The sequence below is a fragment of the Streptomyces hygroscopicus subsp. hygroscopicus genome (assembly GCF_001553455.1).
Lineage (GTDB): Bacteria > Actinomycetota > Actinomycetes > Streptomycetales > Streptomycetaceae > Streptomyces > Streptomyces hygroscopicus.
Window position 1 is genome coordinate 1 of sequence record NZ_BBOX01000116.1, and the last position, 57,671, is coordinate 57,671.

The 57,671-nt window shown below is 70.2% G+C and carries 45 protein-coding genes and 7 pseudogenes; 39 read left to right on the forward strand and 13 right to left on the reverse strand.

Features of this window, described 5'->3' with window-relative positions; all coding sequences use genetic code 11:
* The coding region (locus AXW62_RS12915) for a LysR family transcriptional regulator (protein ID WP_159060866.1) at positions 1 to 223 on the reverse strand (223 nt) is incomplete at its 3' end.
* Between the two features lie 226 nt (positions 224 to 449).
* Here AXW62_RS12915 and AXW62_RS12920 point away from each other — a divergent pair.
* Positions 450 to 1,529 carry a Kelch repeat-containing protein gene (locus AXW62_RS12920; protein WP_079115600.1) on the forward strand — a complete coding sequence of 360 codons (1,080 nt, stop codon included), beginning with the start codon at positions 450 to 452 and terminating at the stop codon, positions 1,527 to 1,529.
* 170 nt (positions 1,530 to 1,699) lie between these two features.
* Here the strand turns inward: AXW62_RS12920 and AXW62_RS12925 are convergent, their stop codons facing one another.
* Together AXW62_RS12925 and AXW62_RS12930 are read right to left on the reverse strand one after the other, a co-directional pair.
* Positions 1,700 to 2,125, reverse strand: coding sequence for a MarR family winged helix-turn-helix transcriptional regulator (locus AXW62_RS12925; RefSeq protein WP_060944704.1), 426 nt, complete (start codon positions 2,123 to 2,125; stop codon positions 1,700 to 1,702).
* Between the two features lie 315 nt (positions 2,126 to 2,440).
* Positions 2,441 to 3,388 (reverse strand): methionyl-tRNA formyltransferase, encoded by a 948-nt coding sequence (locus tag AXW62_RS12930; protein ID WP_030832349.1) that lies wholly within the window; start codon positions 3,386 to 3,388, stop codon positions 2,441 to 2,443.
* Positions 3,389 to 3,624: 236 nt separating this feature from the next.
* Here AXW62_RS12930 and AXW62_RS12935 point away from each other — a divergent pair, with 236 nt between their 5' ends.
* From AXW62_RS12935 to AXW62_RS12970, 8 genes are all read left to right on the forward strand, one after another.
* Positions 3,625 to 4,980, forward strand: coding sequence for a lysine N(6)-hydroxylase/L-ornithine N(5)-oxygenase family protein (locus AXW62_RS12935; RefSeq protein ID WP_079115601.1), 1,356 nt, complete (start codon positions 3,625 to 3,627; stop codon positions 4,978 to 4,980).
* A gap of 17 nt (positions 4,981 to 4,997) precedes the next feature.
* Entirely contained in the window at positions 4,998 to 6,056 is a 1,059-nt protein-coding gene (locus tag AXW62_RS12940; protein ID WP_060944649.1) for a FecCD family ABC transporter permease, read from the forward strand.
* Positions 6,053 to 7,114 (forward strand): FecCD family ABC transporter permease, encoded by a 1,062-nt coding sequence (locus tag AXW62_RS12945; RefSeq protein WP_060944650.1) that lies wholly within the window; start codon positions 6,053 to 6,055, stop codon positions 7,112 to 7,114. Before AXW62_RS12940 ends, AXW62_RS12945 begins: the two co-directional genes overlap by 4 nt.
* A gap of 42 nt (positions 7,115 to 7,156) precedes the next feature.
* Positions 7,157 to 8,032: an ABC transporter ATP-binding protein gene (locus tag AXW62_RS12950; protein WP_060944651.1), complete on the forward strand. Its 876-nt coding sequence runs from the start codon at positions 7,157 to 7,159 to the stop codon at positions 8,030 to 8,032.
* Positions 8,033 to 8,108: 76 nt separating this feature from the next.
* Positions 8,109 to 9,164, forward strand: a complete 1,056-nt coding sequence (locus AXW62_RS12955; RefSeq protein WP_060944652.1) for an iron-siderophore ABC transporter substrate-binding protein — start codon at positions 8,109 to 8,111, stop codon at positions 9,162 to 9,164.
* Positions 9,161 to 10,954: an ABC transporter ATP-binding protein gene (locus tag AXW62_RS12960; protein ID WP_060944653.1), complete on the forward strand. Its 1,794-nt coding sequence runs from the start codon at positions 9,161 to 9,163 to the stop codon at positions 10,952 to 10,954. Before AXW62_RS12955 ends, AXW62_RS12960 begins: the two co-directional genes overlap by 4 nt.
* A 54-nt stretch (positions 10,955 to 11,008) precedes the next feature.
* Positions 11,009 to 21,967 (forward strand): non-ribosomal peptide synthetase, encoded by a 10,959-nt coding sequence (locus AXW62_RS12965; RefSeq protein WP_060944654.1) that lies wholly within the window; start codon positions 11,009 to 11,011, stop codon positions 21,965 to 21,967.
* Positions 21,954 to 23,654, forward strand: coding sequence for an ABC transporter ATP-binding protein (locus AXW62_RS12970; RefSeq protein WP_060944655.1), 1,701 nt, complete (start codon positions 21,954 to 21,956; stop codon positions 23,652 to 23,654). The genes AXW62_RS12965 and AXW62_RS12970 overlap by 14 nt, the downstream gene beginning before the upstream one ends.
* Before the next feature lie 9 nt (positions 23,655 to 23,663).
* On the opposite strand, the gene AXW62_RS12975 is transcribed toward AXW62_RS12970, so the two are convergent.
* A complete protein-coding gene (locus tag AXW62_RS12975) occupies positions 23,664 to 24,821 on the reverse strand; it encodes an alpha/beta hydrolase-fold protein (RefSeq protein ID WP_060944656.1) in 1,158 nt (385 codons plus the stop codon).
* Between the two features lie 94 nt (positions 24,822 to 24,915).
* Between AXW62_RS12975 and AXW62_RS12980 the strand changes: the two genes are divergently transcribed.
* From AXW62_RS12980 to AXW62_RS47090, 3 genes and pseudogenes are all read left to right on the forward strand, one after another.
* Entirely contained in the window at positions 24,916 to 25,128 is a 213-nt protein-coding gene (locus tag AXW62_RS12980) for an MbtH family protein (protein WP_060944657.1), read from the forward strand.
* A 63-nt stretch (positions 25,129 to 25,191) separates the two neighbouring features.
* Positions 25,192 to 26,757, forward strand: a complete 1,566-nt coding sequence (locus tag AXW62_RS12985; protein WP_060944658.1) for an amidohydrolase — start codon at positions 25,192 to 25,194, stop codon at positions 26,755 to 26,757.
* A gap of 34 nt (positions 26,758 to 26,791) precedes the next feature.
* Positions 26,792 to 26,992 (forward strand): annotated as a pseudogene (locus AXW62_RS47090) (Tn3 family transposase); the annotation flags it as partial.
* A 115-nt stretch (positions 26,993 to 27,107) separates the two neighbouring features.
* Here the strand turns inward: AXW62_RS47090 and AXW62_RS12995 are convergent.
* Entirely contained in the window at positions 27,108 to 28,028 is a 921-nt protein-coding gene (locus AXW62_RS12995) for an oxidoreductase (RefSeq protein ID WP_060944660.1), read from the reverse strand.
* Positions 28,029 to 28,081: 53 nt separating this feature from the next.
* Here AXW62_RS12995 and AXW62_RS13000 point away from each other — a divergent pair, with 53 nt between their 5' ends.
* The 21 genes and pseudogenes from AXW62_RS13000 to AXW62_RS45730 all read left to right on the forward strand — a co-directional run bounded on the left by AXW62_RS13000 (position 28,082) and on the right by AXW62_RS45730 (position 46,449).
* Positions 28,082 to 28,933 (forward strand): MurR/RpiR family transcriptional regulator, encoded by an 852-nt coding sequence (locus tag AXW62_RS13000; protein ID WP_030832311.1) that lies wholly within the window; start codon positions 28,082 to 28,084, stop codon positions 28,931 to 28,933.
* A 10-nt stretch (positions 28,934 to 28,943) separates the two neighbouring features.
* Positions 28,944 to 29,804, forward strand: coding sequence for an EamA family transporter (locus AXW62_RS13005; protein ID WP_060944661.1), 861 nt, complete (start codon positions 28,944 to 28,946; stop codon positions 29,802 to 29,804).
* A 425-nt stretch (positions 29,805 to 30,229) separates the two neighbouring features.
* Complete coding sequence (locus AXW62_RS13010) at positions 30,230 to 30,628, forward strand: nuclear transport factor 2 family protein (protein WP_030832307.1); 399 nt, start codon at positions 30,230 to 30,232, stop codon at positions 30,626 to 30,628.
* The gene (locus AXW62_RS45090) at positions 30,625 to 30,774 is read left to right on the forward strand and encodes an FAD-dependent oxidoreductase (protein WP_214516852.1); all 150 of its coding nucleotides are present in this window, start codon (positions 30,625 to 30,627) and stop codon (positions 30,772 to 30,774) included. Before AXW62_RS13010 ends, AXW62_RS45090 begins: the two co-directional genes overlap by 4 nt.
* A gap of 269 nt (positions 30,775 to 31,043) precedes the next feature.
* Positions 31,044 to 31,374: pseudogene (locus AXW62_RS47435) on the forward strand (IS701 family transposase); the annotation flags it as partial.
* A gap of 201 nt (positions 31,375 to 31,575) precedes the next feature.
* Positions 31,576 to 32,706: a PucR family transcriptional regulator gene (locus AXW62_RS13015; RefSeq protein ID WP_214516853.1), complete on the forward strand. Its 1,131-nt coding sequence runs from the start codon at positions 31,576 to 31,578 to the stop codon at positions 32,704 to 32,706.
* A gap of 130 nt (positions 32,707 to 32,836) precedes the next feature.
* Positions 32,837 to 34,051 carry a cytochrome P450 gene (locus tag AXW62_RS13020; RefSeq protein WP_060944663.1) on the forward strand — a complete coding sequence of 405 codons (1,215 nt, stop codon included), beginning with the start codon at positions 32,837 to 32,839 and terminating at the stop codon, positions 34,049 to 34,051.
* On the forward strand, positions 34,048 to 34,257 hold the full coding sequence (locus tag AXW62_RS43890; protein WP_079105325.1) for a ferredoxin: 210 nt from the start codon (positions 34,048 to 34,050) through the stop codon (positions 34,255 to 34,257). The genes AXW62_RS13020 and AXW62_RS43890 overlap by 4 nt, the downstream gene beginning before the upstream one ends.
* Positions 34,257 to 35,174 (forward strand): fumarylacetoacetate hydrolase family protein, encoded by a 918-nt coding sequence (locus AXW62_RS13025; protein ID WP_060944664.1) that lies wholly within the window; start codon positions 34,257 to 34,259, stop codon positions 35,172 to 35,174. Before AXW62_RS43890 ends, AXW62_RS13025 begins: the two co-directional genes overlap by 1 nt.
* Before the next feature lie 173 nt (positions 35,175 to 35,347).
* A complete protein-coding gene (locus AXW62_RS13030) occupies positions 35,348 to 36,235 on the forward strand; it encodes an LLM class F420-dependent oxidoreductase (protein WP_060944665.1) in 888 nt (295 codons plus the stop codon).
* Positions 36,228 to 37,094: an alpha/beta fold hydrolase gene (locus AXW62_RS13035; RefSeq protein ID WP_060944666.1), complete on the forward strand. Its 867-nt coding sequence runs from the start codon at positions 36,228 to 36,230 to the stop codon at positions 37,092 to 37,094. The genes AXW62_RS13030 and AXW62_RS13035 overlap by 8 nt, the downstream gene beginning before the upstream one ends.
* The gene (locus AXW62_RS13040) at positions 37,091 to 37,804 is read left to right on the forward strand and encodes an alpha/beta fold hydrolase (protein WP_060944667.1); all 714 of its coding nucleotides are present in this window, start codon (positions 37,091 to 37,093) and stop codon (positions 37,802 to 37,804) included. Before AXW62_RS13035 ends, AXW62_RS13040 begins: the two co-directional genes overlap by 4 nt.
* Before the next feature lie 122 nt (positions 37,805 to 37,926).
* Complete coding sequence (locus tag AXW62_RS13045) at positions 37,927 to 39,258, forward strand: MFS transporter (RefSeq protein WP_060944668.1); 1,332 nt, start codon at positions 37,927 to 37,929, stop codon at positions 39,256 to 39,258.
* Between the two features lie 201 nt (positions 39,259 to 39,459).
* Positions 39,460 to 39,885, forward strand: a complete 426-nt coding sequence (locus tag AXW62_RS13050; RefSeq protein ID WP_079115604.1) for a RidA family protein — start codon at positions 39,460 to 39,462, stop codon at positions 39,883 to 39,885.
* Positions 39,886 to 39,920: 35 nt separating this feature from the next.
* Complete coding sequence (locus AXW62_RS13055) at positions 39,921 to 40,721, forward strand: cyclase family protein (RefSeq protein ID WP_214516854.1); 801 nt, start codon at positions 39,921 to 39,923, stop codon at positions 40,719 to 40,721.
* A 116-nt stretch (positions 40,722 to 40,837) separates the two neighbouring features.
* Entirely contained in the window at positions 40,838 to 42,205 is a 1,368-nt protein-coding gene (locus AXW62_RS13060) for an FAD-binding protein (RefSeq protein WP_252368591.1), read from the forward strand.
* 13 nt (positions 42,206 to 42,218) lie between these two features.
* Positions 42,219 to 42,563: pseudogene (locus AXW62_RS45725) on the forward strand (2-oxo acid dehydrogenase subunit E2); the annotation flags it as partial.
* 459 nt (positions 42,564 to 43,022) lie between these two features.
* Positions 43,023 to 43,817, forward strand: a complete 795-nt coding sequence (locus AXW62_RS13065) for a trypsin-like serine protease (protein ID WP_159060867.1) — start codon at positions 43,023 to 43,025, stop codon at positions 43,815 to 43,817.
* A gap of 538 nt (positions 43,818 to 44,355) precedes the next feature.
* Entirely contained in the window at positions 44,356 to 45,213 is an 858-nt protein-coding gene (locus AXW62_RS13070; RefSeq protein WP_060944673.1) for an RICIN domain-containing protein, read from the forward strand.
* 310 nt (positions 45,214 to 45,523) lie between these two features.
* Complete coding sequence (locus tag AXW62_RS43895; protein WP_159060868.1) at positions 45,524 to 45,949, forward strand: hypothetical protein; 426 nt, start codon at positions 45,524 to 45,526, stop codon at positions 45,947 to 45,949.
* Between the two features lie 137 nt (positions 45,950 to 46,086).
* Positions 46,087 to 46,449: a hypothetical protein gene (locus AXW62_RS45730; protein ID WP_060944675.1), complete on the forward strand. Its 363-nt coding sequence runs from the start codon at positions 46,087 to 46,089 to the stop codon at positions 46,447 to 46,449.
* Here AXW62_RS45730 and AXW62_RS40815 read toward each other — a convergent pair.
* Positions 46,389 to 46,909 (reverse strand): annotated as a pseudogene (locus AXW62_RS40815) (TetR/AcrR family transcriptional regulator); the annotation flags it as partial. The gene AXW62_RS45730 and the pseudogene AXW62_RS40815 sit on opposite strands and share 61 nt — an antisense overlap.
* Positions 46,910 to 46,965: 56 nt before the next feature.
* Between AXW62_RS40815 and AXW62_RS13085 the strand changes: the two are divergent.
* Positions 46,966 to 47,274: pseudogene (locus tag AXW62_RS13085) on the forward strand (FAD-dependent monooxygenase); the annotation flags it as partial.
* Positions 47,275 to 47,405: 131 nt separating this feature from the next.
* Complete coding sequence (locus AXW62_RS13090; protein ID WP_060944677.1) at positions 47,406 to 48,095, forward strand: alpha/beta fold hydrolase; 690 nt, start codon at positions 47,406 to 47,408, stop codon at positions 48,093 to 48,095.
* On the opposite strand, the gene AXW62_RS47095 is transcribed toward AXW62_RS13090, so the two are convergent.
* On the reverse strand, positions 48,060 to 48,512 hold the full coding sequence (locus tag AXW62_RS47095; RefSeq protein WP_338918895.1) for a peptidase inhibitor family I36 protein: 453 nt from the start codon (positions 48,510 to 48,512) through the stop codon (positions 48,060 to 48,062). The two genes, AXW62_RS13090 and AXW62_RS47095, sit on opposite strands and share 36 nt — an antisense overlap.
* Before the next feature lie 350 nt (positions 48,513 to 48,862).
* Between AXW62_RS47095 and AXW62_RS13095 the strand changes: the two genes are divergently transcribed.
* On the forward strand, positions 48,863 to 50,338 hold the full coding sequence (locus tag AXW62_RS13095) for an integrin alpha (protein ID WP_060944678.1): 1,476 nt from the start codon (positions 48,863 to 48,865) through the stop codon (positions 50,336 to 50,338).
* Between the two features lie 458 nt (positions 50,339 to 50,796).
* Here AXW62_RS13095 and AXW62_RS45735 read toward each other — a convergent pair whose 3' ends face one another.
* The 6 genes and pseudogenes from AXW62_RS45735 to AXW62_RS13120 form a co-directional block, all read right to left on the reverse strand.
* Positions 50,797 to 51,120 carry a hypothetical protein gene (locus AXW62_RS45735; protein ID WP_306305053.1) on the reverse strand — a complete coding sequence of 108 codons (324 nt, stop codon included), beginning with the start codon at positions 51,118 to 51,120 and terminating at the stop codon, positions 50,797 to 50,799.
* 490 nt (positions 51,121 to 51,610) lie between these two features.
* Positions 51,611 to 52,027, reverse strand: coding sequence for a phosphotransferase (locus AXW62_RS45740; protein ID WP_252368593.1), 417 nt, complete (start codon positions 52,025 to 52,027; stop codon positions 51,611 to 51,613).
* Between the two features lie 847 nt (positions 52,028 to 52,874).
* A pseudogene (locus tag AXW62_RS47545) lies at positions 52,875 to 53,234 on the reverse strand (NsdA family TPR-like regulatory protein); the annotation flags it as partial.
* Positions 53,201 to 53,440: a hypothetical protein gene (locus AXW62_RS45745; protein WP_252368587.1), complete on the reverse strand. Its 240-nt coding sequence runs from the start codon at positions 53,438 to 53,440 to the stop codon at positions 53,201 to 53,203. The pseudogene AXW62_RS47545 and the gene AXW62_RS45745, both read right to left, overlap by 34 nt.
* A gap of 599 nt (positions 53,441 to 54,039) precedes the next feature.
* The gene (locus AXW62_RS13110) at positions 54,040 to 54,501 is read right to left on the reverse strand and encodes a GNAT family N-acetyltransferase (protein ID WP_060944680.1); all 462 of its coding nucleotides are present in this window, start codon (positions 54,499 to 54,501) and stop codon (positions 54,040 to 54,042) included.
* A gap of 760 nt (positions 54,502 to 55,261) precedes the next feature.
* Positions 55,262 to 56,620 (reverse strand): annotated as a pseudogene (locus tag AXW62_RS13120) (NF041680 family putative transposase).
* Between AXW62_RS13120 and AXW62_RS13125 the strand changes: the two are divergent.
* The 3 genes from AXW62_RS13125 to AXW62_RS13130 all read left to right on the forward strand — a co-directional run bounded on the left by AXW62_RS13125 (position 56,528) and on the right by AXW62_RS13130 (position 57,667).
* On the forward strand, positions 56,528 to 56,884 hold the full coding sequence (locus tag AXW62_RS13125; RefSeq protein WP_289306002.1) for a GNAT family N-acetyltransferase: 357 nt from the start codon (positions 56,528 to 56,530) through the stop codon (positions 56,882 to 56,884). The pseudogene AXW62_RS13120 and the gene AXW62_RS13125 sit on opposite strands and share 93 nt — an antisense overlap.
* 192 nt (positions 56,885 to 57,076) lie before the next feature.
* Positions 57,077 to 57,307 (forward strand): hypothetical protein, encoded by a 231-nt coding sequence (locus AXW62_RS43900; protein WP_159060869.1) that lies wholly within the window; start codon positions 57,077 to 57,079, stop codon positions 57,305 to 57,307.
* A 27-nt stretch (positions 57,308 to 57,334) separates the two neighbouring features.
* Positions 57,335 to 57,667, forward strand: a complete 333-nt coding sequence (locus tag AXW62_RS13130) for a cadmium resistance transporter (RefSeq protein ID WP_252368588.1) — start codon at positions 57,335 to 57,337, stop codon at positions 57,665 to 57,667.
* The last annotated feature ends 4 nt before the right edge of the window (positions 57,668 to 57,671 follow it).

The window sequence follows — 57,671 nt, forward strand, 5'->3', positions numbered from 1 at the left end:
CCTCTAGCAGTTCCGATCGCCCACGATCCCGGCCCAGTGCCCCGGCCGGTGTCAGCGTCACCCCCGCAGCCGTCCTGTCGAACAACGGCGCTCCCAGGTCCGCTTCAAGCTTCCTGATCGCACGGCTGAGTGGCGGCTGACGCATGTGGAGCCGCGTCGCAGCCCGGCCGATATGCAATTCCTCCGTGACGGCGAGGAAGCAGCGCGGGAGGCGCGGGTCCATTGCCGCACGATACCTGGTGGGTATCAGGACGGCCCAAGAGGTATTGGACGGTCAATGTCACAGGACGATGAAATCGAGGCACCGCGCGCTGGCTGCTCGTCGGCATGTGGCCTGGGCGGCAAGCCTGCTGTCTCAGTGGTCGGGGGAACCGGTGGCGGCCGAGCAGGCAACGCAGCACGGCGGACGTTGCATTCGGCGCTTCCGCGTAGAAAAAAGGTAGATGACTATGGAATTCGACAGGCAACGGCGCACCCTCGTGAAAGCCTTGGTGTCCGGCGGGGTAGCGGTGGCGGGCGCCTCCGCCTTGTCCCAGTCGGCTTCAGCGGTGACCCCGTTGCTCTTGACACGGCAGACCGCCCACGCACTGTGGCGCGCGCGGAGTCCTCTACCGGTCAAGCGTGCCGAGGTCGGGGTGGCCGCAGTCAGGGGGCGGCTGTACGTCGTGGGCGGCACAGTGCAGCAGGGTGATGAAGCTCCCGCATGGGCCTCGACGGCAGTACACAGCTATGACCCCCGCCAGGACCGGTGGTCGAGCCATGCCCCTCTGCCCAGGCCGCTCACCCACGTCGGCGTGGCTGCGCTGGGAGAACGGCTGTACGCCTTTGGGGGGTTCACCGGGGCCGTTCACATGCACCCGCAGCCGGATGCCTACGTCTACGACCCGCACAGCGACGTCTGGGACCGCCTCCCGGACATGCCGGTGGCACTCGGATCGATCGGAGTGGCGGCCGTCGGCGGGAAGCTGCATCTGCTCGGAGGTCGCGACTCCCACCGTATTGTCACCCCGGAAGGATCGCCTTTCTCTCTCGGTTTCGGCACCGTACGCACCCATCACATCTTCGACCCCCGGCACAACACCTACGTCACGGCCGAGCCCCTGCCGACTGAGAGCAGGGACCATGCTGGGGTGGCAGTTCTGCGTGACCGTATCCACATCGTCGGCGGGCGGGTAGAGGACGTCGGAGACAACCTCAACCGCCATGACGTGTACGACGTCCGCAGCCGGCGCTGGACCCAGGCCGCACCGCTGCCGGCCGCCCGGTCCGCTGGCGCGGCGGTTGTCCTGGACGGACGTATCGTCTACGCGGGTGGCGAATGCAGGCCAGGCAGCAGCACCGACACGTTTGACGATGTCACCGTGTACGACCCCCGTACTGAGCGATGGATCGCTGCCCAAGCCCTACCGGGCAGTCGTCACGGATTCGGCGCGGCACAGTTGAACGGTCGCGCCTACTTTGTTGGCGGTTCACCGAGCTGCGGAGGAGGAGCAAGTGCCGACATACTGGAACTGATCGTCCCCTTTTGACAGCGCAGCGGCCCGTACCTGTACCTGGGGACTACCGGGAGCAAGCAGCGGGCGGCAGTGACCTATCGGCGCGGCTTCGGCTTGGTCTGACCTGCGAGGTTGGTTGATTTTCGGATCAGACCTGCTGTAACCGCTGCCCTGCGCAAGCAAGGGATGCGGCAGGTGTGAGGTCAGACCCGCACCTCCTGGACGACGCTGGACGCTGCCGAGTCCATGTGCGTGTACACGCGCCGCAGCAGGGAGCCGAGTTGGTCGCGCTCCGCCTCGCTCAGCGGGGCCAGGAGATCATCATCCGCCGAGGCGACGTCGGCGTTGAGGGAGTCCAGGGCCGACCACCCCTCCGGGGTGAGCTGCACGTGGACATGGCGGCGGTCACCGGGCCGGCGGACACACTCGGCATGACCGGCCTTGATCAGGTCGTTGACGATCCTGCCCAGGTCGCTCGCGTTCATGTCCAACCTGGACGCGAGGGTGCCCTTGGGCTGTGGGCCCAGGTCGGCCATCATGGCCATGGCGGTCAGATGCCACAGTCGCAGTCCTCTGGCCGTCAGTTTCTCCGACAGCCTCCGGCGTGCGGCCTTTCCCATGGTGTACATGAGGTACGCGTTGAGGTTGAGTACACCGGCGGGCGCTGTGTCCGGATGTCGTGGACCGACGGCCTTGCCCTGGCCGTTACCCCCCGGCCGCGTGAGCCTGCTGCTCTCCTCACGCGCACGTGCCGCATGCGTGCAGGCTGGGGCGAATGTGCGGCCGGACAGGCCCGGAGCCTTTTCGGTGGCCACCGATCGTTTCACGGCTGTCCTCCTCTCACTCTCCGTCTGTGTGAACACCGGGTCGGGGCGCGCTGCCGCGCCCGGTCCGACCCGCTGAGGGCAGGCCCTCCCACGGGGCCCGTGGCAAGGATCGGCGCGTCACGGGTGGCTGGTCAGATAGCCTCCCATGGAGGTGAAGTACTCCGTCGCGGCCAGCTCCCGGCCGTCCTCGGTCCGTACGCGGGTGATGGCCAGACCGTGATTGCGGCCGGTGCGGGCGTCGGCCCCGGCGACGATGGCCACGCCGTCGCCCTCCCGGTAGAAGATGCGGCCGGGAGTGCCGCCGTACCGGCCCTGGGACACGACCGCGGCCAGAATGTCGAGACGCTTGCCCTTGTGGAAGGTGTAGGCGCTGGGATACGGCTCGGACTGGGCGCGGACCAGGCGTTCGAGGTCCTCCGCCGGCCAGGTCCAGTCGATGCGGCTGTCCTCGATGGACCGTTTGTGGAAGAAGGTCGCCTGGGACCGGTCCTGCTTGGTGAACTCCGTCTGGCCGGCGGCGATGAGGCCGAGCGCGCCGATGGTGACCGGGGCGATGAGGTCGACGGTCTTGTGGAAGAGGTCGGTAGCGGTGTCCGTCGGTCCGACCGGAACCGCCTCCTGCCGGACGATGTCGCCGGCGTCGAGTTCCTCGTTCATCATGTGCGCGGTGACGCCCACTTCGGGCTCGCCGTTGATCAGGGCCCAGATCAGCGGGGAGAAGCCGGCGTACTTCGGCAGCAACGCGTCGTGGATGTTCAACGTGCCGTGGCGCGGCAGGCCGAAGATGCGCGGAGGGATCCACGTCCGCCAGTTGTTCGCCACGATGATGTCCGGGTCGACCTCCTTGAGGCGCTCGAACAGCTCGTCGTCGTCAGGGCGGTTGCGGAGCAGTACCGGGACGCCGTGCTCCTCGGCGAGCTCGGCGACGGAGTCACTCCAGATCTTCTCGTACGCGTGCTCGCTCTTGGGGTGCGTCACGACCAGTACCACGTCGTGTTCGGAGTCCAGGAGGGCTTGCAGGGTGCGGTGCCCCCAGGTCTGGTAGCCGAACATGACGACCCGCATGGGGTTCCTCCTTGAGGCAGGGGATGACCGAGCAGCAAGTAAAGCAAGGCTTACCTTAGTCCGCAACGGGCCGATCTGGTCTGTCGGTTGGTGCGTGTGGCCGCTTGAGCGACACTATCGACAGGCTCGCGGGTTTAGCTTAGGCTCACCTAAGTTGCTGGCATGCCGCTCCGTCGGCGTGGCCAACGCGACTTCCCCATGCCTGACAGGCGATTGCCCCGCACGATGGGAGTGACATGTCACAGGTTCTTCCTGGTGACGCATTACTGGTCCACGACCTCATTGGCATCGGCTTCGGGCCGTCCAATGTGGCCATGGCGATCGCACTCAGCGAGCACAACGCACGCGTCGGAGGGCGAGAGGCGATCACCGCTCAATTCTTCGAGCAGCAGCCACGCTTCGGCTGGCACCGGGGCATGCTGATCGACGACGCCACCATGCAGGTGTCCTTCCTCAAGGATCTGGTGACGCTCCGGAACCCCGCCAGTGAGTTCAGCTTCCTCTGCTATCTGAAGAGCAAGGGGCGGTTGATCGACTTCATCAACCACAAGAACCTCTTCCCGCTGCGGGTGGAGTTCCACGACTACTTCGAGTGGGCCGCGGCCAAGGTCGAGGACATGGTCTCCTACGGTCACGAGGTCGTCGGCATCGTGCCTGTCGTCCGCGACGGAGCCGTGGAGTACGTGGACGTGACGGTCCGGTCGGGGGAGGGGCTCGCCGTCCACCGGGCGCGCAACCTCGTCATCGGTACCGGACTGCGTCCCCTCATGCCCGAGGGCGTGGAACGCGGCCACCGCGTCTGGCACACCTCTGAACTGCTGGCGAAGGCCGGCCAGCTGGAGGGCACCTCGCCCTCCCGGTTCATCGTCGTGGGCGCCGGGCAGAGCGCCGCCGAGAACGTCGCCTACTTGCACCGCCGCTTCCCCGGGGCCGAGGTCTGCGCGGTCTTCTCCCGCTACGGCTACAGCCCCGCCGACGACAGCGGTTTCGCCAACCGGATCTTCGACCCCGGGGCGGTCGACGAGTACTTCGCCGCGCCCGAGAACGTCAAGCGCCGGCTGATGGACTACCACGGCAACACCAACTACTCCGTGGTGGACATCGACCTGATCGACGACCTCTACCGGCAGATGTACCAGGAGAAGGTCCTCGGCGTCGAGCGGCTGCGCTTCCTCAACGTGTCCCGGCTCGCCGACGTCAAGGAGACGCCGACGCAGGTCCGTGCGACAGTGAAGTCCCTCGTCACCGGCGAGGAGACGCTTCTGGACGCGGACGCCGTGGTGTTCGCCACCGGCTACAGCCCCGCCGACCCCCTGGGTCTCCTCGGCGAAGTCGCCGACCGCTGTCTCAGGGACGAGCAGGGCCGCATCCGTGTCGAGCGTGACTACCGCGTCGCGACGGACCCCGGGCTGCGCTGCGGCATCTATCTGCAAGGCGGCACGGAGCACACCCACGGCATCACCTCGTCCCTGCTGTCCAACACCGCGATCAGGGTCGGCGAGATCCTGGACTCGCTCATCGACAGGGGCGTCTCCTCCGCGTCCGAGGAGGCCCGGTCGGCTGCCGACGGCGTCGGCAGCACCGCCCGGTAGGGATGACGTACTGAGACATGGGCACGACTGCGATTGAGCGCCCCTTGGCCAGGGGCACAACGAAGGCCCGACGGCGGCGGGTTGTGGGTATGGGCACGCTCGTGGCGCTCCTCGTGATCGCGGGGGCGGTGTCGCTGGCCGTCGGTGCGCGCGCCTTGAGTCCCGGCGAGGTGTGGCACGGGTTGTTCGCGGCGCCGGACTCCGATCAGCGGCTCACCGAGATCAGGCTCATCGTGCGGACCGTGCGGGTGCCCCGGACGGTGCTCGCGATCGTGGCGGGCATCGCCCTGGGGGTGGGCGGGGCGTTGATCCAGGGGTACACGCGGAATCCGATCGCCGACACGGGCCTGCTGGGGGTGAACGCCGGCGCCTCGTTCGCCGTGGTGTCGGTGATCGCCCTGTTCGGGTTCACCGACCCGTTCCAGTACGTCTGGTTCGCCTTCCTGGGGGCGGCGGTCGCCGGTGCGGTGGTGTTCGGGCTGTCGAGCATCGGCCGGGGGGCCGGCAACCCGTTGACGCTCGCGCTGGCCGGACAGGGGATCACGGTGTTCCTGGCGGCGATGACCACGGCGGTCGCGCTGTCGGACCAGGCGTCGCTGAACGCGCTGCGGTTCTGGAACGCGGGCTCCGTGGCCGGTGCCGGATTCGACGTCATCCGGCCGGTGACCCTGTTCATCGCCGTCGGGCTGGTACTGGCGCTGACCACGCTGCCCGCCCTCAACCTGCTCAGCCTGGGTGACGACGTGGCGCGGGGGCTGGGCGTGAACATCGCGCTGAGCCGGACCGTCGGCATCGTCGCCATCACCCTGCTGGCGGGCGCGGCCACGGCGGCGTGCGGCCCCATCGCGTTCCTCGGGCTCATGGTGGCCCATGTGGCCCGGTATCTGACCGGGCCGGACTACCGCTGGCTGGTGCCGTACGCGGGTCTGCTCGGGGCCGTCGTCCTCCTGGTCTGCGACATCGTGGGGCGCCTGGTCGTGCGGCCGGGTGAGCTGGACGCGGGAGTCGTCGTGGCTCTCCTGGGCGCTCCGTTCTTCGCGGCCCTGGTGTGGCTCGGAAAGTTCAAGAACACATGAGCGGGACGGATGTGAAGCGATCGGTGGCACCGGGCGTGCGGCTCGGCCAGGTGTCGTTCGTGTGGCGGCCCTGGCTGGTGAGCGTCACGCTGCTGTTGGCCGCGGCCACCTTCCTGGTGTTCTGCCTGTCCATCGGCGTCGGGGACTTCCCCATCGGCCTGTCCAGGGTGATCGCCACCATCCTCGGCGGGGGCGAGCGGGTCGACGAGTTCGTGATCATGGACTTGCGGATGCCGCGTGCCCTGGCCGGGCTCATCGTGGGGGTCGCGCTGGGGGTGTCCGGGGCGCTGACGCAGTCCATCGCCCGCAATCCGCTGGCCAGCCCGGACATTCTGGGGATCACCGGGGGCGCCGGCGCGGTCGCGGTGTTCCTGGTGACGGTGTCGGGCGGGACCGCCGCGGCGGTCGTCAGCGCCGTGGGCCTGTCCGCGGCGGCGCTCGCGGGCGGTCTCGGAACCGGGCTGCTGGTGTACTTCCTGGCGTGGCGGCGCGGTATCGACGGCTTCCGGCTCATCCTCATCGGCATCTCGGTGAGCGCCGTGATGGAGGCGATCACCACCTGGCTGCTGGCCACGGCCGACATCAAGGACGTGGCCCGGGCCCAGGCGTGGCTGGTCGGCTCGCTGGAGGGCCGCTCGTGGGGCGACGTCCGGGTGGCGCTGTGGTGCACGCTGGTCCTCCTGGTCGTCGTGTCCTGTGTCGCGTTCCAGTTCAAGCCGATGCACTTGGGCGACGAGGTCGCCGCCGGCCTGGGCGTCCGGTACTCGATGGTGCGGGCGGTCCTGCTGTTGTGCGCGGTCCTGCTGGCCGCTGTGGCGGTGAGCGCCGCGGGCCCGGTCCCGTTCGTCGCGCTGGTGGCGCCGCAGGCGGCGATGCGTCTGGCGAGGTGCCCGACGCCGCCGATGGCGGCCTCCGGCTTGGTGGGAGCGTTGCTGCTGACCGGTGCGGACCTGGTCGCGCGCACGGCGCTGCCGGTCACTCTCCCGGTCGGCGTGGTCACCGCCGCGATCGGCGGCCCCTTCCTCGTCTATCTGCTGGTGCGGGCGAACCTCAGATAGCTGCCAACAACGTCAGGCACAACCTCGATCACAGGGGGACTTGTGAGCGCCGAGCGCATCACCGACATCGAGTCCGCGGCCCAGGGCCACGCGCGGCTCGCGGCCAGAGGCATCACGGTCGGGTACGGCGGCCGGGCCGTCATCGACAACCTGGACGTGACGATCCCGTCCGGCCTGATCACCACGATCATCGGTCCCAACGGCTGTGGCAAGTCCACCCTGTTGCGCACCCTGACCCGGCTGCTCAAACCGGCCAAGGGGGCCGTCGTGCTGGACGGCGAGGACATCGCGGGGCTCAGGACCAGGGACGTGGCGAAGAAGCTGGGCCTGCTGCCGCAGGCGCCGGTCGCGCCGGAGGGGCTGACGGTGGCCGACCTGGTCGCGAAGGGGCGTCATCCGCACCAGAGCTGGCTGCGGCAGTGGTCGTCGGACGACGCCGGTGTCGTGGAGCGCGCGCTGGCCATGACCGGAGTGTCGGATCTGGCCGGCCGCCCGGTCGACTCGCTGTCCGGCGGGCAGCGCCAGCGGGTCTGGATCTCGATGGCCCTGGCCCAGGGCACCGATCTGCTGCTCCTCGACGAGCCGACCACCTACCTGGACCTGGCGCATGCGATCGACGTGCTCGACCTGGTGGACGACCTGCACGAGGCGGGCCGCACCGTGGTCATGGTGCTGCACGACCTCAATCTGGCCACGCGGTACAGCGACAACCTCATCGTGATGCGGGCGGGTTCGATCCTGGCACAGGGGCACCCGCGTGACGTGATCACCGCCGAGCTGCTGGACGAGGCATTCGGGCTGCGTGCCACGGTCATTGACGACCCGGTGGGCGACCGGCCGCTCATCGTGCCGATCGGCCGTACCCATGCCCGGCTCGGCCAGGTTCCGGGCAGGAAGTTACAAGTAAGGCTAGGCTAGCCTTACTTCGACGGGATAAGGTTTGGCTGCCCTTGGTCAGGGGTGCAACGGGCGGCGCGATAGCAAGGGATTCCGGATGCTTCTCCATCGAACGACGCGTATGACGCCATGGCGGCGGTTAGCGGCGGCGCTGTCCGCGGCGGCCCTCGGTGCCGGCCTTCTCGCCGGATGTGGTTCCGACTCGGCGGACGAAGCGGGTGACGACGCCCCGGCTGCCGCCTCCGGCGCGTTCCCGGTCACCGTGGAGCACGCGTTCGGAACCACGAAGATCACCAAGGCTCCCCGGCGGGTCGTCTCCGTCGGTTACACGGACGACCAGGCCATGCTGGCGCTCGGTGTCAGACCGGTCGGCATGGTCGACCAGTACCCGAACCCGGCGGGCAGGAAGCCGGACGTCAACACCCAGTGGCCGTGGGTGAAGGACAAGTGGGGCGACACCCGGCCCGAGGTCGTCATGGAGAACGGCGACTCCGGCCCCAACTACGAGAAGATCGCCGCCCTGCGGCCGGACCTGATCGTCGCGGTCTACTCAGAGATCGACAAGGCCGCCTACGACAAGCTCTCCCGGATCGCACCGACCGTCGGCCGCACCAAGGGCGAGAAGGAGCCGTTCAGCGCCTCCTGGCAGGACAACGCCGTGCAGATCGCCAAGGCTCTGGGCAAGGAGGACGAGGGCACCAAGCTGGTGCAGGGCATCCAGGACAAGCTCGACGCGGCCAAGAAGGCACATCCGGAGTTCGCGAACCAGACCGCCGTCGTGGTGTCCTGGTACAAGAACTCGGTGGCGCCGTTCACCTCCACCGATGTGCGCGGACGGCTGGTGACGGGCATCGGCTTCACCTACCAGACCAAGATCGACAAGGTCGCGGGCGGGAAGTTCTTCACCGTCCTTTCCCCCGAGCGCGTCGACCTGGTCGACGTCGACCGCGTCTTCGTCGTCAACGACAAGGCGGACCAGCGGGCGCTGAGGAAATTCCAGCTGTTCGGCAACCTGGACGCCGTGCGGAAGGACAAGGTGTCGTATCTGCTGGACAGCGAGGGCCCGGCCGTCGGCGCGGCCATCTCCCAGAGCACCCTGCTGTCCCTGCCGTACGCGATCGACGAACTCGTCACGTCGGTCGGCCGGGGGTGAGCACCACCGACGCGCGTGTCACCCCGGCCCCGGCAACCCTGCGCACGGCGAGCGGGCGGGTGGCCACCCGATGGGTCACGGCGCACTGCCGCGAGGTGCCCTGGCTGACGGCCGCCACCGTGCTCACCACGGTGGCCGGGGCGGCGCTCCAGGTGCTCCCGGTGCTGCTGCTCGGCAGGGTGGTCGACGGGGTGGTCGAGGGCGAACCGCGCTCGGCCCTGGTCACGATCGGGGTGCTGATGGGGGCCGCCGCGCTGCTCGGCGCCGCGGCCACCGCGGTGTCGACCTATCTCATCGGGCGGCTCGGTGCGGATCTGCTCGCGGAGCTTCGGGAAGGCGCCGTCCGTGCGGTGCTGGGGATGCCGAGCACGCGGATCGAGCAGGTCGGCCGGGGAGACGTGCTGTCCAGGGTCGGCGACGATGTGGCCGTGCTGTCCAAGGGCATCCGCACCGCCGTCCCCACCGTGTTCTCGGCGGGAGTGCTGGTCCTCATCGCGACGGCCGGCATGTTCGGACTGGACTGGCGGCTCGGCCTGGCGGGCGCCGGCGCGCTGCCCGCGTACGCGCTGGCCCTGCGCTGGTACCTCCCCCGGTCCGCCCCGCTCTACCAGAAGCAGCGGGCGGCCCAGGCCGACCGCGCACAGGCGTTGATCAGCGGCCTGAACGGGATCGACACGGTCCGGGCGTACCGTCTCGAGGGTGCCTTCCGCGAGCGGGTCACCCGCGAGTCGTGGCGAGTGCGCGATTTCGGTATCGAGGTGTTCCGGTTCTTCGGCCGGTTCGTCGGCAGGGAGAACCGCGCCGAGTTCATCGGGCTGGTCCTCATCATCGTGGTGGGCTACGCCCTGCTGGAGGCCGATGCCGCCAGCCTGGGCGAGGTCTCATCGGCCCCGCTGATGTTCCACCGGCTGTTCACCCCGCTGGGCTCCATCATGTTCACCTTCGACGAGGCACAGAAGTCGGGCGCGAGCCTGACCCGGCTGGTCGGGGTGGTCGGGGAGGCCGCGGAGGGCCGGCTGGTGGGCGACGCGGCCGTCGCACCGGTGGCCGCCGGGCCGTACCCGGTGACGGTGGAGGGGCTGACGTTTCGCTACCCCGACGCCGAGGAGCCGGTCCTCCGGGACGTCAGCCTGACGATCCCGGCGGGCGGCTCGCTCGCGCTGGTGGGGGCGACGGGCGCGGGCAAGACGACGCTCGCCGCGCTGATCGCGGGCATCGGAACCCCGCAGGCCGGGTCGGTGCGCATCGGGCCGACCGACCTCGCCGGTCTGGACGAGGCCGGGGCGCGGGCCATGGTGAGCATCCTGACGCAGGACACGCATGTGTTCTCCGGTCCGCTCGCCGACGACCTGCGGCTGGCCGCGCCGGAGGCGACCGACGCCGAGCTGATGGACGCGTTGCGTACGGTCGGCGCCGACGGGTGGGTCGACGCGCTGCCCGACGGGCTGCACACCATGGTCGGCGAGGGCGGAGAGCGGCTGGACGTCACCAAGGTCGCCCAGATCGCCCTGGCCCGGCTGGTGCTGACCCGGTCGCCGGTGGTGGTGCTCGACGAGTCGACCGCGGAGGCCGGCAGCGAGGGCGCCGCCGAGCTGGAGCGGGCCGTGCTGGCCGCGTGCTCGGGCCGGACCACGTTGTTCGTGGCGCACCGGCTGACCCAGGCGATGGCGGCGGACCGGATCGCCGTGCTGGATACCGGACGCGTGGTGGAGCAGGGAACCCACGAGGAGCTGGTGGCCCTGGGCGGCCGGTACGCGCGACTGTGGCGGGCCTGGCGAGAAGGCAGTTAGCCGGCCCTGATTCAGATGAGCTTTTCATGACGCGGAAGGGATGCTGAGTCCTCGATGGTGGAACCGGGCGCTCGTCGCGTACTGCTTTCTCCCACACATTTCGCCGGCGTACGCCGGCGGATCGGTGACTTCTCCGACCGGACCATCGCCGAAGCGTGCGCCATCGGGCTGTCGTACTGGGCGACGGGCCGGAGCCCCGACGGCATCGACCTCACCTCCGGCACGCTCTTCGCCGACGTCCTCGGATGGGCCGACAACGGCGGTACGGCACCTGACGGCTGGGAGATCGGCGCGGACGGGCGGAGCATCGTCCTGCCGGGAGGCGTCGGGCCGGCCGGTGCGCAGCTCGCGCTGGACGACCTGGCCGATTTCCCGGACCGGCCCCTCGGCACCATCGGCCCGGACAGTGAGGCGGCGAGGCTCGAGGCCCTGGCCGGGTGGAACGACACCGAGGCCGACCGGGTCCGCCCGACCATCGTGGAGATGTTCCATGAGCAGGCGCGGATCAGGCCGGACGCCCTCGCCATCGTCGACGAGCACCGGTCGCTGACCTACCGTGAGGCGGCCGGGCTGGCCGGCCAGCTGGCCCACCACCTCATCGCACGCGGACTGGGCCCCGAACAGGTCGTCGGCATCTCACTGCGCCGCTCGGCCGACATGGTGATCGGGCTGCTCGCCGTACTCCAGGCGGGGTGCGCGTTCGTGCCGCTCGATCCGAAGTGGCCGGCCGCGCGCCGGGCCGTCGTCATCGAGGACGCCCAGGTCGTGCTGCAGCTCAACGACTCGGGCGAACACGACCCGGCCGAACCGGACGCCGTGGCCGTCGACCTCGGCGACTGGCGCTTCGGTTCCCACCCCACCGAGGACACCGGGGTCACCGTCCCCGGCGACGCCCTGGCATACGTGATCTTCACCTCCGGTTCGACCGGGCGGCCCAAGGGCGCGATGATCCGGCACGCGGCGATCAGCGAACGCCTGCTGTGGCAGACGAACGAGATCCTGGGCTTCGGCCACGACGACGCGTCGCTGTTCAAGGCGCCGTTGTCCTTCGACATCTCCATCAATGAGATCTTCCTGCCGCTGGTGTCCGGCGCCCGGCTGGTGGTCCTGCGGCCCGACGGCGAACGCGATCCGCACCACCTGCTGAGCGTGATCGCCGAACAGCGCGTCACCTTCACCTACCTGGTGTCGTCCATGATGGACGTGCTGCTGGAGATCGCGGGCGACTCCGGGAGGCTGGACAGCCTGCGGCACGTGTGGTGCGGCGGGGAGGTGCTGACCCCGGAGCTGTACGAGAGGTTCCGCACCAGGCTCGACATCCCCCTGTACCACGGCTACGGCCCGGCCGAGACGACGATCGGTGTCTCGCACGTCATCTACCGGGGGGCGGCGGAACGGCTGTCGACGTCGATCGGCAGGGCCAACCCCAACACCCAGCTGTACGTGCTGGACGATGAACTGCGCCCGGTCCCGGTCGGGGTCGGCGGCGAACTCTACGTGGGCGGGTTCCTGCTGGGACGCGGATACGTGGGCGCGCCCGGCCTGACGGCGTCCCGGTTCGTGGCGAACCCCTTCGCCGCGGACGGGTCCCGGCTGTACCGGACCGGTGACCTCGCGCGGTACACCCCCGACGGCTCGCTGGACTTCCTCGGCCGGGCCGACAACCAGATCAAGATCCGCGGTATGCGGCTGGAGATCGAGGACGTCGAGGCCGGTCTCGCGGAGCACCCCGGAGTACGGCACACCTGCGTCGTCGCGAAGAAGAACGCGACCGGCGGCACCTACCTGGTGGGATACGTGATCCCGGCCGCCGGAAGCGAGGAGCTGCGGGCGGACGAGGTCAAGGCGTGGGCCGCCGAACACCTGGTGGAGTACATGGTGCCCACCCATATCGTCGTGATGACGGAGTTCCCGCTCACCGCGAACGGCAAGCTCGACCGGGGCGCGTTGCCGGAGCCCGCGGTCCCGGCGGGCTCGCTCACACCACCCACCACGGAGAGCGAGCACGCGGTGTGCGCGGCCGTCGCGGCGGTGCTGCGGCTCGACGAGGTCGGTGTCGACCAGGACTTCTTCCAACTCGGCGGAGACAGCATCCTGGCGATCTCCCTGCTGAGCGCACTGCGCCACGCGGGGCTCCACGTCACGGCACGGCAGATCTTCACCCACAGCCGTGTGGGGGCACTGGCAGCGGTGGCGAGCCGCGAAGACGTCTCCACCGTGGACCACCGCGATGTCGCCACCGGTTCCGTCGTGGGATCGCCCATCGTGCGGTGGCTCGGCGACACCACGGACGCGATTCGCGGCTTCGTCCAGTCGGTCGTGCTGAACACCCCGGCGGACCTGACCGCCGACGCGCTCGACGCGATCCTCACCGCCCTGATCCAGCGGCACGACATGCTGCGCGCCAAGCTGGTGCGCGGCGAGCGCTGGAGCTTCGACATCCCGGAGGCGGACCAGGCCACCCTGGGATGGCAGGAGAGCGACCGGCCGCTCGACGAGTGTGTGGCGCTCGCCACCGAAGGGCTGGACCCGGAGGGCGGCGTGATGCTGCGTGCGGTCTGGCGCCGCGCGGCGCGGCAGCTGGTCCTGACCGCCCATCACGTGGTGATCGACGGAGTGTCCTGGCGGATCCTGATGGACGACCTGGCCACCGCATGGCGGCAGCTCGCCTCGGGTGCGCCGATCGAGTTGCCCCCGGTGGGCACGTCGTTCAGGCGCTGGACGCAGTTGCTGGAGCGCGCGGCGTTCGACGCGGACGGTTCCTTCTACCGGCGTCCCCTGCCGGGAGAGGACCAGCCGCTGGGCCGGCGCGCGCTCTCCACGGCCGACACCGTGGCGACGGAGCGGCTCCGGGCCGTCTCGGTCGGCCCCGAGGTCACGGCCGCGCTGCTGGGTGAGATCCCCGCGAAGTTCCACGCGGGTGTCAACGACGTACTGCTGACCGGACTCGCCGTCGCCCTGGCCCGGTGGCGCCGCGACCTGGGGCAGGAGCAGACCTTCGCCCACATCGAACTGGAGGGCCACGGCCGCGAAGGACAGTTCGTGGCGGGCTCGGCCGGCTTCGAGCCCGCGCTGTCGCGGACCGTGGGCTGGTTCACCACCCTGTTCCCGGTGACCGTGGATCCCGGCGCGGCGGCCGATTTCACCGCCCCCGAGTATCTGACCGCCGCGCTCAAGGCGGTCAAGGAGGACCTCGCCCGCGTGCCGGACAACGGCGTCTCGTACGGCGCCCTGCGGTACTTGGCCCACGTCGCATTCGACACGCCCGCACCACAGGTGCTCTTCAACTACCTCGGCCGCTTCGCGGCGGGAGCCACCGGCGACTGGCAACTGGCGGGTACCACGGCCCAGTTGGGTGAAAAGCGCGACCCGAGGATGCGGCTGCCGCGCCCCCTGGAGTTCAACGCGATCGCCGAACCCGCCGCCACCGGCGAGTACGAGCTGGTCACCACGATCTCCTGGCCCGACGGCATGTTCACCGACGAGGACATCGCGACCCTCGGCGGGTACTTCCGGACGGCCCTGAGCGGGCTGGCCTCGCTCGACCGGGGCGGCCACTCTCCCAGTGACTTCCCACTCGTGCCCCTCACGCAGGCCGACGTCGATGCCCTGGACGGCCCGGCCCTGCGCGACATCCTGCCGCTGACCCCGTTGCAGGAGGGCCTGTACTTCCACTCCGTCTTCGACGGCGACTCGGCCGGCGCCTACGTCGAACAGCAGCTGCTGACACTGGACGGCGCGGTGGACGCCGACCGGCTCGCGGCGGCGGCCACCCGGGTGCTCACGCTCTACCCGAACCTGGCAGCGCGGTTCGTGGCCCTCGCCGACGGCCGTGTGGTCTCCCTCCTGGAGAGCGGTGTGGAAGCGCCCTTCAGCACGGTGGACCGCCCCGGCGCCACCGACGACGAGATCCGCGACCTGGCCGAGCGGGACCGACGAGCCGGATTCGACCTGGCCAACGGTCCGCTGATGCGGTACACGCTCATCCGCAAAGGCCCCGGCCGCAACGTCCTGGTGCAGACCGTGCACCACATCATCGCCGACGGCTGGTCGGTGCCGCCCATGCTCCGGGCGCTGCTCGCCGAGTACCACGCGCCGGGGACCGTGCACCCGGTCGCCGGCTTCTCCGCATACGTGCGCCGGCTCGCAGGACGTGACGACGACGAGAGCGACCGCGTATGGCGCGAAGAGCTCGCCGGGCTGCCCGGCCCTTCGCTGGTCGCCGAGGGCCACAGCCCGTCCGACCAGTTCGCCGACACCGCCGTGGAGCCGGAGGACGACATCGACGCGGCCGTCCGGGCGGCCGGCGTGCCGCTGAGCGTGGCCGTGCACAGCGCTTGGGCGGTGACCCTGGGCTCCATCCTGCACGGCAGGGACGTGGTGTTCGGTTCCACGGTGTCCGGGCGTGATGCCGAGGTGCCCGGCATCGAGGACATGGTGGGCCTGTTCATCAACACCATCCCCGTGCGGGCCCGCTGGACCCGTACCACCACGGCGCGTGATCTGCTCGCCTCCGTGCGGGAACACCAGAGCGCGGTGCTGCCGCACCAGCATGTCTCGCTGGCCAGGATCGGCCGCCAGGCCGGCCTGGGCACCCTGTTCGACACCCTGGTGGTGTTCGACGTGGCGACCGATGTGGACGCCCTGCGGCGGCCCGGCGACAAGCTGGTCATCACCGACATCGTCAACGAGGGCGCCCCGCACTACCCGTTGACGCTGGTGGTGGAGCGCGCACCGGACGGCCGTCCGCGCTTCAACCTGATCTACGACGGCGAACTGCTGCGGGAGTCGGGCGCCCGGGCGATCCTGCGCACCTTCGCCCACACGTTCTCCCGCCTGCTCACCCGGCCGGACGTCCCCGTGGACGACCTGACGCCGGAGAGCGACCGGCGCCCCGGGCGGATCACCCCGACGACCCTGGGAGCACTGTTCGACGCCGCCGCGCACCGCGACCCGGCCGCCACCGCCGTGACCCAGTGCGCCCTCGACGGCGGTACCCGATCCCTGACCTACCGTGAACTGGCCGACGCCAAGGACCAGTTGGCCCGCGCCCTGCGTGCCGCGGGTGTCCGGCCCGGCAAGCGGGTCGCCATCGCCCTCCCACGCTCCGTCGAGCAGGTGGCCGCCTCGGTCGCGGTCGTCACCGCGGGTGGCGCGTACGTACCGCTGGACCTGGCGTACCCGGACGGACGGCTGGAGTACATCCTCGCCGACGCCGCTCCGCAGGTCGTTCTCGTGGACCGTGAGCAGCGGGACCGCTTCACGCGGCTGCTGGCCCGGGCGGGCGTGCCGGCCCGTGTGCTCGTACCGGGAGACGAGCTGCCGCGGGCCGATACGGATGCCGGGCCGGAGGTGAGGTGGCACGACCCCGCGTACGTCATCTACACATCCGGATCGACCGGCAGGCCCAAGGGTGTCGTCGTCCCGCACTCCAGCGTGGTGACGCTGCTCGCGAACACCCGGCCGGACATGGACTTCGGACCGCACGACGTATGGGTCCAGTTCCACTCCTTCTCCTTCGACTTCGCGGTCTGGGAGATGTGGGGCGCGCTGGCCAACGGCGGTGAGCTGCTGGTGCCGGAGTACGGGCTGACCCGCTCGCCGGTCGACTTCCACCGGCTGGTCCGCGAGCGCGGAGTGACCGTGCTCAACCAGACCCCGTCGGCGTTCTACCAGTTCATCGAGGCCGACCGGCAGACGGGCGAGCCGTTGCCCGCGCTGCGCCGGATCATCTTCGGCGGCGAGGCGCTGGACCTCGGGCGGCTGCGCGGCTGGATCGAGCGGCACGGCACCGGATCGCCCGAACTGGTCAACATGTACGGCATCACCGAGACCACCGTCCATGTCACCCACCGGGTACTGACCGACGAGGACTTCGGCGCCGGTGACGACGTGAGCCCGATCGGCGGCCCGATCCCCGGCCTGGTCTGCTATCTGCTCGACGACCGGCTCCGGCCGGTGCCGCCGGGCCGCGTGGGCGCCATCTACGTCGCCGGCGACCAGGTGTCGCTCGGCTACCTGGGCAGGCCGGGGCTCACCGCGGGCCGCTTCGTGGCGAACCCGTTCCTGGGCGACGGCTCCCGCATGTACCACACGGGCGACCTCGCCGTCCGCACCCTCGACGGTGAGCTGGAATTCGCCGGGCGAACCGACGACCAGGTCCAACTCAAGGGATTCCGGATCGAGTTGGCCGAAGTGGAAAGCGCGGTCAGGGAGCTCGACGGTGTGGTCGACGCGGCCGTCACCGTGGCGGACAGCGGCGACCACCTGGTCGCGCACATCGTGGGCCGGGTGCCGCACGACGTCACCGAGCTGTTGTCCACGAAGCTGCCCGCGCACATGGTGCCGAGGCGGGTTCTGCCGGTCGAGGCATTGCCGTTGACCGTCAACGGCAAGCTCGACCGGAGAGCGTTGACACAGAGCGCCGCGACAACGCCTGCTCCGTCCGACCGTGCGTCGTGGCCGGGCGCGCGGTTCCCCGCGCCCCCGCGGGGCGCACCCGCGGCCGAAGACGCCGCGCTCGACGCGCTGGTCCGTATCTTCGCCGAGACGCTGCCAGGCGCCGCTGCCGACGCCGACACCGACTTCTTCCGCGCCGGAGGCGACAGCATCGTCGCCATCACCGTGATCAACCGGGCCAGGGCGCTCGGCCTGGCGATCGTGCCACGGGACGTGTTCCTGCTCAGGACACCGCGTGCGCTGGCCGAGCACCTGGGAACGCGCACACCGCCCGCCGCCCCGGAGCCCGCGCCCGCCCGCCGCGCGGACGGCCCGCTGACGCCGACCCCGATCATCCTGCGCCAGCGGGAACTGGGCGGCTCGCTCGCCCGGTTCGCCCAGGCCAGAACGCTGGTGGCCCCGGAGGGCACCGGATTCACCGACGTCGAGCGCGCCGCGAACGCCGTCGTGGCCGCGCACCCGGCCCTCCGGCTGCGGCTGCGCGTCGAGCATGGAGTGTGGGCCCTGCGCACCGGGCCCGCCCGCGAGATGACGGTCCTGCGGGCGAACACGGCCGACGCGACGGCCGTGGCGAACGAGGCCGCCGGACGGCTCGATCCCGAGTCCGGGGACGTGGTCGCGTTCTCGTGGCTGGAGGCGAGCCGGACCCTGGTGGTCACCGCGCATCACCTCGCCGTCGACTCGGTGTCCTGGCTGGTCCTGCTGGACGACCTGGTCACCGCCCTGCGCGGGGAGCCCGTGCCGCCGCCGACCACGTCGTACGCCGAGTACGCCGAGGCGCTGGCCCTCCGGGCCACCCATGCCATCGACGACCTCGGACACTGGGTCACCACCCTCCAGGCGCCCCGACTGCTGTCGGCGGCCGGGGCGTTGCGCGAAACCACCGTCGTGCTCGCCCCCGACGTGAGCGACCGGGTGACGCGTACCGCGCCCGCCGCACTCGGCGTCGGCCTCACCGAGCTGCTGTGCGGCGCGCTGCGCACCGCGCTGACCCGCGTCCAGCCATCGCCCACCGACCTCGCGATCGAGCTGGAGCGGCACGGCCGGGTCCCGGCACTGGAACACCACGACTACACCCGCACGGTCGGCTGGTTCACCGCCATCGCGCCCGTACGGCTCAGTGCGCACACCGACCCCGTCGCGGCGGCGCAGGAGGTGGCCGAGCGCCAGCCGGACGAGCGCGGACACATCGCGTACGGGCAGCTCAGATACCTCAACCCGCAGACGGCCCCGCTGCTCACCGCACGCCCCCAGGTGCTGTTCAACTACCTCGGCCGGGGCGACGAGTCCCAGGCGCCGCGCCTCATCGGCGGCGATCAGGGCAGCCCGTACGCCGTCGAGGTCAACGCCTGGACCGACGCCGCCACCGGAAGCCTGCACGCGGACTTCACCCTCGCCGAGGGCATCCCGGACGAGATCACCGAACACTGGCGGCGCGCACTGGAACACATCGCGGACGCCTCCGCGACGGCCGAGCGCACGGCACCGGTCACCCCGCTCCAGCGGGGCCTGTTCTTCCAGGCACAGATGGCGGGCCCGGCCGGACACTATGTCGCGCAGAGCTGGTTCACCTTCGACCGGCGCCTGGACACCGACGCGCTGGCGGAGGCGATGGCGCACGTGATCGCGCGGCACCCGGCCGTGGGCGCCGGATTCACCACCGACGACGACGGAAACCCGGTCCAGGTCCTGGGCGCGGGCCGACGGGTCGATGTCCGCACGGTCGCGCTCTCCACGGACGCGGAAGCCGAAGTCCTGCGCACCCGGGACCGCGACACTGGATTCGACCCGGGTGAGCCGCCGCTGATCCGGATGACCGTGGTGCGGCTGCCCGGCGACCGCGACGGGCTGCTGCTCAGCTACCACCTGCTGCTGTGGGACGGCTGGTCCCGCGAGATCGTGCTGCGGGACCTGTTCGACGCCTACCAGGCCGCTCTCGAGGGCGCTTTGCCCGCCCCGGCCCCGGCCACGCCGAGCTTCGAGGACCACGCCCGGGCACTGGACGCCAGGGACTCCGCCGTATCGGAGCGCTTCTGGGCGGAGCACCTGGCCGGTCTCCCCGGCCCGACGCTGCTCGCCGGACCGGCTCCCGCCCTCTCGGACGACCTGCCGCACGCGCTGGTGCACACGCTGTCCGCCGAACAGTCGGAGTCGCTCAGGGCGGCGGCCAAAGCGCACGGCGTCACCCTGAACACGGTGCTGACCGGCGCGTTCGGCCTCCTGCTGGGCGCCCGCACGGGCCGCGGCGACGCCGTGTTCGGCATCACCGTCTCCGGCCGGGAGGGCGAGGGCCTGGACGGCATCGTCGGGGTGCTGCTCAACACCGTGCCCATGTGGACGCGGGCCCGGCCGGACGCCACGGTCGGCGCGTATCTGTCGGCCGTCCAGGCGGCCAGGGTCGCGGCGATGGACCACGAGCACCTGGGACTCGGGGAGATCCAGCGAGCCAGTGGCCACGACACCCTGTTCGACAACCTGTTCGTGCTGCAGAACTTCCTGGACATGGACGCGTTCGCCGAGATGAACGCCCGGCACGGCATCACCTCGGTGTCGGCCGATGACTCCACCCACTACCCGTTCACCTGGGTCGTCACGCCCGGCGACCGGCTCACGGTCAAGCTGGAGTACCGCGATCAGGACACCGGCAACGCCCGCCGTCTCCTCGACGACTACCTGCGTGTGCTCGAAGACCTGGCCCGGTCGACCGGGCCGGTCGGCGCGCTGCGGGGGCTGGGACCGGAGCCTGCGCCGAGCGCGCGTACGGACATCGGCACGGACACCGTGGTCGACCGGTTCGACCGGGCGGCGGACCGCGCCCCGCGGCGGGTGGCGCTGGTCGCCCACGGCGCGGCCATGACCTTCGCCGAGCTGCGGGACCGCAGCCGCGCGGTGGCCGGTGTGCTCGCCGGGCGCGGCATCGGCCCCGAGACGACCGTGGGCCTCGCGATCCCGCGCTCCCTCGACTCGATCGTGGCGCTGTTCGCGGTGCTGCGGGTCGGCGCCGCGTATGTTCCGCTGGAGCTGGACCACCCGGACGAGCGGATCGCCGCGATCGTCGCGGACGCCCGCCCGGACGTCATCCTCACCGTGAGCGCGGTGTCGCCCCGGCTCACCGGTGACCTGATCGAACTGGACCGGCCCCTGCCCGAGGGGAAGCCGTACGTGACGTTCGCGCCGGACGACCCGGACCGGCTGCGGCACCCCGCGTACACGATCTACACCTCCGGTTCGACCGGGAAGCCCAAGGGTGTGGTGACCGAGTACGCCGGGCTCACCAACATGCTGATCAACCACCAGCGCCGGATCTTCGAACCGGTGCTGGCCGAGCACGGCCACCGGGTCTTCCGGATCGCGCACACCGTGTCGTTCGCCTTCGACATGTCGTGGGAGGAGCTGCTGTGGCTCGCCGACGGCCACGAGGTGCACATCTGCGACGAGGAGCTGCGCCGTGACGCGCCCCGGCTGGTCGAGTACTGCCTCGAGCACGGCATCGACGTCATCAACGTGACCCCGACCTACGCCCAGCAACTGGTGGCCGAGGGCCTGCTCGACCACCCCGGACGGCGGCCGGCGCTGGTGCTGCTGGGCGGCGAGGCCGTCCCCCCGGCACTGTGGCAGCGGCTCGCCGAGACCGACGGGACGGTCGGCTACAACCTCTACGGGCCCACCGAGTACACCATCAACACCCTCGGCGTCGGCACCTTCGAATGCCAGGACCCGGTGGTGGGTGTGGCCATCGACAACACCGATGTCTACGTACTGGATCCATGGCTGCGGCCGCTGCCGGACGGAGTGCCCGGCGAGCTGTACGTGTCGGGCATCGGCATCGCACGCGGCTATCTCGGGCAGCCCGCCCAGACCGCGCACCGCTTCGTGGCGTGCCCGTTCGGCGAGCCCGGCGAGCGCATGTACCGCACCGGGGACCTGGTGGTCCGCCGGCCCGATGGCCACCTGATGTACCTGGGCCGCACCGACCAGCAGGTCAAGATCCGGGGACACCGGGTCGAACCGGGCGAGGTCGAGGCCGCGTTCGCGGCACACCCCGCGGTCCGGTTCGTCGCCGCGGTCGCCCAGCCCGATCCGCAGGTCGACGGCGCGTACCGGCTGGCCGCTTATCTGGTGCTGGAGGGCGCGGAGCTGGCGACGGTGGCCACCGAAGTGGGCGCCGGGCTGCCGGACTTCCTGCGCCCGACGCACTACGCCCAGGTCGACAGCATCCCGCTGACGGTGAACGGGAAGGCTGACACCAAGGCGTTGCCGGAGGCCAAGCCGCTGGGCGCGCTGACCACAGCGGAGGAGCGGGGGCCCGCGACCGCGACCGAGACCGTGGTGTGCGCGTTCTTCGCCGAGGCACTGGACCTGGACGACGACGAGGTGAGCGCGGTGAGCGACTTCGTGTCCCTGGGAGGGCACTCCATGCTGGCGGTGCGGCTGATCGGGCTGCTCCGCCGCGAGTACGGTCCAGTGATCACCATCCGAGACCTGTTCACCCTGCGCACCCCGGAAGCGATGGCCCGCCACCTCGATGCCCGAATCCTCGATGACCACTCCTGACCCGCGGCGGCCCCGACCGGGGTGCGCCATCCTCCGTACCGCACTGCGCCGCAACACAGGTGCCATGGCCTGGGGCACCGTCCTCATGGGCCTGTACCAGGCGGGTGAGACGGCCTTCCCCATCGCGCTCGGCCTGATCGTCGAGCACACCATGCGCCACCGGAGCCTCGGCGCACTGGGCCTGTCGATCGCCGCACTGGCGGTGATCATCACGACGGTGTCGCTGTCGTGGCGGTTCGGGATGCGCATCCTCCAGAAGGCCAACACGACCGAGGCACACCGCTGGCGGGTGAAGGTCGCGGCCTGTGGCCTTCAGCCGGTGGCCAGGGACATGGACCTCAAGTCCGGCGAGGTGCTGACCATCGCCACCGAGGACGCCGACCAGACCGCCGACATCATCGAGGTGGTGCCGCTGCTGATCAGCTCGCTGGTCGCGGTGCTGGTCGCGGCGGTCGCCCTCGGCATGGCCGACGTGCGGCTCGGCCTGCTGGTGATCGTGGGAACCGTCGCGATCCTGTCGGCCCTGAGCGTGCTGTCCAAGCGGATCGGCTCCAGCACCCGCGAACAGCAGGCCCGGGTGGCACGGGCGGGTGCGAAGGTCGCCGACCTGATCACCGGGCTGCGCCCGCTGCACGGCTTCGGCGGCAACCACGCGGCGTTCCGGTCCTACCGTGCGGTCAGCACGGAGGCGAAGCACCAGGCGATCACGGTCGCCAAGGTCAACGGCGTGTACGCGGGCAGCGCGCTGGCGCTCAACGCGGTCCTCGCCGCCGCCGTGACCCTGACGGCGGGCTCGCTGGCGTGGAGCGGCCGGATCACCATCGGCCAGCTCGTCATGGCGGTGGGGCTGGCGCAGTTCATCATGGAACCGCTCAAGCTGTTCTCGGAGATGCCGAAGTACGTGATGATGGCGCGCGCCTCGGCCGAACGGATGGCGCTGGTGCTGGCCGCGCCGCCGGTGACGGTTTCGGGGGCGGAGCACCCGGCCGCGGGCGGAGACCTCGACCTTGACTGCGTCCGGTACGGCTCCCTGCACAAGCTGACGTTCCAGGTGAGCGCCGGTGAGTTCGTGGCGATCGCCCCCTACCAGCCGCGTGCGGCGGCCGACCTGGCGTCGATCCTGGCCATGACCGTCCCGCCCGACACCTACGAGGGAGCGGTGCGGGTTGGCGGGCAGGAGCTCAGGGACCTGTCGGTCGAGGCGGTCCGCGCGTACATGCTGGTGAACCCGTACGACGGGGAGATCTTCGCGGGCACCCTCCGTACGAACATCGACCCGTTGGGCACCAGCCGGAAGGTCCCCGAGGCCATCGAAGCGTCCATGCTGACCGACGTGGTCGCCCTCCACCGCGAAGGACTCGACTACGGTGTCCGCGACCGCGGTGCGAACCTCTCCGGGGGCCAGCGCCAGCGGCTCTCCCTGGCCCGCGCCCTCGCCGCCGACACCGATGTCCTCGTCCTGCACGACCCGACGACGGCCGTCGACGCGGTCACCGAGCAGCTCATCGCGCGCAACGTCGCGAAGCTGCGCCGGGGCCGGACCACCGTCGTGATCACCAGCAGCCCGGCCCTCCTGGACGCCGCCGACCGTGTCCTCGTACTGGACGACGGCGTCATCACCGCCGAGGACACCCATCGCAGCCTCCTCGCCACGAACGAGGACTACTGCGCGGCGGTGGCCCGGTGAGCCGACCGGCTAGGGTCCTTCTGACGGAGATCCGTCAGAAGGACCCTGACGGAATGCCTGCTCATCGAGTGCCCAGGCGACATCCCTGAGCAGGGCGTGCCGCCAGCCCGCCCGGTCATGGCCCGACGCCGACCGTGAGACCCGTACGGTCGCGCCGGTTCGTGCCGCCAGGGTCTCGATCAGCTCGCAGTGGGGGAGCATCCGGGTCTCGTGTTCCCCCACGTCGAACGCGACCCGCAGACCGGACAGGTCGGGACGCTCCCGCAGGCGCGCGGCGACGGTGCCGCCGACCGGGCCGCCCAAGGGGTCCGGCAGGTCCAGGGCGTCGGGTGTCCACCAGAAGGACCCCGACTGGCACGCGACGCGGGACACCAGGTCCGGGAACTCCAGTGCCGCGTACATCGCGCTCAGGCCGCCCATGCTCTGCCCGGCGACCACCAGCCGGTCCACATCGGCGGGTACGCCGGATTCCGCCACCAGTGGCAGCAGTTCGTCCCGGATCGCCTCCCACAGGTCCGGTCCGCACCCGAACTCGGTTTCCCTGTCCCTGCTCGGCAGGAAGACGAGCGTGACGGCGGGCATCGCGCCACTGGCGACGGCCGACTCGAACGCGGTCATGGCCGGGTGCAGATACAGCCAGTCGTCCCCGTCGAGCAGCAGGACCACGGGGCCGCCACCGCCCGCCGGGTGGACCCGCACGGTGCGCCGCCCGCCGAGCCGTTCACTGCTCCAGCGGATCCGGGTGCGGGGGAGTGGCAGTACGGCGTCGGAGCCGGCGCCGATGACGGGCCAGTGCGGCTGGACCGGGGCGTCCGGGGTCGCGGCGATGGACCGGTCACCGCCCGCACCGACCGGGTTGAACGGGTCGGCGTGCGCCGCGTCGCCCACGAGGAACTGATAGGTCACCCGCAACCGCGCGGGCATGCGCACCTCGGCGTACCAGCAGTCCGTATCACCCCACCGGCGCAGGGGCACCGGCTCCGACCAGCTCTCGAAGCCGATGCTCGCCTCGGACCCGCGCCACAGGAACAAGGTCAGCCAACCGCCGCCGTCGGCGGGCACCGACCGGGGTGTCCTCGCCGCCGCCCAGAACCCGTCGGTGCCGGGTGCGCCGGGCAACCCGAACCCGGCGAAGGCGTTCTCCCCATCGACCGCGCCCAGGCGCATGAACGTCTCCTTGTGAGAGGGAAAGGGACAGAGCTAAACTCCAGTCGATTAGGCGAGCCTAACCTAAGTCAGAGCTTCGTAGGAGGCGCTGGACATGAGCACAAACCCTTTCGATGACACCGAAGGCCGTTTCCTGGTCCTGGTGAACGACGAGGGCCAGCACTCGCTGTGGCCCGCCTTCGCCGAGGTGCCCGGGGGATGGACGATCGTCTTCGACGAGAACACCCGTGAGGCGTGCCTGGAGTACATCGAGGCCCACTGGACCGACCTGCGCCCCCGATCCCTGGCGGAGACCATGGAGAACTGACTCGGCCGTCACCGGCCCCCGCGTCGTCGCAAGCCGCCCAGGCACCGAGGAGAGCCCCGGCAGATGCTCTGCACCAGACTGACGAACGCCCGCTTCCTCACCATGGACCCGGACCACCCCGTCGCACACGACCTGGGCATCTGGCGGGGCCGGATCGTGGGCCTGGACGAGGCCGTGACCTCCCTGCCCGCCCGCGAGGTGATCGACCTGCAGGGCGCCACCGTGCTGCCCGGGTTCATCGATCCCCATGTGCACCTGGCCTGGACCGGGTTCAAGCAGAAGACCCCGAGCATCGCGGGGCGCACTCGGATCGACGACGTGCTCGCCACCGTGGAGGAGGCCGTCACCCGGAACGGCTCGCCCGGAGCCTGGGTGAGCATCGCCGGCTATGACCAGCGAGCCCTGGGACGCCACCTGACCGCCGCCGAACTGGACAAGGTCAGCCACGGGCGCAAGCTGTTGGTGATGCACGATTCCGGGCACGGCTGCCTCGTCAACTCCGCCGTCCTCGACCTGCTCCCCGCCGACATCCCGCATGACAGCGGCTTCCTCGCCGAGGGTGCCATGGGCGCCGCCCGCGCTCTGCGCCTCCCGTACTCCCAGCGGGAGTTGGCGGAGGCGATCGCCCGCGCCGCCCGCACGTGCCTGGCCGAGGGCGTCACCGCCTGCGCCGAGGCGGGCATCGGCGGCGCCCTCTTCGGCCACAGCCCGGTCGAGCTGGGCGCCTACCAACTCGCCTACGAATCCGGCCTGTTGCCGCTGCGCGTACAGGTCATGGTGTCCGCCGACCGGTTGCACCCGGTCGCCGCACACGAAGCCGACGGCATTCCCCGAGCCCTCGACCTCGGACTGCGCACCGGGTTCGGCGACGACCGGCTCTCCGTGGGCGCGCTGAAGATCTACACAGACGGCGGCATGATGGCCCGGACCGCCGCGCTCAGCAGCCCGTACGAGGGGCTGGATCACATGGGTGAGCTACAGGACGACCCGGAGGTGCTCGCGGACACGATCGTGGACGGCCACCTGGCCGGGTGGCAGCTCGCGGTCCACGCGATCGGCGACCGCGCTGCTGACGTGGCCCTGGACGCCCTGGAACGGGCCCAGCGGCTCCGGCCACGCCCCGGCGCCCGGCACCGCATCGAGCACGCCGGCCTGATCCGCCCCGACCAGCTTCCGCGCTTCGCGCGACTGGGCATCAGCGCGGTCGTCCAGCCCAACTTCCTGCGCTGCTTCGGCGACGACTACGCGGCGATCATGGGCGGGGAACGGGCCCCGTGGCTCTACCGCGGCAAGGCGTTCCTGGACCACGGCATCCCCCTCGTCGGCAGCTCCGACCGTCCCGTCACGGACGGATCCCCGCTGAGGGCCATCCAGTTCATGGTCGAGCGCACCTCCGAGTCCGGTCGGGTGATCGGCCCGGACGAGGGGATCACCCTCGACGAGGCCCTGCGGGCCTATACGGTCGCCGGCGCGTTCGCCTGCCGCTGGGAGGACAGCCTGGGCAGCCTCACCCCGGGCAAGCGCGCCGACCTGGTCGTGCTCGGCGACGACCCCCGGCGTGTCGATACATCACGTATCGGGGACATCGAGGTGGTGGCGACCTACGTCGACGGCCGAGAGACCGGGTAGCCGACGTCTGGAGCAGGAAGCCGGCGGCCGTCGTGTGCTGTTCAACACCCGTTTACCTGGACGCCGCGCTCAACCAGCTCCGCGACGACGGCTTCGGGGTCCGCCACGAGGACATCGCCCGGCTCTCGCCGTTCGTGCGCCACCACATCAACGTCCTCGGCAGATACTCCTTCCAGTCCCCGACCTGCCCGGCGGCCTGCGGCCCCGGCGCGACACGTACGCCGCCGACAACGAGCAACCGCGGATTGCCCGGGGACGGAGCGGGCACCCAGCCGGGGAGAGCGGCGATGGCGGCCTTCGATGTCGCAGCATCGGGCATCATGCCGGCGAGGCTGTGGATCCGCGACGGGTCATCCGGGGCCGTCGCTTGCGGCGGCGAGCAGTGGCACGAGGACGTCGCTGATCGGGGTGGGTAGGCCGTGGAGCTTACCCAGCCGTTGGACGACACCGTTGCGGACGTCCCATTCGAGCGGCCGCCCGGCCTCGCGGTCGGCCAGGATCGAGGTGCCCATGTCGGGCGGGAATCCTCGGAACTTGTCGACGATCGCCAGGGCGTCTGCGTCGTCCAGCGCTGCGCCCTCCGCTCGCGCCACGGAGAGGCATTCGCGGAGGTAGTCGGTCGTCAGCCGGCCGATGTCGGTCCGGTGGAACATGCCCGACCGTCGGTGCGTGAGGGCCATCAGCCCGGCTGCGGCGTTCTGCAGCAGCTTCCGCCAGGCTTCCGACACGAAATCGGCCGACACGTCCACGGCGCAGCGGCTGCCGGCAAGCGCTCGCACGACGACGTCCGCAGCGGGCACGTCGGGCAGGGTGAGCCGTGCGTCGCCGCGGAGCTGAACCGCGCCGTCGGGCAGTGTCTGCGCGGGGAACCAGACGACGGCCGGGACCGCTCGCCCATGGGACAGGTGACCGAGGCTCTTCTCCTGCTCGACGCCGTTCTGGAGCACGCATACCACCGTGGTGGGCGCGCACAGCGCCTCCAGCCACCCGAGAGCCCCTTCCGTCTGCGTCGCCTTCACCGAGAGGAACGCCAGATCGACCGTCCTGCCGACGGCATCGGGGTCCACGAGCACCGGTCCCGGCACCACGACCATGTCGTCTCCGTCGCGCAGTGCCAATTGGTCACGCGGCGTGCGACCGCACACCATCGGGCTCGCGCCCCCCTCATACAGCGCCGCCGCGATCGTCGTGCCGATCGCGCCCGGACCGACGACCGCCACAGTCAAGGGCCGCTGATCACCCGTGGCTGGAGAACTGTTCTCTTCTGTCACCCGCTCGATGTTACATTGTTACGAGCAGATGAGGGGAAAGGTAACTACATTTCATGGACGACTCCCTGGTGACATGGCTCGGCAGCATCCAGGCGCGAGCCGGCGGTCTGGCCCCCAGCGAGACGAGCGTGGTGCAACTCCTGCTGGAGGACCCGCTGTTCGTCGGCAGTGCGACCACGGCACAGGTCGCCGCCCGGGCGGGCGTGTCCGCGCCCAGCGTCGTCCGCGCGGCCCGCGCGCTCGGTTTCGGCGGGTTCGCCGACCTCAAGCTCGAAATCGCCCGTGCCCGCGGCACGACGGACTTTTTCGATCCGTCGCCTGCCCTCGGGGCGGACGCGACGACCCGCACGATCATCGACGCATCGGCCCGGGCAGGCCACGACGCCCTGACCGCGCTCAGCGGGGCGCTCGGCACGGCCGCGCTCGACGCAGCAGTCGACTCGGTGCTGCACGCGCAGCAGGTGATGGCGTTCGGGGCGGGGCCGTCCGCGACGGTTGCCGCCGACGCTGTGTTCCGGCTCCGCGCGCTCGGCGCGAGAACGGTCGGCATCGCCGACCACGAATCCGCGATGATCGCGATGCGACTCCTCGGGTCCGACGACGTCGTCGTGCTCGTCAGTTCGACCGGGCGCACCGCGACCACGCTCGCCGTCGCCGATGCCGCGTCCTCCTCCGGCGCGACGCTGATCGCGATCACGAATCAGTACGGCACGCCGCTGACCGATCTCGCCGACGTCGTCCTCACCGTCGGCGGCGCGCCGCTGTCGGAGCAGATGGCCGCCGCCGGCAGCCGCATCGCGCACCTCGCCGTCGTCGACGCCCTCGCAGCCGCGATCGCGATCCGGGACCCGGATCGCAGGCGACGAGCCGAGTACGCGGGCATCGACCTGCCCGACTTCGGCTGAAGGGGACCCGATGCAGCCCGGCACCATCGCCCTCGTCCTCGCCGCCGCCGCATGCCATGCCCTGTGGAACACCGCCTCCAAGTACAAACGAGGCGATACGGTCCTGTTCGTCTGGGGGTACACGATCGCCTCGGCGGCGTTGTTCCTCCCGCTGGGCGTCGCGTTCATCGTGACCGGCGCGCAGGCCCTGGACCGGGAACTCGCGGTCGGCTGCGCGGTCTCCGCCGTCCTGCACCTGGCGTACTCGCTGACGTTGCAGGCCGGATACGGCCGCGCCGAACTCGGCGTCGTCTACCCCGTCGCCCGCGGAACCGGCCCCGTGCTCACCATGCTCTGCGCACTGCTCGTCCTGGGCGAACACCTCACCGGCACGGCGATCCTCGGCGCCGCGCTGGTCGTCGTCGGCATCCTCGTCGTCACCGGCAATCCCTTCGCCTCCGGCCATCGCCACCCCCTCCCCGGTATCGCCTGGGGGGCCGCTACTGGTGTGACGATCGCCGCCTACACACTCTGGGACGGCTACGGCATCACCGTCCTGCACCTCGAACCCGTCCCGTACTTCGTCGGCACACTGCTACTGCAGACCCTCATGCTCCTGCCGCGCGGCCTGGCCCGGCGCAAGCAGCTCGCGCCCGAAATCCGCACCGACGCGGTCCCGATCCTCGTGATCGCGGTACTCTCGCCGATCGCCTACATCCTCGTCCTCGTCGCGATGCGCACCGCCCCCCTTGCCCTCGTCGCCCCGCTCCGCGAATCGTCCATCATCCTCGGATCGCTGCTCGCCTGGCGGCTCTTCCACGAAGGGCACCTTCCCCGCCGCATCACCGGCGCCGTGATCGTTCTCGCCGGCACCGCCGCAATCAGCCAGTAAAGAGTGCGCCTGTTGCACCCTGACGCCGGTACCGGGCCGTTTGGCGGCCAAGGCCCGGCATCCGTGCACCCAGGTGAGTCTCCAGCAGGCATCCAGGAACCCCGTGCCCTCCACCGCGAAGTCGCTCCCGGCCGACGGTGGGCGTCCGGCGACTGGCTGCAGACCCCCTTCGAGATGCCTTTGCCGTTCATCGACGAGGCCATGACCGTGACGGCGGACTCCACGACTCCCACGGCACGGTCGTCGTCGCCGACGACGGTGTCGTCACTCCGAACGGGATCCTCGTCTCGCCCGACGGCCGGCCGCTCTACCTGGCCCTTTTGAGGATCGGCCCGTACCACCAGTGCAACGCGGCATGGACAACCCCCATCGGGCGAACCTAACCTCCCATGCACCTAATCAACTGATTGAATACAGGTGATGTCGTGCACCCGTTCCGCAAGGCCGTCGAGAACCGAGACGAGGCCGCCATCGAGGCACTCCTCGCCGAGAACGTCGTCTTCACCAGTCCCGTCGCCTTCAAGCCGTACCCGGGCAAGGCGATCACCGCGGCGATCCTGCGCGGCGTGATGCGGGTCTTCGAGGACTTCACCTACGTCCGCGAGATCGCGAACCCCGACGGCCGCGACCACGCATTCGTCTTCACCGCCACCGTGGACGGGCGGCAGATCCAGGGCTGCGACTTCCTCCACTTCGACGAGGAGGGGAAGATCGACGACTTCACCGTCATGGTCCGGCCGCTGTCCGCCGCCAAGGCGCTCGCCGAGGCGATGGGCGCCCAGTTCGACCAGATCGCCGCCGAGGCTGCGGGGGCCGAAGCATGACGGACGTCGACGCCGCCGTCATCGGAGCCGGCAATGCCGGCCTCACCGCCGCCACCACCCTCCAGCGCGCCGGGCTGCGCACCCTGCTGGCCGAGCGGCACAACGTCCCCGGGGGCTGTGCCACCTCTTTCCGTCGCGGGCGGTAGGAGTTCGGGGTAGCCCTGCACCAGCTGTCCGGCGTCGGCCTCGACGGGCCAGGGCTGCACCCCCGCGGGGGCTCTTCGACAAGCTGGGCGTGGCCGACCGGATCGACTTCCTGCAGGAGGAGGACCTGTCCCGGGCCGTCGTCCCCGGCCGGCACGACGTGACCGTGCCGGCCGACTGGGCCGGGGCCGCCGACGCCCTGCGGCAACCGGGACCGCATCGAGCGCTTCTTCCAACTCCTGCGGGACGTCGCGGGCTGGCAGATCGCCGCCGGCGCGATCCGGGATTCGCCACGAAACTCCAGATCGCTGCCGCACTCGCCCGCCGGGCCACCCGGGCCGGAGTGGGCTTCCGCGGTAGCGGCCGGCTGTGCCCACGGCGACCAGGACGGTTTCCGCCGTGAACCGGCCGCAGCCGGAATGCCGTTCGTGATGGCCCTCACACGGCGCCGCGGCACCTGGGCGTACGGCCCCGATGGCCACACCCCGGTTGACGCCGCCCGGGAACTGGCCTGGCGCGGCCCCGGCCGGCCGGGCGACTGGACGGCGGTGACCCGCACCTTCCGCGACGGGCACACCACCACCTGGTGGGCCGCCGACGCGTCCGCACTCCGTGTTCTTGGAAGCCCGTGCCTGTTACGTTCCCGGGTCACCGCCGAGCAGGCAGGCCACCACGAACCGCGCGCCGAGCAACTACGCCGAAGCCCTGCGGTTGCGGTTGTGGTCCCTTCCGGAATGTTGGAGAAGATGCGATGGCGTGTTTTGATGACGCTCGTGACCGACGATCTGCCAAGCGTTGACCGCTTGGACAAACTCGGTCGGCTGTGTGGTGTCCTCACTGACCGGATCGATGAGATCAGCGAGATGCTGACGGAGCGCATTCGCACGGAGATCCCGTCCTACGCCCAGATGCCGCGCGAGGAGCATGACCGGACGGTCCGGGCGACCGCGCAGACTCTGCTGTCGAGCCTGGCAGCGGGCGAGGAGCCGGCCGCCGACCAGTTGCGGGAGATTCAGCTGGCCTCGCGCCGGCGCTCCTACTACGGGCTGCCGGTCTATGACGTACTGGCCGCCTTCCACGTGGTGGCCCGCGAGCTGTGGGAGCAGCTGCGCCAGGCGCACGACGGGGACGAAGGCGCGCTGATCGAACTGGTGGGGCCGATCTGGCTGTGGATCCAGGCGATGAGCAGCGTCGTCGTGGACGCGTACATCGAGGAGGCCGGGGCCCGGCACAGCTACGAGGCCGGGCTTCGCCAGCGCCTGTTCGAACTGCTGCGCGGCGGCGGTGCCACGGATGAGCAGGTACGGGAGATCGCGCGGGAACTCGGCTTCGATCCGTCCGGTCGGTTCCAGGCGTTGTGCGCCCCCGCGGGGGCCTGGTCACAGGGCCAGCTGGATCCGCTGCACCGGGCCGCCCGGCAGCTCGGCGGGACGGTGCAGTGCGGTCTGCATGGAGCAGTGCTGATCGTCCTCGCGCAGAATGTGCCCACGGCGAAGGTGGTGTCGCGGGTGGCACAGCTGGGTGGCAGCGGGGCGCTGCTCGGCGTCGGGCTGCTCCGGGAGGGCCTGGTGGGTGCCGAGATGAGCATCGGGGACGCGGAGAGGGCCCTGCGCCTGGCACCGGGGGGCGGAAGCGGCGTCATCCGCTTCGAGGACGTATGGCTGCAGGCGAGCCTGACGGGTGCCGAGCAGCGACTGGAGCCGCTGTTCACGCGGGCCAGGCAGGTGGCACGGGAGAACCCGATTCTGGTCGACGCCGTACGGGCCTTCTCCCGGTGCGGTTTCACGCTCTCCGGTGCCGCCACCGAACTGGGGGTCCATCCGAACACGGTTGGTTACCGGCTCGCCCGGTGGCAGGATCTGACCGGGCTCGACCCTCGGACGCTCCCCGGTCTGCTGCGTTCCGTCCTGGCGGATCTGACTGATCCCGGGTAGCCGGCGGTTCCGGGCGGACCGGCGCTTTGTGGAATCCACATGATTCCGGTCCGGCATCCCGGCGTTCGCCCAATGTCCGGCAGCGGCTCGCTTCCTACGCTCGGCGTACCGAAAGCGAGGAGCACAGCCGATGCCGTCAGACGTGATCTTCGCCCCGGCCGACCCGGGGTTTCTCCGCGACCGCTACCCGACCTACCGGAGACTGCGCGACGAGGCTCCGGTGCTGTGGACCTCGCTCAACGGCCGACGATGCTGTGTCGTCACCCGGTACGCCGATGTCGATGCGGTACTGCGCGACGAGCGGGCACGGGTGCAGCCGGAGCCGGGTGCGGTGCCCGCACACATCGGTGCCGGGCCGGCAGCGGAGTTCTACCGCACCCTGCCCTGCCTCGATCCGCCCGCCCATACACGCCTGCGCAGACTGATCATGCCGGCCTTCACTCCGCGCAGGGTGCAGGGGATGTGCGGGTGGATCGCCGAGATCGTCGACGACTGCCTGGACGCCGTGGCCGGTGCCGGGGAGATCGACTTCGTCCGGGAGATCGCCTCGGTGATCCCGGCCCGGATCGCCTGCCGGCTGATCCATGCGCCCGAGTCGGACGCCGAGACGCTGCTCAGCCACCAGCCCGCCCTCAACCACGTGCTCAGCCAGGGCGACCTCACCCCCCACGCCCTGGCCACCGCCGACGACGCCGCGCGCTTCTCCTTCGACTACTTCGGCGGCATCCTGGACTCCCTGCGCGGCAGGCTGCCGAATGACGACGTGGTGGGGGCACTGCTGGCCGGCGCCGAGGACGGGGACCGGCTGAGCCGTACCGAACTCGTCACGACGCTGATCGGCCTGCTCGTCGCCAGCTACCACACCACGCGAGTGAGCCTCACCTCGGCGGTCCACTCCCTGTTGCGCAACCCCGAGCAGTCGGCCGCCCTGCGCGCGGAACCCGGCCTCGCCGCGAACGCCTGGACCGAGACGCTGCGTTTCGACGCACCGGTCCACTTCGTCTGGCGCGACCTGGCCGCCCCGGTACAGGTCGCCGGCGAACGCCTCGACGCAGGCACGCACGTGGTGCTCGGTCTGGCGGCGGCCAACCGGGACGAACGCCGGTTTCCCGCTGCCGACCGCCTCGACATCAGCCGTGCCGACCACCGGCACATGGCCTTCGCCGCCGGTGCGCACTACTGCCCCGGGGCACCGCTCTCGCGATGGGAGGGCCAGATCTTCCTGACCCGCTTCTTCGCACGGTTCCCCGACGCCGAGGTGACGGCCGACGAGCCGGTCCGCTCCCACGACCTGACGTTCGCCTCCACCGAGGCACTCCCGCTGCGGCTGGGGCGGGGCGCATGAGGGCGAGGGCCGACCGCAGTCGCTGCTGCGGGTTCGGGAACTGCGCGGAGCTCTGCCCGGAGGTGTTCGCCCCCGACGAGGAGGACAACCGGGCCCGGATGCTTCAGCAGACCCTGCCGACACGACTGGTCGGCGTGGTACTGCGCGCGGCCCACGAGTGCCCGACCGCCGCGATCACTGTGGGCAACGCGAAGGAGAGAAGCTGATGCGCCTGGTGACCTACGGCCCGCCGAACGGCGAGGAACCGGGAGTGCTGATCGGCGACCACCTGCTGCTGCCGCTGCGCCCGGTCCTCCGCCGTGCCGGCCTGCACATCGCGGAGATGGGGGACCTCCTCGGACTCTGGCCCGCCGTGGAAGCACTGGTGCGGCAGGCCGTGGTGGCCGGTGACGGCGCCGTCCCGCTCGACGGGCTGCGCCTCGGGCCGCCCGTGCCGCGCCCCGGCAAGATCGTCGCGATTGGTTTCAACTACCCTCAGCACGCCACCGGAGTGCTCAGCGGAGCGGAACCGGCCGGCGATCCGGTCGTGTTCCTCAAGCCGCCGAGCGCGCTGAGCGGGCCGAACGATCCGTTGGTCAAGCCACCGGAGACCACGCAGCTCGACTACGAGCTGGAACTCGGCGTGGTGATCGGTCGGGCCTGCCGCCGGGTCCGGCGGCAGGACGCGCAGGCGCACGTGGCCGGCTACATGATCGCCAATGACGCTACTGCCCGGGACATCGCCCTGGGTGCCGGGGCGAGCAACCCTCTGCTGCTGCAGATCGCCCGTGGCAAGGGCTTCCCGACGTTCTGCCCGACCGGTCCCTGGCTGCTGACCTCGGACGAGATCGATCCGGACCGGCCTCTGCGTCTGACGCTGTCGGTGAACGGAGAACGCCGGCAGGACGCGTGGACCAGCAGCATGCTCGTCGACGTTCCCGGACTGATCGCATCGGTCAGCGCCACGATGGACCTCTTCCCCGGCGACCTCATCCTCACAGGCTCACCCGCCGGATGCGCCTTCCAGCTCGACCCTCCCGGCTATCTCCACGACGGGGACCGGATCCAGGCCGCGATCACCGGTCTCGGTCATATGGACCTGGTGGTGTGCGACGAGGTCCCCGATCCGCTCACCGTCAGCTGAGGAACACATGGCCACGCACCAGTTCCCCGAAGGCAGACCCATGGGTTGCCGCTGCCTGCATCGGCCCCCGCCACCGCAGCCGGCAGGCATATACCACCCGGCTGCGGCGCGGTGACGGCCCCCGGACCGGGATCCAGGACCCGGATGTCTCTGAGCGGCAGGAGTGCGGCCCTATGAGATTCGGCATCGCGGGCTTCGTCACGGACGAGAGCATGCGCCCCGAGCTTCTGGCCCAGGCGGTCGAAGAGCGCGGATTCGACTCCTTGTTCTTTCCGGAGCACTCGCACATACCCGCGAGCCGCACGTCCCCGTATCCGGGCGGCGGCGACCTGCCCCGGGGCTACTACCGCTCCTACGATCCCTTCATCGCGCTCGCCGTGGCGGCGCAGGCGACCCGGACCCTGCTCCTGGGCACCGGCATCTGCGCGCTCGTCCAGCGCGACCCCATCCACACCGCCAAGCAGGTGGCCACACTCGACCGGCTGAGCGGCGGCCGGTTCCTGTTCGGCGTGGGTGCCGGCTGGAACCGTGAGGAGATGGCCCAGCACGGGACCGATCCGGTCACCCGGATGGCCCTGCTGCGCGAGCGGGTGCTCGCGATGAAGCGGCTGTGGAGCAGTGAGATCGCCGACTTCCACGGGGACCACGTACGCATCGAGCCGTCCTACCAGTGGCCGAAACCCCTGCAGCGGCCGCACCCGCCGGTACTGGTGGGAGGTATGGGCCCGACGGTCCTCGACCGGGTGCTGGAGTACGGCGACGGCTGGCTGCCCAACACGATCGGGCAGGACGACGCCCCCCTCGCCGCCGCGATCGCCGAGCTGGCCCGGCGGGCCGCCGACTCCGGCCGCGGCCGGATCCCGGTCACCGTACTCGGCGCGCCCGCGGACAGGGCCCGGCTGGACTCGTACGCCGAGATGGGCGTGGAGCGATGCGTGTTCGTGACGCGCGCCCGGCCGGATCCGGAGGTGTTGCACAGGCTCGACGAGCTCGCGTCCGTCGTGGACGGGCTCGGAGGCGGACGGCACGGGGACGGACAGCAGAGGAAAGATGATGGCTGATCACCGACAGCGACAGAACCGCGTTCAGGTCGACGACCTGGTGTTCGACGTCCGGGAATGGGGCCCCAGTAACGGTGAACCCCTCCTCGCACTGCACGGTTTCCCGCAATGCGCCGCCAGTTGGGACGGACTGGGCCGGCGCCTGGCCGAGGCGGGCATCCGGACGATCGCGTTCGACCAGCGCGGCTACTCGGCCGGGGCACGCCCGCCGCTGGACACCTACACGCTGGAGGCCGTGGTGGCCGACGCGCTCGGCGTTGCCGACGGCCTCGGGCTCGGCCGTTTCCACCTCTGCGGATTTGGCAACGGCGCCATGCAGTCCTGGGAGCTGGCGGCCTCCGCGCCCGAGCGGGTGCGTTCGCTGACCGCGTTGCGCTTCCCGCATCCTCGGGCGTTCGCTCTGGCCGTGGCGGCGGATGCGGAACAGCGCGCCCAGTGGTCGGCCCTGGAGGAGATGAATCCGCCGGTACCGGCGGCGAGGGCGCTCCTCGCCGACAACGGACGCGGCCTGCGCGAGTTCCTGCACAGATCCGGCATGCCCCCGCAGGAGGTGGAGCGGACCGCGTCGCGGGTGGGAGAAGAGGACGTGCTGGCAGCGGCCCTCGCATGGCACCTGATCCCGCTGGAGCGGATGGCCGAGGTGGACAGGACCCCGGTGCCGACGCTCTACATATGGACCGACGGACCCGCGCTCACCCGGGCCACCGCCGCACGCTGCGGCGACCATGTGGCGGGCGAGTTCCGCACGCTCACCCTGCCGGGCATCGGCCACTGGATGCTGGAGACCGCGGCCGACCGACTGGCCGGGCCGATCACAACCCATGTGCAGGCAACCGGCAGCTCCACGGAGGCGTCATGAAACTCCACACCCGAATTCAGGGCGACGGTCCCCGCACCGCCCTGCTCGTCCACGGCGGCACCGTCGACAGCCGCATCTGGAACAGCCTGGCACCCAGGGTCGCCGCACTGGGCTACACCGTGCTCGCCCCCGACCTGCGTGGCCATGGCCTGAGCCCCCGAGGCTCGTACTCTCCCGAAGCGTGGGCGGACGACCTGGTCGAGTCCCTGCCAGAGTCCGCCGGCGGCACCGTGGACGTCGCGATCGGGCACTCCCTGGGAGCCACCGTGCTGTCGTTGGCCGTGGAACGCCTGCGCCCGCGCCGCGCGGTGTACGCGGAGCCGGGATTCGAGCACGACGTCAAGCCACCGGAGTACTTCGCCCGCATCCGGTCCGCGCTGAGCAGGATCCGGGCGAACGATCTGCTGGTCGGCCACCCGAAGTGGACGCCCGCCGACGCCGAGGCCTTCGCAGCGGGCGTCGCGCTGTGCGATCCAGCGGTACTGGACGCTGTCGCCGATCTCTCCCGACGCCACACCAACTACGTGCCGGAACGGGCGGAGACGCCGAGCCTGCTGCTGCTCGCCGGCATCGGCTCCGTGGTCCGCCCGGCCGCGGCCGGGCTTCTGGCCGACCGCGGCTTCGAGGTGGCCACGCTGCCGGAGGCAGGCCACGACCTACAGCTCGACGATCCGGACGGCTTCCTGTCCGTCCTCACCGGCTGGCTGTGACCGCCGATCCACCACTGGCGCATCGAGGTGAGACCACTGTGCCGAACAACGCCAACGACCCGCCGACGTCCCAACAGCTTCCCTCTGAGAGCCCCGCCAGAGCCACCTCCTCCGCCACCCGGATGAACCCGCAGGAAATCCTGGACCTCATCGGCATGGGGAAGCGGCAGTGGCTCATCGTCGCGGTCTGCTTCACCGCGATGATCGTTCAGGGCCTGGACCTCGCGAGTGCCAGCTTCGTCTACCCGGAGCTCGTGCGAGAACACGAGACGACGATGGGCACCGTGACACTCACCGTCACACTCGGCGGACTCAGCATGGCGCTCGGCGGGTTCGTGGCGGGCCCGCTGGCCGACCGATGCGGCCGCAGGGGTATCGCCATCGTCGGCCTCCTGGTCTTCGGAACGGCCACTGCGGGCATGGGCCTCGTGCCGTCGATCCCCGCGTTCGTCGCCCTGCGTCTCCTCTCCGGCGCGGGGATCGGGGCCATGGTGCCCGCGGTGGTGACGATGGTGACCGAGTCGACGCCGACCGCCCGGCGGGCGTCGATGGTCTCGCTGACCTGGTGCGGCGGCGCGGTCGGATACATCCTCGGCAGCTTCCTCGCCTCCGCCGTGCTTCCCCCGCTGGGCTGGCGTGCCCTGCTGGTGGTCTGCGGCATCCCGCCGGTGCTGCTCGCGCCGCTGCTGATCGCTCTCGTACCGGAGCCGGTGAGTTCGCTGCTGACCAGAGGCTGCCCGACGGCAGCCGTCCAACGGAGCCTGACCGGACTCGCCCCGGACCGCGCCCTGGACGCACAGGCCCTCGCAACGCCGACGGTCGCGCAGCGCCGGCAGCGGGCGGGCTCGGCCCTGGTGTCCCGCACGTTTCTGCCGACCACACTGCTGCTCTGGCTCTGCTCGTTCATCGGGTTCGGCGTGGTCTTCCTGATCGCGAACTACCTGCCGCTGCTACTGGACCACAGCGACTTCACCACCGCCCAGTCCGGAGTGGCCGTCGGTCTCTTCGGCATCTGCGGACTGGTCGGCCAGTTGCTGGTGTCCGTCACGCTGCGTCGGTCCGACGCCGACTCCCTGCTCGCGCTGCTCTGGGCGGTCGGCGGCGCGGGACTGGTGGCGGTCGGGGTCCTGCAGATGGGCACCGGCGGATTCTTCGGCATCGTCCTGTTGCTCGGATTGTTCCTGGGCGGTTCCAACGCGGTCCTGCCGGCGTTGGCGACGCTGACGTATCCGGCCTCGGCACGGGCGACTGGCACATCCTGGGCGAACGGGGTCGGACAGCTCGGCCAGCTCGCCAGCGGGTCCCTCGGCGGCCTCATGATCGGTGCGGGATGGTCATCGCCGACGATCTTCCTATGCCTGACACTGCCGCTCTGCGGCGGCATCGCCGCGACGCTGGCCCTGCGCACGGGCCGGCACCACCGGGAAACCGCGCCAGCCGCTGACGTCGCCTGACGTCGGACGACGACGGAGACCGGCCGGCAAGCGGCCGAGGACTTGTCACTTCCACAAAGACCAGGTATTCGATCCTGTCGCTTCACCGTGGAACACAACCGGCCGCCGAGAGATCATCTCAACACGGCGAAACCATTGACTTCCGTTTACGGAAATCAGCACGCCGCAACCATCGGCTCCAATGACCGGAAAGAGGGAAGAATGAGTCGAGGAACAATGAAGAAGCACACGGTGATCCCGCTGAACCCGCCGACCCTGGCGGATCCGGCCGGCCACTTCGACCGGGCGGTCCGCATCGGCGACTGGGTGTTCGTCTCAGGAACCTCGGCACTGACCAACCTCAGCGGCCCACTGGCCGACCGCGTCCTCCCCGACAGCTTCCTGGAGCAGGCCAACACCACCTTCGACAACATCGAGAAGGTCCTGGAGCACGCCGGGGGATCGCTGGCCGACGTCTACGAGATCCGGGTGATCCTGAACGACCGCAACAACTTCGGGACGCTCGACGACATATTCCGCGAACGCTTCCCGGACCGCGGTTTCATCGGACATGGATATGTCGCGGAATTCCTCGCTCCGGGAATGCTCATCGAAGTCGAAGCGCACGCCTACCTGCCGTCGGAATAATCACTCGACCGCAGTCGACCATGGAAAGGAATGCTGTGACCTCTACCTCCGGTTTCACCGCAGGAATCGCCTCCGGCGCCATCGAAGTGATCGACCTGACCACCCCGCTCCACTCCGGAACGCCGGTGGTGCCAGTGCCGGCCCCCTTCGCTCCGAGCGCCGGTTTCACAACGCGCCCGGTGAGCGACTTCGACGAGCGCGGCCCCGGCTGGTCCTGGAGCGACATGACCTTGGGCGAGCACACCGGAACCCACGTCGACGCGCCACGCCACTGGATCAGCGGACGCGAAGGCCTCGCCGTCGACCAGATCTCTCCGACCCGGCTGATCGGCCCAGTCGCGGTGATCGACAAGACCGTGGAAGTCGCGGAGAACCAGACCTTCCTGCTCGGGGCCGAGCACTTCGAGGAGTGGGAGCACGAGCACGGGCCGCTGGAGCCAGGATCGTGGGTCATCTTCCGCTCGGGATGGAGCGCGTACGGCTCCGATCCGGAGCGGTTCCTCGACCCCAAGGGCTGGCCGGGGCTCTCGATCGACGGGGCCAAGTGGCTGGCGGCACACCCCGCGGTGAGCGGCTACGGGGTCGAGTCCGTGGGGATCGACAGCATGGGCGCGGGCCCCTCCCAACCGGGGGAGTCCGGGGCCGGCGACCCCGATCCCGGCGAGTTCGGGCCCGGCCACTACTACCTGCTCGGAGCCGACAAGTACGGCCTGACATCGCTGTGCAACGTCGATCGCCTGCCGCCCAAGGGAGCGACGATCGTGGTCGCCCCCCTGCCGATCGTCGGCGGGACGGCGGGGCCGGCCCGCGTGTTCGCCTTCGTCGACCGGAGCTGACGTTGCCCGCCGCGGCCACCGCGACCCACCCGGCACGACTACAGCGAAAGACCACGACATCGTCCCAGGTGCTGAGGAGGCACGCCGTGGAAGAAGGTTCGCATTTTGACCTGTTGGTGATCGGAACCGGCGCGGCGGGCCTTTCCGCAGCGCTCGGATTCATCGAGTCCGCAGCCGAGAGGGGAGAGTCCCCGTCGGTCGCCGTCGTGGAGCGCTCCTCCGAAGAGGAGCGTGGTGGAGCGACCAGGGGTTCGTGGGCGAACCTGATGGTCAGCCCCGAAGGGGTCGTCGACCCGGATGTCATCCAGCGCGTCATCGACTCGCACCCGGAGGTCGACGAGACGTACTTCCGTACCCTCGAGGCAGCCGCCGGCGGGGCGGTCGACTGGCTGGGCAAACACGGGGTGACCGTCGACCACACGCCCACCGGTTTCGCCATGGAGTCGACGTACGGGGCCACCGTCGGCGGTGGGCAGGCGATAGTCGAGGCGCTGACACAGGCGATCGAGCGGTATCCGGCCGTGACGTTCCACTACGAGACGGAAGCCGTACGGCTGTGTCTGGACGACGCCGGCCTGGTCGACGGCGTCCTCGTCCGGGGCGCTGACGGGGTCCTGCGCGTCCTCTCCGCCGGCAACGTGGTCGTCGCCTGCGGCGGGTTCGAGGGCAACTACGAGATGCTGACCCGTTACGTCGGTCCACGCGCCGGAGAGATCGTCCCCGTGGTGCCCGGAGTCCGCAACAACGTCGGTGACGGCCTCCGGATGATCATGGAGATCGGCGGTGACACGGCGGGGCAGTTCGACATGCTCCATGTGCAGCTGGTCGACAGCCGGTCCAGCAAGCCTGACGCCGGGATCTTCGGGGTGCCCTACGGGATCATCGTCAACGAGGCAGCTGAACGATTCGTCGACGAGGGAAGCCGCACCTTCGAAGGCCTCAACGAGTCGCTGGCGTTCGAAGTGTGGCGGAACCAGAACAGCACGGCCTATTTCATCGGGGACGCGCAGACCTTCTCCATCCCCGGCTTCGAGCACCTCAACCAGACGGACCTCGCCCCCGTGGAGGCCGACACGATCCCCGGCCTCGCACGCGAGCTTGGACTCGACCCCGAGAAGCTCGAAGCGACCGTCTCGGCGTTCAACGGCGCCGTGCAGGACGGCACGTTCGACGTCTCGCGCTGCGACGGGAAGCGCACGACGGGGCTGGCCATCGACAAGACCAACTGGGCGCGGGCCCTCTCCGAAGGCCCCTTCCGGGCGTACCCGGTGAAGACCGCGGTCACCTTCTCCTTCGGTGGTGTCCGCACCGACGTCCGCGCCCGGGTGCTGACCCCCGGAGGCACGCCCATTCCCCACCTGTACGCCGCCGGGGTGACCACCGGTGTCTGGTACCAGGAGTACCCGGGCGCCTTGTCCGTCCTGCGCTGCGTGGTGTTCGGCCGTATCGCGGGGCGCGAGGCCGCCCAGGCTGCCCGGCCCTGAGCGGCTGGACCGAAGGACGGCCGTCATCGGTCTCCGACGGTTCCCCGAGCTCAACTCGACGGTGGACACTGAGAACAGCGAAATCGTCCGCCACTCCCACACCAACCTGGGCTTCGCGGCACAGACCGAGCGCGGCCTGGTCGTACCCGTCGTCCGTGGCACCCACCGCACGACGACCGCGTAGCTCGCCGCCGAGCTCACCCGTCTCACCGAACTCGCCCGCGCCAACTCCCTCCCCCCGGCGGCACTCATCGGTGGCACCTTCACCCTCAACAACTACGGCGTCTTCGGCGTCGACGGCTCTACACCGATCATCAACCACCCCGAAGCCGCGAAATTCGGCACGCCGAAGCCCTGGCCTTGGACCTGGTCCCGTTGCAACGCTGTAGTTCCCAAAGGCGTCGAGGGGCCGGTCCTGGGAGGTCAGCCTCTTCTTGAAGGGGGCGGGGCTGGGATCCGGTCGAGTCCGGAGCCCGGCTTACGCTGCGTCTCCCGATCTGTATGTGATCGGGAGGAAGTCCCTCCAAGGGCCTGACCGAGCTGTTCAACGAGGAAACACAAGAAGGCGCTGAACTCACCCGCGCCTCTCTGCTGCACCGCCCGGATGCCCCGGCCGGGCCCCGTCCCCGGGGTGGATTCCGCAGTCGGCGGCTGGGACGAGCGGCGCCAGGCGCGAGCGCAGTGAAACGCGCGGATTCCGCTTAACGATGATTGTCTGAACGGCCCGGGAACATGGCTCGTTGTCGCCTTCCTTGTTCCGCGGGGCCCGAGAATGGTGGAGCCTCATCGCCGATTCCGGCGCAACGGAAGGGAAGGCATGACTAGGCGATCACGCGGAATAAAAGCCGTCACCTTGGTCACGTCGACAGCCGCCTGCGCGGCGACCGTGCTCATCGGCGTCCCGGCGCCCGCCTCCGCCATCGCCGGCGGGCAGTATCTCGACTGGGCGACGCAGGCCGGCGGCATGGTGTCGATCCTCATCGACGATCCGTACAACGCCTGTTCCGGTGCCCTGATCAGCCGGACCGCAAACAACCGGAACAGTCGGCTCGTCCTCACCGCGCGCCACTGCTTCGAGGACGACAACGGGAATCTCACCGGCATCGAAAAGATCCATGTGTTCAACGGACACAACACGTACGGCAAAGGCACGCAGTACGAAGTGAACCAACTGGCGACACTTTCTGTCGGTAACACCCCGACGGACACCGTCGTCCTGCAACTCGCACAGAGGACCTCCTCCCTGGCGTTCACATACAATTCCACAACGAAATTCCCGACCGGAAACGATCTGAGGATCAACGGATACGGGCACAACGACAGGACCATATACAACAGGGAACTCAAGCAGGGCACCTTCACCGTCACGGGCAACGACGACACCATCAGGTACATGATCAGGGGCAAGGGCGCGGTGACGTGTTCCGGTGACTCCGGGGGGCCTGCCATCGACCAAAACGGTGTGATCGTGGGAACCGTGTTCGAAGGCGTGGAACTGGCCAACAGGCCGTCCTATGAGTCGTGTGACCTGAAGTACTCGGATTGGCCGCATCTCAGCCTCTCAAAGCTGTACAACTCGAACATAGACGCCCAGGTCCGAAGCCTCGAATAGCTGTGACACCCTTCGCCGTGGACTCGATACCACTCCGAGGCCGCGCGGCCTCGGAGTGGACGCCAGGACCTCCGGCCATCGACCGGTCACAAACCCGGGGACGTGGAACTCGGCCCGCACCTCGACGGGTCTTCAGGATCCGGCGGCCCGCCGCGAGCGCGCCGTAGGGCAGCCCGCGTTCTCGGCCGGTCGCCGCGGGCGCCGTCCGCCGCCCGCGGCGACCGCGCTGTCGCCCCGCTGGATCCTTCCGTCACCGGCCTCACCGCAACACCGGTACGGGACGACCGTGACTTCACCACGTGCAACCCGGCCGTCGTGCCCAAACATCGCGCCCCCAACGACGGCCGAGCGAACACGCATAACGGCCGCCCACCCCCACAGGTAAAGGAGCTTCCCCGAACGCCGAACGCGGACCTGCTGGCCTGACACCGGCAGTCGACCCGCGCGGCAGACCACCCAGCCCGCCCGGACCCGCCCTGAGACCCGACCTGACCTGCGGGCCGCACTGGAGTGCCGACGAACACCCGAGAGGTGGAACATGGGCAAGACCACAAAGCTCGCCACCGCAGCCGCAGCGTTCGCATCATCCCTGGTGGCACTCATGCTGACCGCTCCGCCCGCGTCCGCGGACAACAGCGACGCGATCGGCCCGATCAGCTCGCTCGCCAACGGCAAGTGCATGGACGCCGCAGGAGGCAACTCCGGCGACGGCACGGCCGTGCAGATCTACCCATGCAACAACAGCACCGCGCAGGAATGGAGCGTGCGCGGAGACGACACGCTGCGTGTCCTCGGCAAGTGTGCCGAAGCCGCCGGGAGCGGCGGGAGCCTCAAGGTGCGACTCTGGAGCTGCTATGGAGCGGACAACCAGAGGTGGGAACAACGCCCGGACGGGACGCTGCGCAACGTCGCCGCCGGTCTGTGCATCGACATCCCCGGCAATGCGTCGGACAGTACCCAGTTGGAGGCCAGGGCCTGTACCGGACAGGGCTACCAGCGCTGGAAGCTCCCCACCACCGGCGCCATCATCCACGCCGCCAGCCGCAAATGCATGGACGTCGCCGGGAACAACGACGCAGACGGCACCGCCGTGCAGATCTACCCGTGCAGCGACAACAACGCGGCACAGCGGTGGACCCTCACCAACGGCACCATCCAGGCCAAGGGCAAGTGCCTCGACGCCGGCACGATGAACATCGGTGCGAAACTGACAATCCGGACCTGCACCAACGGCGCCGCCCAGAAATGGCGGCGCGACACCTCTGATCACCTGATCAACCAGTCCTCCGGTATCTGCGTCGGTGCCCCGAACACCAACGACAGCACCCAGCTCGACCTCCGAACCTGCAACCAATCGTCCAACGTCATCTGGTACGCACCCTCCGACACCATCTGACACCGGAAGCCCCGAACGACTTCGGTCCCCGGTCGACGGCAGCGAAGGCTGAGGACTTCGAGGGTGGCACGGGCAAGCCGCCGCGGAGCAGGCGGCCGGGATGCTGCCCGCGCAGCTCCCAGGAAACGGGCGGAGCACGAGCAGCAGGCCGTGGCCGCCGCTGACGCGGCTCGCCAAGTGCTGCCGTGCGAGGAGGGCGGGCGGGACCGGCAGCCGGGCGGTGCGAGGCGTGCGGCTGCCGCCGCCGGGCCCTGATGCCATTTACGCGGCGGCCGGGCCGGCCTCCTCGCCGAGGCGCGCGTCCTGCTCGGTGGAGGCCGGTCGGGCGGCGGTGTTCTCCGGCTCGCCCTCGGCCTGGGTCCGCGAGGCCGAATGGGAGCAGGTCCGCGCCCGGCAGGCGGCGGCGAAGGCCCGCGCCGAAGCCGCGGCCGCGCAGATGCCCGCCGTGGCGGCCGCGCCCGTGGCGCCGGTCACTCTGCCCGCCCCGCGTTCTATCGCCGCGCCCGCCCCGGCCGCCGCCGACGTCGACCAGCAGCAGGAGCTCGTCCTCGAGGACCTGACCGCGAGCAGGCAGCGGCTGGCCACGGGGGATCCGGACCGGCCGTACGCGTTCCGCCGTGATGCCCTGTCGTGGGCGTTGAGCATCGGCCTGCCCTGCACGCCTGGTGGTATGACGCTGGTCCCGTGTGCCCGCCGCGGCTGTTCGAACCTGGCCCGCGGTCAGCCTGCGGATTGAGGTTCCACCGAGATGCGGGGAGAGGTGACAGCAGGTCAGATGGGTCTCACGAGGGCCGGCGCACCGCCGCCCTGCGCACCGTCGCCGGGCACGGCACGTCCACGCCGCCGACACCCCGCGACCAGGCGCTCGCCGCGATGGTCACCGCCTGGGACACCGCCCGGCAGCGATGGGCCGGGGACCCGCACGGGGAGACCGATGACCTGCTGCCGGCCGCCCGCCGCACGGACGTCGCCGCCCGCCGGCCGCGCCAGCACGCCGGGGAACTCACCGACGCCCGCCGCTTTCCCCTGGCCGGTGACGCCGGCGGCATCGAGTTCGCCGTCGGCGACCTGGTGCGCATCACCCGCAACGACTACCGCTCCCAGCGGAGTAACGAGCCGGATGTCTTCAACGGGTTCCGCGGCGTCGTCCTCCGCCCAGGAGCGGGCGAGCTGGTAGGCGTAGAGGCGGCCTGTTCCTCCAGGGTGCGGCCGACGGTGAAGTTGGTCACCGAGTAGAGCGCCCGCGCCGCTTCGCCGTCGTCGAAGCCCGTCTCACGCAACACGCCGACGAGGCTGTCGGCGAAGCCCAGGGTGTTCGGGCCGGTCGAGTGCGTACCGGCGAAGACGCGTGCGCCGTCCCGATGGGCGAGGAGGGCCGTACGCAGCGCGCGGGCGAGGCGCGCCACTCTCTCGCTCCAGTCGCCGTCCCCTGCCGGCCCGGCGGCGTCGGCGACGCCGCCGACCATCCGCTCTGCCATCGCGGTGAGCAGGTCCTGCTTGGTCGCGAAGTATTGGTCGCGAAGTAGCGGTACAGGGCCCCGGCCTGGACGACCAGCGCATCGGCGAGCCGGCGCATGGTCAGCGCGTCGAGCCCGGACTCGTCCAGCAGGTCGAGGGCGGTCTGGATGGTGCGGGCCTGGCTGAGCCGGGCGGGCCGGCCTCTGGTCGGGCTTGACGGGGTGCTCGCGGACCTCACTATACTGAACACCGTTCACGTGAACGGTGTTCAGTAAATAGAGGAGGACATCTCCGGTGCACACCGATGTGACCGTCGTGGGCGCGGGCCCGACCGGACTGGTGCTCGCCTGCGAGCTGGCACTGGCCGGCGTACGGACCCGGGTCCTGGAGCGCCGCACCGAACCGCAGCGCCATTCGCGGGCGCTGAGCCTGCACCCGCCCAGCGTGGAACTGTTGGACCAGCGGGGGCTGCTCGACCGGTTCCTCCCGCTCGGCCGGACCGTGCCGGGCTGGCACTTCGCGGGGCTGCGCACCCAGCTGGACTTCAGCGCCCTCGACTCCCGGCACGGCTACACCCTCTTCCTGGCCCAGGCGCGCACCGAGGTGTCGCAGCGCGTGTACGACGTGCTGTTCTCCTCCGGAGTCGGCGGTTTCCTGATCCCCGACGACCGTCTGAAGTGGATTCTGCGGGACATCCGTTCCTCCTGGGCGGCCAGCGCCGAGCGGGAGGGATGATGGCCACCTTCGTTCTCGTGCACGGTTCGTGGCTCGGCGGCTGGGCGTGGGAGCGGGTCGCCCCCGTGCTGCGGGCGTCCGGTCACACCGTCCTGTGCCCCTCACTCGCCCCGGCCGCACCCGGCGTCGGACTGAGCACCCACATCGCCGAGGTCGTCGCTCTGATCGACAGGCACGATCTCACCAACGTGGTCCTCGTGGGCCACAGCTACGGAGGCATGGTCATCACCGGCGCAGGACACGAGCGACCGCACCGCATCCGGCAACTCGTGTATCTGGACGCGTACCTTCCCTCGCCGGGCCAGTCCGCCTTCGATCTCCAACCTGTTCTGCGCGATGCGTGTGATGCCGCTGCCGCCTTGCGACCGGAGCGGGAGGCATGGCTGATCCCGCCCTTCGGCTTCGAGACCATGGGGCTCACCCCGGCCGACCTGAAGTGGGTGACCGCCAGGGCCCGGCCGATGAGCCGCGCCACCCACGAGGAGCCCCTGCCTGGCCCCGTCCCCGGCCATCCTCACCTGCCGGCGACGTACATAAGGTTCGGAGCGTCACCCTTCTTCGCCGACGCGGCGAATACGGCGCTACGGCGCGGGGCCCGGGTCCTGACCATCGAAGACGCCGCCCATCTGGCGCCCATCACCGACCACGAGCGCCTATGCGCGGCGCTCGGCCGGACAAGCTGGGCTTGATCCTGAGCCGTACGCCGGCACCGGCACCGGCATCACCACGCTGATCCCTTCCTGAGCGCGCGCCAGTCGACTACTGGCTCGGCCTGGACCATCAGCATGAGCCCGGTTGCGTTCCGGTGACCGGCCGGCATGTCTCAGCCGCAGTCGTTGCGGTTGATCTTCAGTGAGCGGGTCTGGCCGTTTCAGGTTGTAGGAACGCAGGTCGTGGATGGAGCCGCCGCTGCGGGGCACGCACACCCATCGACCGGCGAAATTGCGCTTCTCGTGGACGCGGGCGGTGCGGTCGGAGTTGTTCCTGATCGCGCTGCCGCGGTGGCGGATCGCGGTGGGCAGATCATTCACACTGCCGTCCACGGCACGCCGTACCCACGGCTGACCCACGAAGTTGATCTCCGGATGGATACATACCCCAGCCATCAGGACAGTCAATGAGGGCGCGCGTGATGCTGGGGGTGGCGGAGGCCGATGTCACCATCGTCACGGGACGACAGGTCAGGGCTGCGGCCCCGGCGGCACGCATCACAGTGCTGATCACATGACAGAGATAGACCCCGCGGCCGTGCGACGTGGTGGCACGACGCGAAGATTCACTCCGGAGGGTGCGCGGACGCCATCACACATACAACCCTTGGGCTCCATCGCGGGTCTCCTGATCGGCAACCGCCTCGCGAAGCCGTGGCTGCCTGCCGGCGAACGCGGGCGGAATGCCACCCATTGACTGCGGATACCTGCCAAGGTATCCCCCGCATGCTGCAGGAGAACCCCGCGTGCACAAGCACCTTCGTATCGCTCTCGCGACGGCCGTCGTGGCCTCACTGACGGGCGGTGCGCTCACGTTATCGGCGGCGTCGGCCATGGCGGCGGACTCGACGACGGTTCCGCGCGCCGACTTCGACGGCGACGGCATCGGCGACGTCGCCTTCTCGGCCGCCGGCGCTTATGTGAACGGCAAGGACACCGCGGGCCGGCTCGTGGTGCTCTACGGCACCTCCACCGGTGTGTCGTCCGCCAAGCGGACGGTGCTCAGCCAGAACAGCGCCGGCGTCCCCGGCACCGCGGAGGCCCAGGACGCCTTCGGCGGGGAGAGCGCCTACGGTGACTTCAACAGCGACGGTTACGACGACATCGCCGTGGCCGCGGCCGGCGAGGACGTGGGCGGCGACATCGACGGCGGCACCCTCGCCGTGCTGTGGGGCTCGGCCTCAGGCATTACCGGCACCGGTGTCACGATCGCGGACCCGGCCCCGTCGTCGCACGACTCCTGGGGCAAGAACCTGGCCGCCGGCGACTTCGACGGCGACGGGAAGGACGATCTGGCCGTCGGCAACACCTCCAGCACCGTCTACGTCTACAAGGGCGGCATCAGCACCTCCGGCACCGCCGGCGGCCGCTACACGATCAAGCCCCCGATCCAGTCCGGTGGCAGCGCCCGGGGCCCGCTGAACCTCACCGCCGGTGACGTCAACGGCGACAGCCGCACCGACCTCGTGGTCGACGGCTTCGAGACGCGGACCGACTGGGGCTGGAACACCAACTACTACGTGCCGGGCACCGCGAGCGGCCTCAGCACCTCCTCAGCGCAGACCCTCAAGCCCGGCGTCATCACGGCCATCGGCGACGTCAACGGTGACGGCTTCGGCGACATCGTCAGCGGCGCCTCCTGGAACAATACGACGGACGACGGCACGACCATCCCGGACTCCGCCCTGGGCGGCAAAGTCAACATCACCTACGGCTCCAACAGGGGCCCCGGCTCGACCACGGGCATCACCCAGAACACCGGCAACGTCCCCGGCGGCTCGGAGAAGAACGACCGGTTCGGCTACGAGCTCGACCTGGGCGACATCAACGGCGACCACTACCAGGACATCGTCATCAGCGCCGCGGGCGAGGACCTGAACGGCGTCGCCGACACCGGCGCGGTCACCGTCCTGTACGGTTCCGCGAGCGGCCTGAACACCGGCTCCGGCGCCCAGTACTTCGCACAGAGCACCGCGGGCGTGCCCGGCGACGACGAGAAGTACGACGGGTTCGGCCTCGACACCAAGCTCGACGACGTCACCGGCGACGGCAAGGCCGACCTGCTGGTCAGCTCCTGGGAGAACTCCGGCAACGGCGCGGTGACGTACCTGCCCTCCAGCGGCACAAAGATCACCACGACCGGAGCCCGCTCCATCTCGCCGAGCTCATCGGGAGTCTCCACCACCGGCACACCGAACTTCGGCGCCAACTTCGCCGACTGACCACCACCCCAACCGCGCACCGGGCCCGCTCCCCACCGGGACGCGGGCCCGGTCCGTCGGATCTGCTCGAAGAGGTCGTCAATGCGACCATCCGGCAGGGGTCCTGCGGGCACCTGAAGGCCGACAGCCAGGGGCTTTCTCCTTTGGCTGACCGGTTCCTGGTGCGGGAATGTCCGGGGATCGGTGCTGGTTGGAGTATTCGCGGGTGCCGACCGGTGGACAGTGTCCCCGGGCCTCACCTACCGCCTGTGGGGAAGATCGTTCGGCTGAAGCCCCACGGTGCCTTTCGCCGCGAAGGCGACCGCCACCGCCGGCAGCCCGCACCCCACAGTCCGGCGTCGGCCAGGTTCCCCCGTCCTGGCCGACGCACTCTTCCACGCCTGGGCACGCATGCGAAGGCCGGCACCGTACGTTCTGGCGCCGGCCTTCGGCAGATACCGTGCGGCAACACGGATCTCTCATGGGGAAGCCGAAGAGCGAGCCGGTGAGGACCTGGATGAGCAGGGAGAGGACGAAGCCGCGGTGCTCGCCGAAGACCATCGCCGCACGGGCGGCGTCGGGGTCGTCAGTGAACGTGCCGTGCTCGTCGACGAAGCAGCCCGGGGCAGCGGAGAGCGGGAGCGCCGCGCCTCCCAGAGCACGCCCGTGGGGGCCAGCGTGGTCGGCATGTCCGCGCTGACCGTTCCGTCGCTGGTCGGAAAGGCGAAGCTGACCGGGTTGACGCCGAGGAAGGGGGTCCGGGCGCCGTGCACCGTGGTCTCCGGGCGCGAGGTGTTAGCCACCAGGCCGACAAGACCCCGCTCGGCGATCTATTCACTCCATGATGCATGGATGCCGTGGCGCTGGCAGTTGACCATGCCGACGAGGCCCACACCCCGGCGCGCCTTGCAGACGGCGAAGCGGACGGCGAAGTCGGCGCAGAGCAACCCGTCTTGGCGTCCACGACCGCCATGGTGCCGCGCTCGTGCTTGATGCGGGGCGGGCCGACGCGCTGGGAGAAGAGCTGCGACTCGAAGGCGAACTTGGCCAGGCCGTACGACGGCTTCCCTCGTAGTTCGCCGTCGAGGCAGTGCTCCACGACACGGCCGATCCCTCCGCCGGGGACACCGGCCCGGGTGCAGACGATCGTCATGAGCGCACGGACATCGTCGATACCGACGTCCAGGCGGGCGGCTTGCGCCGGGCCGGGCCCGACCGAGGGGGCGCTGTCCTGCTCGGCGGGCTTCGAGCAGGAAGGTAAGGGCTGATGAGGGCCGATCTCTTGGGCAAGTATCAGGCGCGTCTCCGGACGTGGTGGTGGGCGGGGAGACGACGGGCCCCGGGCGGTGGTGCGGCGCCCGGGGCGGGCGTGTCAGCGGGGGCGCGTACCAAGTGCTGAAGAACGGTGTGGCCGCGGTCGATGAGGACGGTGTCGGTCTTGGTCAGGCCGGTGCTGAGGTAGGAAACGCCCAGGCGGGCAGTGAGCAGGACGAGCGCGCGCTGCTCGGTCGACGACAGCGGCCGGCCGTATCCGGTGAGAAAGGCGGCACGCAGGTCGGGTCGGATGGGCCACGCGGCGCCGCACAGCCAGACGAGGTCCTCGACCGCGATACCCGGCGCGGACTCCTCGAAGTCGATCAGGCTGTGATGCCCCGCTGCCTCGTCCCAGAGCCAGTTGCGGGGGGAGTAGTCGCCGTGACGGTAAGCCAGCGGAAGTGGGCCGGGCGAGGTCGGGCAGGTCGTGGGCTGCGTCCCGGACGAGGTCCTGTTCGGCGGGGGAGAGCTGGTCGCCGAGGCGTTCCAGGGTCACGGCGGCCTCGTCGGCCTGCGCGGTCACCGACGCCATGATGCGCTGGTGCTCGCGGTCGTCGATGGGTTCCGGGGTGTCGTGCCAGCGGCGCAGCAGGTCACCGGCAAGCCGGTGCACATGCTGTTCCTCTGTCTGTTCCAGCGGCAGTCCGCGCACGACGCGACCTGGGAGCGCGGAGAGGACAACCGCCGACCGTTCCGGGTCACCGGCCAGCAGGTGCGGCGCCTCGGTGTCAGCGAGCGCCCGCGCCGCGTGCTCGCACCCCTTCACCTCGCGCTCGTACTTCTCGAGGGAGGGGTACAGCTTGATGAATGCCTCGCCGTGGTCCGCGCGAACGCGCCAGACGCGGGAGTCGCCGCGCGGCCAGGAGGCGTCCGTCACGGCGGCGGTGTCCATGCCGGCGACGTGACGGGTGACCCACTGGTGCAGGTCCGAGGGCAGGGAGGTGGCGTGTGTCATAGGGGCTGGCTCTTTCGCGAGGTGCGAGGAGGGCTTGATGCCGCGCAAGGCGGTGTTCCTTCGGGTAGACGTCGAATCTATGGGCCAGGTGGCGCGGGGGCCGTCCTGCCCGTCCGGCGCTGGCGGCGGGCCTCGGGCCGCGTCCGCGCGCTGGCCGGACGGTTCAGTGTGCGGTGGTGCGTTCAGCGCGCCGCCTCCCGCCTCAGTGGTCAACTCGCGCTCCTGCAGGCGTTGCAGGAAGGCGTTCGCTTGGGGCTCGGTCGCCCATGGCTCGAGGGCTGCGGCCAGGTCCTCGAGATAGGTCCGGGCACGGGTCGACGCCACCAGCTGCAGGAGCGCCAGCGCCCGGTCGCCGTGGTCGAGTGCCTGGTCGAGGTCGCGCATCTGGCAGGCAGCCGTGGCGGCGACGGCCATGCGAAGGCCCACGGCGCGCGTCTGGTGGGCGTCGGACAGATCTCCTGCTTGGCGGCTCCAGCCGAGGGCGGTCTTGGGCTTGCGCAGGTCGCGGAAGATCTCGGTGGCGTCCGCGGCCAGGCGGCCGGGGGTGACGTAGGAGAGCCGCGGGGCGTCTCGGACGCCGGGGTTGATCTTGGCGAGCCAGGATTCCGCCCGGTTCAGGGCAGTGCTCGCCTCGGTCGCGTCCCCCATCCGGGCGAGCGCGCGGGCCTCGGCCAGTTGGCGAAGGCCTGGACCCGGCGGGACGCGTGGCGGCGGCCGCGGTGGAAGACCCCCTGGGCCATGTCGAGGGCCTGGTCCGGTGCGCCCTCCAGAATGGTGTGCAGGGCCATGGTGGTCAGGACGTAGGCGCCCATCTCGATGTCGCCGCCGGCGCGGGCCAGGCGCAGAGCCTGCACGAAATGCTGCTGGGCGGCCGCGCTGTCCCGGCGTCGAGCAGCGGGAGGGCCCGTTCGTTCAGGCAGCGCCGGATCGGGCTCAGCCGCCAGTTGGCGCCCCCGAACTGGGCGTCCCACACACGGGCCTGCTCGGCCGCGTCCGTCACCTCCTTCAGGTCCTCCGCGCCGATCAGCAGGCCGGGACCGCTGCTCGCGTACTCGGCGGGGTCCGCAGGGGCCGGTGCGGGCGCCGGGTCGGCGGGGACGGCGGGGACGGCGAGCCAGCGGGTGACGGGCAGCACGTAGCCGGCCGCGGCGAACGCACCGCCCGGTCCGTCGGCGGCGCTCCAGTGAGCGCGCGCCCTCGATGGCCTCCTCGCGGTCGCGAGGGAAGACCGGCCCTCGGTATTGGGGCCTAATCAACTGTCGCCAGTTCTCCATGGAGCCCGCCTGGATGGTGACCGTAGGTAACCTCCGGCAGGGCATTCGCGTGCGACAACGGGGCGGCTCTCCTGGAGATGCTGACGGATGGTCGCGATGAGTCCGGGAGTGAGGATGCCGAGGTCGTTGATCAGCTCGGCGAGAGCGTGAAGCACTGGTCCCACCCCCGCCCGGAGCCGTCATGTCGTGTGGATGGTGACCCTCAAGACTGGGAGTACCCGGCCTGGGGCGACCTCTCGTTCGCCGATGCGCTCGGCTCCCATACGCAGGTAGAACCCTTCGGCGTGGGGGTCGGATTCCAGGGTCAGGGTGTGAAAGCCCGCGCTGCGGGCCGAGGCGATGGCGTGTTCCCAGAGCGTCCGCCCCAGCCCGGTGCCGATCGCCTCAGGTTCGAGGAACAGGTCTGCCAGCTCGCCGTGCGGAGGTTCGCCTGTGATCTGGTAATAGCCCGCCACCACACCGTTCCACTCCGCGACAACGACGTGCCCGTCACGAACGGTGGCGGAGCTGACCGACAGCATTTCCGCCATCCGGTCCAGCATCGCCTGTGGATAACCCCAGTGCCCCTTCGACCGCCGTGTCAGCGCCGTGAGCACTCCCGCCTCATCGGGCTCAGCAGTTCGTAAGATGATCTCGTTCATGGGGCGGAGTATCACCTGCCTTGCCCTTGTGGAGCGAGGGGATTTCACTCGGCAGACCCCGGTCGCGCCCCAGCGCCAGGACTCTGCGCGGTCCAGCCGGATGGTGACTGTAGGTGGCCTCCTGAGGCGTACCGGCTCCACGTCCCGCCGGTCTCTCTGAGGATTCGGGTGGTGGTCTTGTCGTGGTAGCCAAGAGCGTCTGCGATGACGGGGCGGGCATCTCCAGGAGTTGTTGCCGGATGGCGGCGCCGCAGGCGGCTGCGGCTGGGACGCCTACCTTGTTGAGGAGCGCGGACAGGTGGTCGGGGCGGAACGGCTGGCCTGCCCGGCGGCCGGGGAAGAGCCAGCGGGATGCCGGGTTGGTGGCTGTGTCCATGTTGTCGCGGTTCGCGATGTGCTCCAGCACCAGGGAGTCGACCGGCGCGGGGACGGGTGAGGCCGGTTCCCCGAGCCGTAGAAGTACGGCGTCTCCCTTGCGGAGCACATCGTCGACGGTGAGCCGGACGACTCTGGACAAGGGCTGTGCGTAGAGGAGCACGATGACGCCGGCGACGCGGAGGGGCGTCGATATCTGTGTGCCGGCCAGCAGCCGTCCCAGGGCGTCCAGGCGCCCGTCCTGGCTCAGCGCGGCTCGTCGGGTGGCCTTCATCGCGGGTATGGAGAGGGAGCGTCGGCAATGGTGGCTCTGTATGGCCCAGTTGAGGAAGGGCCTCAAACAGGTGCAGCTGTGTTCGTCGTTCTCGGCCCACTAGCTTGATCTTTAATCTGTGCGGCAGGGTCGAGGGGTGGTTGGCTTCTTCGTCCGCTGTTTCGTTGGCGGTGTTTTGTGGGGGGTGTACACGTCGTGGCGTGGGGTGGGCCGGGTGTTCTTTCGACCTGATGGCCGTCCGGGGCCCGGGTGGGAGGGTTTCGGTGCTTGGGCTGGGCAGGTGACTGTCGGGCGGATGTGCCGAAAGTCCCGGCGGACACGGGCGGGGGTGAGTCTGTTCGGCGGGGTTGGCCTCTCCCAGGGCCGTCGCAGGTCGGTTGCGAGGGGTCGGGCGAGCCGTAGTTGGGTGTAGGCGGCGAGGGTCAGCCATGTCCAGCGGGCGGCTGCCTGTGGGGTGCGGATCTTCGGGGAGGTCCAGCCGAGGGTCTGTTTGAAGAGGCGGAAGGTGTGCTCGATGTCGAAACGTCGCAACTATGCCTGCCAGAGGCGGTCGGCGTCTGCGCAGGTGGCCTCGGTGCCTGACCACCACAGCCAGACCGGCTTCGGGGTGGCGCCGCTGGGCAGGTGGTCGATGTCCAGGCGGATCACGGTTCCCTCGACGATGGGGAGGGAGCCGTCGGCCGCGGCCCAGGAGGAACGGTGGGTCAGCTTGGGATGGAGCCGGTCCCAGGAGCGTGCGGTGGCGGTGCCGTAGAGCCGCGTGTCGGTGACGGTTTCGGTGTCCGGGGTGCCCCAGGTGGCGGGCTGGCCGAAGACGAACTCGTCTCCGTGCCGGGGCGGGCGGCCCAGGATGTGGGGCCGGCGGGGCGGGGCGGCCCGGCGCAGGACTCGGTCCGAGCGCATCCGGGCCAGCACTTGCACCGGCAGGTCCCTCAGCAGGAACGCGAGGCGGGGTGCGTCGTATCCGGCATCCGAGATGACGAGGACGTCCGGGGCACCGGCCTGCCACTGTCCTGCTGTGATCAGCCGCTTGAGCAGGTTGCGTAGCAGTCGGGCGGTGACGGTGGCGGTGTCGTCCCTGGGTGCCAGGCGGAGCGCGTCCAGAGGCGCGGTCCACGAGCTGCGGCCGGATTCGAGCGCGCAGATGATCGAGTAGGGCCAGCCGGGGATGGGGATGTGCTGGTCTTTGCCGCGTCCGTAGGTGTGGCACAGGATGCGTTCCGGTGAGGTGTGGGCGTCGGGCCGCAGCCAGCAGGTGACGTCGATGGCCAGGACCAGCCGACCGTCGGCAGCCCGCGGCAGTGGCGTCGTGGCCAGGGCCCGGCGCAGTCGATCGGCATCAAGGCGGCCATGCGCGACAGCGGCGTAGAGCCCACCGTGGCCGCGGCGGTGTTCGTCCACCAGCGACAGCTCGGCAAGCGACCTCACCGGCCCGTCACCGCACAGGACAGCATCTACCAGCTCGAACAACGCATCGCCACGGAAGCAGCGCGTGCCGTCCTCGCATGGGGCTTCGGCACGCTCGGGCTCGGGCAGATCACGGCCATGATCCACCACGGCAATACCCCCTCCACCGCAGTGGCCCGCCGCCCGGGATTCACCCCTCTGCGGGAGGACAACATCCTGGGCCGCCCGTGCACCGTTTACGCGCTGAGCAGCGACGACTTCGCCGCAAGTGAAGACCGGACAACCACGGCAAGCTGCCCTGACACCCCCCGTTGCCGGTTTCAATGACCCTGATCGTTTTCATATATACATGATCGCCTGGATGTATCCGGATTGTCCGTATCTTTGCTAGCCCCTCTCTTGGCGATCCCGCATCGTGGTTGCTTGCGCAATTTGACGAGCGCACCAGAAACGGGAGGAAAGATGAGGCGCACACTGGTTGCAGGATTCGCAGCGGCGCTGCTGGCTGGTTCAGGTGTCGTGGCAGGGGCCGGAACAGCCACCGCAGGACCGGCCGCCTGCCAGACCTGGAACGACGCCCGCACCTTCGGCGGCAAGTGCTCCAGTGGTACGTACTACGCCCAGGCGACGTGCACCAACGGTTCCACGGTGCGAGGCGCAACTGCGAGTAATGGCTCCTGGTCGTACGCCTACTGTGCGAGCGTGGGCTCCAATTACAAGGCCAACTCCGGCCGGATCGTGCAGTTGTAATCTCCCCGGTCCGTAAGGGTCCCGGCCTTGATCAAAGGGCCGGGACCCTCGAGCGCCAACCGTGTCCCGCACACCGGGCACCGCACCACGAGCTCGTCCCTCAGGTCCCACATCGACGACATCCTGATCCTGCCCCTGTTCTTTGCCCAGGGCGCCGGACCCCCCGGCTTTGCCCGCCGGATCGTCATCGGCCAGTACCTCGGCTTCGCCGCCATCCTCGCCGTGGTGGTCGCCGCCGCGTTCGGCGCCACCTTCCTGCCCGAATCTGCGACCCCCTACCTCGGCCTGCTGCCCCTCGCCCTGGGACTGAAGGCGGCCTGGCAAGCGTGGAAGCACCGTGCTGATCATCTGCAGACCTGAGTCT

What these genes read in the sequence shown, in the direction of transcription:
- AXW62_RS12925 (WP_060944704.1), bottom strand. Translation starts at nt 2,125, where the DNA reads ATGTACACCATGGGAAAGGCCGCACGCCGGAGGCTGTCGGAGAAACTG.
- AXW62_RS12980 (WP_060944657.1), top strand. Translation starts at nt 24,916, where the DNA reads ATGAGCACAAACCCTTTCGATGACACCGAAGGCCGTTTCCTGGTCCTG.
- AXW62_RS43890 (WP_079105325.1), top strand. Translation starts at nt 34,048, where the DNA reads ATGAGGGCGAGGGCCGACCGCAGTCGCTGCTGCGGGTTCGGGAACTGC.
- AXW62_RS13040 (WP_060944667.1), top strand. Translation starts at nt 37,091, where the DNA reads ATGAAACTCCACACCCGAATTCAGGGCGACGGTCCCCGCACCGCCCTG.
- AXW62_RS13065 (WP_159060867.1), top strand. Translation starts at nt 43,023, where the DNA reads ATGACTAGGCGATCACGCGGAATAAAAGCCGTCACCTTGGTCACGTCG.
- AXW62_RS12975 (WP_060944656.1), bottom strand. Translation starts at nt 24,821, where the DNA reads ATGCGCCTGGGCGCGGTCGATGGGGAGAACGCCTTCGCCGGGTTCGGG.
- AXW62_RS12930 (WP_030832349.1), bottom strand. Translation starts at nt 3,388, where the DNA reads ATGCGGGTCGTCATGTTCGGCTACCAGACCTGGGGGCACCGCACCCTG.
- AXW62_RS13035 (WP_060944666.1), top strand. Translation starts at nt 36,228, where the DNA reads ATGGCTGATCACCGACAGCGACAGAACCGCGTTCAGGTCGACGACCTG.
- AXW62_RS13005 (WP_060944661.1), top strand. Translation starts at nt 28,944, where the DNA reads ATGCAGCCCGGCACCATCGCCCTCGTCCTCGCCGCCGCCGCATGCCAT.
- AXW62_RS12940 (WP_060944649.1), top strand. Translation starts at nt 4,998, where the DNA reads ATGGGCACGACTGCGATTGAGCGCCCCTTGGCCAGGGGCACAACGAAG.
- AXW62_RS12920 (WP_079115600.1), top strand. Translation starts at nt 450, where the DNA reads ATGGAATTCGACAGGCAACGGCGCACCCTCGTGAAAGCCTTGGTGTCC.
- AXW62_RS13090 (WP_060944677.1), top strand. Translation starts at nt 47,406, where the DNA reads ATGGCCACCTTCGTTCTCGTGCACGGTTCGTGGCTCGGCGGCTGGGCG.
- AXW62_RS12985 (WP_060944658.1), top strand. Translation starts at nt 25,192, where the DNA reads ATGCTCTGCACCAGACTGACGAACGCCCGCTTCCTCACCATGGACCCG.
- AXW62_RS13025 (WP_060944664.1), top strand. Translation starts at nt 34,257, where the DNA reads ATGCGCCTGGTGACCTACGGCCCGCCGAACGGCGAGGAACCGGGAGTG.
- AXW62_RS13050 (WP_079115604.1), top strand. Translation starts at nt 39,460, where the DNA reads ATGAGTCGAGGAACAATGAAGAAGCACACGGTGATCCCGCTGAACCCG.
- AXW62_RS13045 (WP_060944668.1), top strand. Translation starts at nt 37,927, where the DNA reads ATGAACCCGCAGGAAATCCTGGACCTCATCGGCATGGGGAAGCGGCAG.
- AXW62_RS13000 (WP_030832311.1), top strand. Translation starts at nt 28,082, where the DNA reads ATGGACGACTCCCTGGTGACATGGCTCGGCAGCATCCAGGCGCGAGCC.
- AXW62_RS45730 (WP_060944675.1), top strand. Translation starts at nt 46,087, where the DNA reads ATGGTCACCGCCTGGGACACCGCCCGGCAGCGATGGGCCGGGGACCCG.
- AXW62_RS12945 (WP_060944650.1), top strand. Translation starts at nt 6,053, where the DNA reads ATGAGCGGGACGGATGTGAAGCGATCGGTGGCACCGGGCGTGCGGCTC.
- AXW62_RS12970 (WP_060944655.1), top strand. Translation starts at nt 21,954, where the DNA reads ATGACCACTCCTGACCCGCGGCGGCCCCGACCGGGGTGCGCCATCCTC.
- AXW62_RS13070 (WP_060944673.1), top strand. Translation starts at nt 44,356, where the DNA reads ATGGGCAAGACCACAAAGCTCGCCACCGCAGCCGCAGCGTTCGCATCA.
- AXW62_RS45090 (WP_214516852.1), top strand. Translation starts at nt 30,625, where the DNA reads ATGACGGACGTCGACGCCGCCGTCATCGGAGCCGGCAATGCCGGCCTC.
- AXW62_RS12955 (WP_060944652.1), top strand. Translation starts at nt 8,109, where the DNA reads ATGCTTCTCCATCGAACGACGCGTATGACGCCATGGCGGCGGTTAGCG.
- AXW62_RS12935 (WP_079115601.1), top strand. Translation starts at nt 3,625, where the DNA reads ATGTCACAGGTTCTTCCTGGTGACGCATTACTGGTCCACGACCTCATT.
- AXW62_RS47095 (WP_338918895.1), bottom strand. Translation starts at nt 48,512, where the DNA reads ATGGCTGGGGTATGTATCCATCCGGAGATCAACTTCGTGGGTCAGCCG.
- AXW62_RS13110 (WP_060944680.1), bottom strand. Translation starts at nt 54,501, where the DNA reads ATGAACGAGATCATCTTACGAACTGCTGAGCCCGATGAGGCGGGAGTG.
- AXW62_RS12965 (WP_060944654.1), top strand. Translation starts at nt 11,009, where the DNA reads ATGGTGGAACCGGGCGCTCGTCGCGTACTGCTTTCTCCCACACATTTC.
- AXW62_RS13030 (WP_060944665.1), top strand. Translation starts at nt 35,348, where the DNA reads ATGAGATTCGGCATCGCGGGCTTCGTCACGGACGAGAGCATGCGCCCC.
- AXW62_RS13020 (WP_060944663.1), top strand. Translation starts at nt 32,837, where the DNA reads ATGCCGTCAGACGTGATCTTCGCCCCGGCCGACCCGGGGTTTCTCCGC.